Annotated in this window: 52 protein-coding genes and 3 pseudogenes (2 of these 55 only partly in view); 26 read left to right on the forward strand and 29 right to left on the reverse strand. The window is 62.3% G+C overall.

Annotated elements, in window-relative coordinates; genetic code table 11:
• Nucleotides 1-601, forward strand: the final stretch of a protein-coding gene (locus QZ648_RS05600; protein WP_291996365.1) for a tetratricopeptide repeat protein. The gene continues 1550 nt to the left of window position 1, outside the view; the window shows 601 of its 2151 coding nt (coding positions 1551-2151); its start codon lies off the left edge, out of view; the stop codon is at nt 599-601.
• A 98-nt stretch (nt 602-699) separates the two neighbouring features.
• Here QZ648_RS05600 and QZ648_RS05605 read toward each other — a convergent pair.
• Together QZ648_RS05605 and QZ648_RS05610 are read right to left on the reverse strand one after the other, a co-directional pair.
• Nucleotides 700-951 (reverse strand): annotated as a pseudogene (locus QZ648_RS05605) (DUF269 domain-containing protein); the annotation flags it as partial.
• Between the two features lie 192 nt (nt 952-1143).
• Nucleotides 1144-2586 carry an IS1380 family transposase gene (locus tag QZ648_RS05610; protein WP_169068687.1) on the reverse strand — a complete coding sequence of 481 codons (1443 nt, stop codon included), beginning with the start codon at nt 2584-2586 and terminating at the stop codon, nt 1144-1146.
• Between the two features lie 172 nt (nt 2587-2758).
• Between QZ648_RS05610 and QZ648_RS05615 the strand changes: the two genes are divergently transcribed.
• On the forward strand, nt 2759-3898 hold the full coding sequence (locus tag QZ648_RS05615; RefSeq protein ID WP_291996366.1) for an ABC transporter substrate-binding protein: 1140 nt from the start codon (nt 2759-2761) through the stop codon (nt 3896-3898).
• Nucleotides 3899-4309: 411 nt separating this feature from the next.
• On the opposite strand, the gene QZ648_RS05620 is transcribed toward QZ648_RS05615, so the two are convergent.
• Nucleotides 4310-4810: a peptidylprolyl isomerase gene (locus QZ648_RS05620; protein ID WP_169068169.1), complete on the reverse strand. Its 501-nt coding sequence runs from the start codon at nt 4808-4810 to the stop codon at nt 4310-4312.
• 2 nt (nt 4811-4812) lie between these two features.
• Complete coding sequence (locus QZ648_RS05625; RefSeq protein ID WP_169068142.1) at nt 4813-5283, reverse strand: peroxiredoxin; 471 nt, start codon at nt 5281-5283, stop codon at nt 4813-4815.
• A gap of 300 nt (nt 5284-5583) precedes the next feature.
• On the opposite strand from QZ648_RS05625, the gene QZ648_RS05630 reads away from it, so the two are divergent.
• The gene (locus QZ648_RS05630; RefSeq protein WP_248595592.1) at nt 5584-6282 is read left to right on the forward strand and encodes an SIMPL domain-containing protein; all 699 of its coding nucleotides are present in this window, start codon (nt 5584-5586) and stop codon (nt 6280-6282) included.
• A 128-nt stretch (nt 6283-6410) separates the two neighbouring features.
• On the opposite strand, the gene ftsB is transcribed toward QZ648_RS05630, so the two are convergent.
• The 7 genes from ftsB to QZ648_RS05665 all read right to left on the reverse strand — a co-directional run bounded on the left by ftsB (nt 6411) and on the right by QZ648_RS05665 (nt 12710).
• A complete protein-coding gene (gene ftsB / locus QZ648_RS05635; protein WP_291996367.1) occupies nt 6411-6767 on the reverse strand; it encodes a cell division protein FtsB in 357 nt (118 codons plus the stop codon).
• A gap of 28 nt (nt 6768-6795) precedes the next feature.
• Complete coding sequence (gene eno / locus QZ648_RS05640; RefSeq protein ID WP_169068143.1) at nt 6796-8079, reverse strand: phosphopyruvate hydratase; 1284 nt, start codon at nt 8077-8079, stop codon at nt 6796-6798.
• A gap of 25 nt (nt 8080-8104) precedes the next feature.
• Complete coding sequence (locus QZ648_RS05645) at nt 8105-8398, reverse strand: DUF1330 domain-containing protein (RefSeq protein WP_169068144.1); 294 nt, start codon at nt 8396-8398, stop codon at nt 8105-8107.
• Nucleotides 8398-9234 (reverse strand): 3-deoxy-8-phosphooctulonate synthase, encoded by an 837-nt coding sequence (kdsA, locus tag QZ648_RS05650; protein WP_169068145.1) that lies wholly within the window; start codon nt 9232-9234, stop codon nt 8398-8400. The genes QZ648_RS05645 and kdsA overlap by 1 nt, the downstream gene beginning before the upstream one ends.
• On the reverse strand, nt 9231-10874 hold the full coding sequence (locus tag QZ648_RS05655) for a CTP synthase (RefSeq protein WP_169068146.1): 1644 nt from the start codon (nt 10872-10874) through the stop codon (nt 9231-9233). The genes kdsA and QZ648_RS05655 overlap by 4 nt, the downstream gene beginning before the upstream one ends.
• 127 nt (nt 10875-11001) lie before the next feature.
• Complete coding sequence (locus QZ648_RS05660) at nt 11002-11544, reverse strand: hydrolase (protein ID WP_169068147.1); 543 nt, start codon at nt 11542-11544, stop codon at nt 11002-11004.
• Between the two features lie 23 nt (nt 11545-11567).
• A complete protein-coding gene (locus tag QZ648_RS05665; protein ID WP_169068148.1) occupies nt 11568-12710 on the reverse strand; it encodes an ABC transporter substrate-binding protein in 1143 nt (380 codons plus the stop codon).
• 240 nt (nt 12711-12950) lie between these two features.
• Between QZ648_RS05665 and QZ648_RS05670 the strand changes: the two genes are divergently transcribed.
• Entirely contained in the window at nt 12951-13565 is a 615-nt protein-coding gene (locus QZ648_RS05670; RefSeq protein ID WP_169068149.1) for an ankyrin repeat domain-containing protein, read from the forward strand.
• Nucleotides 13566-13604: 39 nt separating this feature from the next.
• Here the strand turns inward: QZ648_RS05670 and fadD are convergent, their stop codons facing one another.
• The 5 genes from fadD to mutS all read right to left on the reverse strand — a co-directional run bounded on the left by fadD (nt 13605) and on the right by mutS (nt 22352).
• Entirely contained in the window at nt 13605-15281 is a 1677-nt protein-coding gene (fadD, locus tag QZ648_RS05675) for a long-chain-fatty-acid--CoA ligase FadD (protein ID WP_291996368.1), read from the reverse strand.
• A 281-nt stretch (nt 15282-15562) separates the two neighbouring features.
• Nucleotides 15563-17005 (reverse strand): IS1380 family transposase, encoded by a 1443-nt coding sequence (locus tag QZ648_RS05680; RefSeq protein WP_169068687.1) that lies wholly within the window; start codon nt 17003-17005, stop codon nt 15563-15565.
• 272 nt (nt 17006-17277) lie between these two features.
• Nucleotides 17278-18408, reverse strand: a complete 1131-nt coding sequence (locus tag QZ648_RS05685; protein WP_291996369.1) for a hypothetical protein — start codon at nt 18406-18408, stop codon at nt 17278-17280.
• A 435-nt stretch (nt 18409-18843) separates the two neighbouring features.
• Nucleotides 18844-19809: a metallophosphoesterase family protein gene (locus QZ648_RS05690; RefSeq protein WP_291996370.1), complete on the reverse strand. Its 966-nt coding sequence runs from the start codon at nt 19807-19809 to the stop codon at nt 18844-18846.
• Nucleotides 19806-22352: a DNA mismatch repair protein MutS gene (gene mutS, locus QZ648_RS05695; protein ID WP_291996371.1), complete on the reverse strand. Its 2547-nt coding sequence runs from the start codon at nt 22350-22352 to the stop codon at nt 19806-19808. Before mutS ends, QZ648_RS05690 begins: the two co-directional genes overlap by 4 nt.
• Nucleotides 22353-22797: 445 nt before the next feature.
• Here mutS and QZ648_RS05700 point away from each other — a divergent pair, with 445 nt between their 5' ends.
• The 5 genes and pseudogenes from QZ648_RS05700 (at nt 22798) to QZ648_RS05720 (ending at nt 28185) form a co-directional block, all read left to right on the forward strand.
• Entirely contained in the window at nt 22798-23118 is a 321-nt protein-coding gene (locus tag QZ648_RS05700) for an IS66 family insertion sequence element accessory protein TnpB (RefSeq protein WP_291996372.1), read from the forward strand.
• Nucleotides 23118-23468 carry an IS66 family insertion sequence element accessory protein TnpB gene (gene tnpB, locus QZ648_RS05705; RefSeq protein WP_291996548.1) on the forward strand — a complete coding sequence of 117 codons (351 nt, stop codon included), beginning with the start codon at nt 23118-23120 and terminating at the stop codon, nt 23466-23468. Before QZ648_RS05700 ends, tnpB begins: the two co-directional genes overlap by 1 nt.
• A gap of 79 nt (nt 23469-23547) precedes the next feature.
• A complete protein-coding gene (locus QZ648_RS05710) occupies nt 23548-25113 on the forward strand; it encodes an IS66 family transposase (protein ID WP_291996373.1) in 1566 nt (521 codons plus the stop codon).
• Between the two features lie 135 nt (nt 25114-25248).
• Nucleotides 25249-27246 carry an alkaline phosphatase D family protein gene (locus QZ648_RS05715; RefSeq protein WP_291996374.1) on the forward strand — a complete coding sequence of 666 codons (1998 nt, stop codon included), beginning with the start codon at nt 25249-25251 and terminating at the stop codon, nt 27244-27246.
• Nucleotides 27247-27570: 324 nt separating this feature from the next.
• Nucleotides 27571-28185, forward strand: a pseudogene (locus QZ648_RS05720) (tyrosine-type recombinase/integrase).
• Between the two features lie 314 nt (nt 28186-28499).
• Here the strand turns inward: QZ648_RS05720 and QZ648_RS05725 are convergent.
• Nucleotides 28500-30983, reverse strand: a complete 2484-nt coding sequence (locus QZ648_RS05725) for an arylsulfatase (RefSeq protein WP_291996549.1) — start codon at nt 30981-30983, stop codon at nt 28500-28502.
• Between the two features lie 964 nt (nt 30984-31947).
• Here QZ648_RS05725 and QZ648_RS05730 point away from each other — a divergent pair.
• Together QZ648_RS05730 and QZ648_RS05735 are read left to right on the forward strand one after the other, a co-directional pair.
• Nucleotides 31948-33030 (forward strand): primase-helicase zinc-binding domain-containing protein, encoded by a 1083-nt coding sequence (locus QZ648_RS05730; protein ID WP_291996375.1) that lies wholly within the window; start codon nt 31948-31950, stop codon nt 33028-33030.
• A 13-nt stretch (nt 33031-33043) separates the two neighbouring features.
• Nucleotides 33044-33310, forward strand: coding sequence for a hypothetical protein (locus QZ648_RS05735; protein ID WP_291996376.1), 267 nt, complete (start codon nt 33044-33046; stop codon nt 33308-33310).
• Here the strand turns inward: QZ648_RS05735 and QZ648_RS05740 are convergent.
• Entirely contained in the window at nt 33297-33539 is a 243-nt protein-coding gene (locus tag QZ648_RS05740; RefSeq protein ID WP_291996377.1) for a hypothetical protein, read from the reverse strand. The genes QZ648_RS05735 and QZ648_RS05740 overlap by 14 nt on opposite strands.
• Before the next feature lie 164 nt (nt 33540-33703).
• On the opposite strand from QZ648_RS05740, the gene QZ648_RS05745 reads away from it, so the two are divergent.
• Entirely contained in the window at nt 33704-34366 is a 663-nt protein-coding gene (locus tag QZ648_RS05745; protein ID WP_291996378.1) for a transposase, read from the forward strand.
• 630 nt (nt 34367-34996) lie between these two features.
• Here the strand turns inward: QZ648_RS05745 and QZ648_RS05750 are convergent.
• From QZ648_RS05750 to QZ648_RS05760, 3 genes are read right to left on the reverse strand one after another with little or no spacing between them, the layout of a single operon-like run.
• A complete protein-coding gene (locus QZ648_RS05750) occupies nt 34997-35236 on the reverse strand; it encodes a hypothetical protein (protein ID WP_291996379.1) in 240 nt (79 codons plus the stop codon).
• 16 nt (nt 35237-35252) lie between these two features.
• On the reverse strand, nt 35253-35456 hold the full coding sequence (locus tag QZ648_RS05755; protein WP_291996380.1) for a hypothetical protein: 204 nt from the start codon (nt 35454-35456) through the stop codon (nt 35253-35255).
• Nucleotides 35453-35902: a hypothetical protein gene (locus QZ648_RS05760; RefSeq protein ID WP_366144076.1), complete on the reverse strand. Its 450-nt coding sequence runs from the start codon at nt 35900-35902 to the stop codon at nt 35453-35455. The genes QZ648_RS05755 and QZ648_RS05760 overlap by 4 nt, the downstream gene beginning before the upstream one ends.
• Between QZ648_RS05760 and QZ648_RS05765 the strand changes: the two genes are divergently transcribed.
• Nucleotides 35901-37331 (forward strand): hypothetical protein, encoded by a 1431-nt coding sequence (locus tag QZ648_RS05765; RefSeq protein ID WP_291996381.1) that lies wholly within the window; start codon nt 35901-35903, stop codon nt 37329-37331. The genes QZ648_RS05760 and QZ648_RS05765 overlap by 2 nt on opposite strands.
• Before the next feature lie 274 nt (nt 37332-37605).
• Here QZ648_RS05765 and QZ648_RS05770 read toward each other — a convergent pair whose 3' ends face one another.
• From QZ648_RS05770 to QZ648_RS05780, 3 genes are all read right to left on the reverse strand, one after another.
• On the reverse strand, nt 37606-38163 hold the full coding sequence (locus tag QZ648_RS05770) for a helix-turn-helix transcriptional regulator (RefSeq protein WP_291996382.1): 558 nt from the start codon (nt 38161-38163) through the stop codon (nt 37606-37608).
• Between the two features lie 42 nt (nt 38164-38205).
• A complete protein-coding gene (locus tag QZ648_RS05775; RefSeq protein WP_291996383.1) occupies nt 38206-40284 on the reverse strand; it encodes a HAMP domain-containing sensor histidine kinase in 2079 nt (692 codons plus the stop codon).
• Between the two features lie 75 nt (nt 40285-40359).
• On the reverse strand, nt 40360-41079 hold the full coding sequence (locus tag QZ648_RS05780) for a response regulator (RefSeq protein WP_291996384.1): 720 nt from the start codon (nt 41077-41079) through the stop codon (nt 40360-40362).
• Nucleotides 41080-42050: 971 nt separating this feature from the next.
• On the opposite strand from QZ648_RS05780, the gene mobI reads away from it, so the two are divergent.
• The 5 genes from mobI (at nt 42051) to QZ648_RS05805 (ending at nt 45373) form a co-directional block, all read left to right on the forward strand.
• On the forward strand, nt 42051-42734 hold the full coding sequence (gene mobI / locus QZ648_RS05785) for a conjugative transfer protein MobI(A/C) (protein WP_366144059.1): 684 nt from the start codon (nt 42051-42053) through the stop codon (nt 42732-42734).
• 279 nt (nt 42735-43013) lie between these two features.
• A complete protein-coding gene (locus tag QZ648_RS05790) occupies nt 43014-43322 on the forward strand; it encodes an H-NS histone family protein (protein ID WP_169064797.1) in 309 nt (102 codons plus the stop codon).
• Nucleotides 43323-43524: 202 nt separating this feature from the next.
• Nucleotides 43525-43995: a YbhB/YbcL family Raf kinase inhibitor-like protein gene (locus QZ648_RS05795; RefSeq protein WP_169064796.1), complete on the forward strand. Its 471-nt coding sequence runs from the start codon at nt 43525-43527 to the stop codon at nt 43993-43995.
• A 440-nt stretch (nt 43996-44435) separates the two neighbouring features.
• Nucleotides 44436-44744, forward strand: a complete 309-nt coding sequence (locus QZ648_RS24815; protein ID WP_366144060.1) for a hypothetical protein — start codon at nt 44436-44438, stop codon at nt 44742-44744.
• A complete protein-coding gene (locus tag QZ648_RS05805; RefSeq protein WP_291996385.1) occupies nt 44729-45373 on the forward strand; it encodes a UPF0149 family protein in 645 nt (214 codons plus the stop codon). Before QZ648_RS24815 ends, QZ648_RS05805 begins: the two co-directional genes overlap by 16 nt.
• Before the next feature lie 360 nt (nt 45374-45733).
• On the opposite strand, the gene QZ648_RS05810 is transcribed toward QZ648_RS05805, so the two are convergent.
• Nucleotides 45734-47185, reverse strand: coding sequence for an MFS transporter (locus tag QZ648_RS05810; RefSeq protein ID WP_291996386.1), 1452 nt, complete (start codon nt 47183-47185; stop codon nt 45734-45736).
• Nucleotides 47186-47327: 142 nt separating this feature from the next.
• On the opposite strand from QZ648_RS05810, the gene QZ648_RS05815 reads away from it, so the two are divergent.
• Together QZ648_RS05815 and QZ648_RS05820 are read left to right on the forward strand one after the other, a co-directional pair.
• Nucleotides 47328-48224 carry a LysR family transcriptional regulator gene (locus tag QZ648_RS05815; RefSeq protein ID WP_291996387.1) on the forward strand — a complete coding sequence of 299 codons (897 nt, stop codon included), beginning with the start codon at nt 47328-47330 and terminating at the stop codon, nt 48222-48224.
• Between the two features lie 197 nt (nt 48225-48421).
• Nucleotides 48422-50028 (forward strand): annotated as a pseudogene (locus QZ648_RS05820) (ATP-dependent RecD-like DNA helicase); the annotation flags it as partial.
• Between the two features lie 179 nt (nt 50029-50207).
• Here QZ648_RS05820 and QZ648_RS05825 read toward each other — a convergent pair.
• Nucleotides 50208-50606 (reverse strand): type II toxin-antitoxin system VapC family toxin, encoded by a 399-nt coding sequence (locus tag QZ648_RS05825; protein ID WP_291996388.1) that lies wholly within the window; start codon nt 50604-50606, stop codon nt 50208-50210.
• A complete protein-coding gene (locus tag QZ648_RS05830) occupies nt 50603-50839 on the reverse strand; it encodes a CopG family transcriptional regulator (protein WP_169064792.1) in 237 nt (78 codons plus the stop codon). Before QZ648_RS05830 ends, QZ648_RS05825 begins: the two co-directional genes overlap by 4 nt.
• 321 nt (nt 50840-51160) lie before the next feature.
• Between QZ648_RS05830 and QZ648_RS05835 the strand changes: the two genes are divergently transcribed.
• From QZ648_RS05835 to QZ648_RS05855, 6 genes are all read left to right on the forward strand, one after another.
• A complete protein-coding gene (locus QZ648_RS05835) occupies nt 51161-52567 on the forward strand; it encodes a DUF5934 domain-containing protein (RefSeq protein ID WP_291996552.1) in 1407 nt (468 codons plus the stop codon).
• Nucleotides 52568-52579: 12 nt separating this feature from the next.
• Nucleotides 52580-52972: a hypothetical protein gene (locus QZ648_RS05840; protein ID WP_291996389.1), complete on the forward strand. Its 393-nt coding sequence runs from the start codon at nt 52580-52582 to the stop codon at nt 52970-52972.
• 81 nt (nt 52973-53053) lie between these two features.
• Nucleotides 53054-53383, forward strand: a complete 330-nt coding sequence (traF, locus tag QZ648_RS24820; protein ID WP_211203559.1) for a conjugal transfer protein TraF — start codon at nt 53054-53056, stop codon at nt 53381-53383.
• Nucleotides 53284-54324: a hypothetical protein gene (locus QZ648_RS05845; RefSeq protein ID WP_291996390.1), complete on the forward strand. Its 1041-nt coding sequence runs from the start codon at nt 53284-53286 to the stop codon at nt 54322-54324. The genes traF and QZ648_RS05845 overlap by 100 nt, the downstream gene beginning before the upstream one ends.
• A 94-nt stretch (nt 54325-54418) precedes the next feature.
• On the forward strand, nt 54419-54643 hold the full coding sequence (locus QZ648_RS05850; RefSeq protein ID WP_169067718.1) for an AbrB/MazE/SpoVT family DNA-binding domain-containing protein: 225 nt from the start codon (nt 54419-54421) through the stop codon (nt 54641-54643).
• The gene (locus QZ648_RS05855; RefSeq protein ID WP_169067717.1) at nt 54640-55029 is read left to right on the forward strand and encodes a type II toxin-antitoxin system death-on-curing family toxin; all 390 of its coding nucleotides are present in this window, start codon (nt 54640-54642) and stop codon (nt 55027-55029) included. The genes QZ648_RS05850 and QZ648_RS05855 overlap by 4 nt, the downstream gene beginning before the upstream one ends.
• Before the next feature lie 286 nt (nt 55030-55315).
• Here QZ648_RS05855 and QZ648_RS05860 read toward each other — a convergent pair whose 3' ends face one another.
• Together QZ648_RS05860 and QZ648_RS05865 are read right to left on the reverse strand one after the other, a co-directional pair.
• The gene (locus tag QZ648_RS05860) at nt 55316-55951 is read right to left on the reverse strand and encodes a hypothetical protein (RefSeq protein WP_169067716.1); all 636 of its coding nucleotides are present in this window, start codon (nt 55949-55951) and stop codon (nt 55316-55318) included.
• Nucleotides 55952-56057: 106 nt separating this feature from the next.
• Nucleotides 56058-56325: the 3' portion of a hypothetical protein gene (locus tag QZ648_RS05865; protein WP_291996391.1), read on the reverse strand. Its footprint extends 590 nt past the window's final position; the window shows 268 of its 858 coding nt (coding positions 591-858); its start codon lies beyond the right edge, outside the window — the gene reads right to left on this strand; it ends in the stop codon at nt 56058-56060.

Raw genomic sequence — 56325 nt, forward strand, 5'->3', positions numbered from 1 at the left:
CCGCTATCCCGGCAATCTGAACGCTGAAGGCTACCTTGGCAGGCTGTTGCGAAGGCAGCAGATGCCGGGAGAACGGTTTTCTCAAGAGGAAAACGAAGAGGCCGCTGGCGCAGCTGTCGCCACGCCACCTGAAACTGATCCTGCCTGGCGTGCCTTTGCGGACTCGTTGCGTTCGCGGGCAATCTCGTCCGACACGATTGATTCGAGCGTCAGTTCGTCTGATGTGGATCGGGTATTGCTCTTACCCCAAGCCCTGCGGCAGGCAGTGGTGCTCTCCCGTTGGGATGCCGATGTGCTTGAGCGTTACGATGCGGCCACCCAGCAGGAATTTCCGTTGGAGTCCCGGCTGTGGCGTTATTTGCAGACGCTACATTCCGAGTCGACGAGCGCAAGCGAGCGCACGCGCGCCCGGCACGCCGTTCAGACCTGGCTTGATGGCGAGCAACGCGCCCTCAGCCAAGACGCCCCATCCTGGCTGCCTTACCTGCACCAGCACTGGCAGGCCTTGAGCGGCGCTACAGCCACCCCATCGGCCGGCGCGGAATGGCTCACGGAGTTACTGGATCGCTATCAGCCGCTGCCAGCACCTTTGTTTGCGTGAAGCAATGGGAGTCATAGCGCGCGAAAAAGTGTTATTGCCGGTTTGGCAAACCTGCTACTTCTGAGTAGCCACACTGCCATCTGCCCACCCTCCTCTTGCAGGCCGGCAAGGGCCGGGTACTGGCCGATGCGTTCGAGGGCCAGCGCGAGGATCTTGTCGGCTTCATCCTTCATTTTCGACAGACTGGGAAAGCCAAAGCGATGCACGTCGCGCAGCGTCCGATCGACGGCGAGCAGCTTGCCGACGCTAATCAGGGCACGGCCAAAGCCCTTGTGCGTGAGGTGCAGCAGGGGCACGGCGAGCAGTTTGCGTTCCTGCTCGATGAGCACCGCGATGGCGTTGTAGAAGGCTGGCCCGGGCAGAGTGCGGCAGAACTAGCCCGGATGTTGCACAAACGCTGCCCTGTGCCTCCCCCGGGGCTTGACTACGCATTTTTCGATTTCCAGGCGATAGTTCCCCCGACCCCGCAAGCGGGGAGAAGCGTGAGAAGTGGTTGATGGTCAGGGTGGGTGGCTGCCTCTCGTGGGCCAGACGTGGCGTGTTCATGGCGAAGCCGGCATGGGGCGCATCCGCTTGGCGGGGTAAAGCCTCTTGCAGAGCTGTGCCAGCAGCCCCTTGAGCGGGCAACTGCTGGGTAGCTGCAGCAGCACCCGGTCCTTGTACTGTTTGACGCGGACGGCGATCTTGAACAGCGCGAGGATGACGGTCTTGGGCTGTGCCGTCGCCAACGGCGTGCCTTGCAGCCCCAGGTGGCGCAGTTGCTGATGCAGAACGTAGGCCGCGGCGCTCAGCAGCAGGCGAGCGAAGTTGGCGAGGAAGGACGAAGCGGATGTCCGATCCGATTTCAGATCGCTTTTCACTTGCTTGATCAAATTCTCAGCCTGGCCGCGGCCACAGTAGTCCTGTTGGTAAAGCGTCCGCGGCGAGGGGCCACGCAAGGAGGTGACCACGTAGCGCTGATTGTCCTTGGCAGGCGTGATCGCGCTACCGGTCAGGACTTCGGCCTTGAGCACCACCCGGAAGGCGCGCGGCCAGGAGCGCGCCTGGTAGTCGAATTCACCGAAATGGCGCACCGCCGCGGCGGCCGGGCGCAGGCCCCGGGCGGCCAGCGCCCGATTCAAGGCGGCGTGTGCGCGCACGTTCTTCATCAAGCCCTCGGCCTGGCGCGTGAGGACCGGGTTGCCGGCCAGGCCGAAGATGAAATCTGCATTGCCATCGGCCTGAATCAACGCCATCAACTCGGGATTGGAGAAATGGCCGTCGCCACGTAGCAGGATATGGGTCTGCGGCCAGTGGCGCCGCAACACGGTGAGCACCCGCTTCATGATCATGGCGTTCTCGGCGCCGGTCGGGCGTTTGCCGGGGCGCAGGACGGCGCTCACCAGAGCGCCGGAGTGGGCCTCGAACACCAACAAGGGCAGGTAACAGTGGTGGCCGTAGTGGTGATTGTAGAAAGACAGGGCCTGCTGGCCATAGGTGGCATCGTCGGTGTGATCCAGATCCAGCGTGATCGTGCGCGGCGCTTCGGCGTAGCCAGCGATGAATTGCTCGACCAGAGCCTGCGCCAGTCGGTAGATGTCGCTTCGTCGCACGGCGCCCTCCAGACGCGAGAAGGTGGCACCGCTGGCCAGCGCCTGCTCGGCATCGAGCGGTGCCCGCCCGGCTGCCAGCTTGAACAGCGGGTCATGACGCAGGGCGTTGGCGTCGTTGCCGTCCTCATAGCCGCAGGCAATCTGAAAGACGCGCTGCGTCAGCAAATCGCGCAGCGGGTGGGTGATGTAACGAGGATCGCGGGAATCGGCAATCGCCCCGGTCAGGCGATCGATCAGGCCGATGCGACGATCGACGGCGCTCAGCACCAAGGCGCCCAGGTCCGAGGACACCTCACCGGCGCTGAAATCGGCGCGAACCGTGAAGCCCGCAGCGGGCGGGAGGTGGAGTTGTTCCGGGGTAAAATCCAAGGCTGGGCGAGTAGTGGTAGGCATTTTTTACGAACTGGTTTCTATAGAACTCCAATTGTATCAAATGTTTACGTGCTTACTCGCCCTCTTTATGCAACATCCAGGCTAGGCAGAGTTCGGCAAAAGCACGCACAAGTGCATCGACAGGCATGCCGCCAGGCCCTAGACTTGGGCAGACATTCAAGCGGAGCGGATGATGAAGCTGATCTCTTTTCTGGGCAGCGTATGGGCAGCGGTCCTCATCGGACTGGCGTCGTTCAGCGCCAATGCCGCCGAAATCGTCATCGGCCAGGTTGCCCCGTTCAGCGGCCCGCTGGCGCCGACCGGGCTGTCGATGCGTGCCGGCGCCCAGTTGTACTTCGACGCGGTAAACGCGAGCGGAGGAATTCACGGCGCCCAGATCCGCCTGATCTCCAAAGACGACGGCTACCAGACCGCGGACACCATTCGCCTGGCGCGCGCAATGCTGAAGGACGAGCGTCCAGTGGCGTTCTTCGGTTTCGTCGGTACCGGCAACGTCGAAGCCATTCTCGAAAACGGGGTGCTCGGCGAAGCGGGCATTCCGCTGGTCGCCGTGCGCAGCGGCGCGGCATCGCTGGTTCAGCGCAACGACCCGCTGCTGTTCATGACCCGCGCCACCTATGCCGCAGAAGTGGACAAGATCGTCGGTCAGTACGCCACCACCGGCTACAGCAGCTTCGCCATCCTCTACCAGGACGATGCCTTCGGACGCGACGTGCTGGTCAGCGCCGAGCGGGCAATCAAGGAAGCCGGCGGCTCGCTGGTGGCCACCGGCTCGTACGCGAAAAACACGACCGACGTCGGCGCGGCGGTGAAAACGATTGCCGCCGCCAAACCGCAAGCGGTGATCATGATCGCCAACACCGCGGCCAGTTCCGAGTTCCTGAAACAGTCACGCGAATACGGCAACTTCGCGCAGTACGTCGCGCTCTCGGTCACCGACGCCGCACAGGTCGTCAAGCGAATCGGCGCCGACAAGGCCGCCGGACTGGTCCTCACCCAGGTGGTCCCGAATCCGGACAGCCCGACGATTCCCTTGATCAAGGAGGTCCAGAACAACTTCGCGAAGTTCAAACCGCAAGACGTGACCGTCAATCACACCCTCGTCGAAGGCTATCTGGGCGCCAAGGTGCTCGTCGAAGCCCTGCGCCGTGCCGGCCCAAACCCCAGCCGCCAGAAAGTTCGCGAAGCCCTCGAAACCATGAAAAACTATGACGCTGGCGAAGTGTTCATCAGTTTCTCCGCCAACCGCCATACCGGCTCGCGCTACGTCGATATCACCATTCTCAATCAGGCCGGCAAGCTGCTGCACTAAGGCAGGCACGCAAGGATGCGGCGCGGCGACGCAAGGACACGGCGCCAGACTTCGAGTAGCCGCCGCAGGACGCCGCTAACGGTCATGACATGGCGAGACACCCCGGATCATGAAAGCCATGACCGCCCCCCCTCTTCCCCCAGCCCTTCTCCCGCAAGGGGAGAAGGGAGTTTCGTGAGTCGCATGCGCGACTTTTACATTAAGGCGATTTCTGTCAAAGAACATACCATCCTGCTTGTCTTTTCGCCCGTCTTCTGTGTTGCGACAACAGTTACATAGTTCGACTATGCGCCTGTTGTCGCGCCTTGAAGCCGACCGAAAATCCGGCGCAATCTGCTACGTTCTTTTCCGGCAATCGCCTAACGGAGCGGCTAGCGGAAACTGCTGGCGACGCTCGGCCGCCAGCGCAACTCAGTCGTCGTCGTCGAAGTCGCCGTCGTGGGTGTGACCATGGCTGATTTCTTCGGCAGTGGCCGGGCGAATATTGGTCACCGTACAGGTAAACACCAGCGCCATTCCGGCCAAGGGGTGGTTGCCGTCGAGAACGACCTTGTCGTCGGCCATTTCAGTCACCCGATAGATCAGCACGTCCTCGTCGTCGTCCTCGTCGTCGGCGCCCTCGGGGACTCCTTCAAACTGCATGCCAACCTGCAACTCCTCCGGAAACTGCGCGCGCGGCTCGACCTGAACGAGCGCCGCGTCGTACTCACCGAAGGCCTCGTCCGGCTGCATCTTGACCACCACCGACTCGCCAACCTTCTTGTCCTGCATCGCTTCTTCGATCAGGGGAAAAATGTCGTCGTAGCCCCCGTGCAGATAGACCAGCGGCTCCTGACCCGCATCGACCAACTCGCCCTCGAAATCGACGACGCTGTAGTCAAGGGTGACCACGGTATTCTTTGCAACTTGCATGTTCATGAATTAAGTTCCTTCACCACGCGCAACATTTCGAGCGCGTGGCCTTTGGCGGTCACCCCGTAAAGCACGAGACGAAGAACGCCTTGTTTGTCGATGACGAAAGTCGAGCGGACGATACCGTACTTCCTGGCACCATTCACTTCTTTCGCCTGCCAGACACCGTAGCGCTTGCACGCGACCCCTTCGCTATCGGAAAGGAGAGAGACCGAAATTCCGTGTTTGTCTCTGAATTCGGCGTGCCTGATGCAGTCATCACGGCTAATGCCGATGATCGTGCAATCGTGACGCGCGAACTGATCCTCATGATCCGAGAAATCGGTCGCCTGCAAGGTGCAGCACGGCGTGTCATCTCTCGGGTAGAAAAAGAGAATGACATTACTCTTGCCCTGAAACTGGGCAATATCGATAAGCTCCATGTCCGCATCGGGAAGGACGAACATCGGCGCTGCCTGTCCTGCTTTCAGCATGGTGACCCCTCATAGACCCTTGCCGCCCGTATGCGAGCAAACGAGAGACGCTGATTCTAACCAAGCTTCCGGCAACTGGCCACAAGAAAGCAGTGCCCGGATCGCGCTACAATGAACTCTCGACGAAGAGGCTCACTGCCTCCATACCCGCCAGGCACGCCTCAGACATCTTCCCCTATCCAAACGATCCAAACGATCCAAACGATCCAAGCGATCCAAGCGATCCAAGCGATCCCAGCGGCGCGCGGAGCTGAAGGATACCCGCCAAGCTCGTGCGCCGCAAACCCGGAGAGCGACACCATGACTTCCTTGCGACCTTTGCTGCACGCCGCCCCCCTGCTGCTCCTGCTCTTCGCCATGCCGGCAACGGCAGCAACGAGTGACGAGGCCATGCTCACCACCATCGAGCTTTCCGCCGAGGCCGCACGACCGGCAGCCAATGATCTGACGCGCGCCTCGGTTTTTGCCGAAGCCAGCGGCGCGACAGCGAGCGAACTGGCCAATCGGGTCAATAGCCAGATCAGCGACGCCCTGAAGACCGCCAAAGCCTACACCCACGTCAACACGCAAAGCGGCGCCACCCACAGCTATCCGATTTATGCCAAAGACAACAAGATCGAAGGCTGGCGGATGCGCTCCGAGCTGACTCTGGAGTCGCGCGACAGCGCTGCCCTGTCCGAGCTTCTCGGCAAACTCCAGACCTCGCTGGGCGTCGCCAACCTGATGCTGCTGCCAAGCCCGGAAGCCAGGGAAGAGGCCGAAAGCAAGGCCATCATCGACGCCATCGCGGCCTTCAAACTGCGCGCCAAAACAGTCGCCGACGCCTTGGGAAGGAGCTACCGGATCAAGCTGCTGTCGATCAACAGCAACGGTCGGCCCGCCGGCCCGCCGATGATGCGCGCGGCCGCCATGGCCGCCGATGCCACAGCGATGCCGATCGAGGCCGGCGAGACGCAGATCCGGGCGACAATTTCAGGCCAGATCGTGCTCACAGAATAATCGGAACGGCGCCGCGACTGCCAGCGCGCAGCGCCCGCCCTTACCGTGCAAGTCGCGTACGCGACTCACGAAACTGCCTTCTCCCCCTGCGCGAGAAGGGCCGGGAAAGAGGGGGACGGTCATGACACTTAGTGCTTGACTGGTTTTCCCGGAACAGCCGTCGCGGCGACGGCAAGCTTGCCAGCCTTCGCGGCAACGGCTGGCGCGGCCCGAGGCCGATCAGGAATCTGCACGAAAACTTCGTCCTGCTTGACCATCCCGAGTTCGAAGCGGGCACGCTCTTCGATCGCGTCGTAACCCTGCTTCAGGTCGTGCGCTTCGGCGTCGAGGCCGGCGTTGCGCATCTCGAGGCTCTGGTTGATTTCCTTCTGTTGCTGCAACTGCCGGCCGACATCCCATACCCGCAGCCACCCCCCCTTGCCGATCCACAGGGGCGCCTGCAGCAAGGCGATGACGACCACTAACCCAAGAGCAAGCCAACGCACGGTGCGGGACTTCTATGGCGCTGGCAGGTCAGGACAGATTGTAGAAGGCGTCGCGGCCCGGGTAACCCGCCGTGTCGCCAAGATCCTCCTCGATACGCAGCAGCTGGTTGTACTTGGCGATGCGGTCGGAGCGTGACAGCGAACCGGTCTTGATCTGCAGCGCGTTCATGCCGACGGCGATGTCGGCAATGGTGCTGTCCTCGGTCTCGCCCGAACGATGTGAAATGACTGCCGTATAGCCAGCACGCTTGGCCATTTCGATGGCCGCGAAGGTCTCGGAGAGGGTGCCGATCTGATTGATCTTGATCAGGATCGAGTTGCCGATTCCCTGCTTGATGCCTTCCTTGAAAATCCGCGTATTGGTGACGAAGACATCGTCGCCAACGATCTGTACGTTCTTGCCAAGCCGAGCGGTGAGCACTTTCCAGCCGTCCCAGTCGTTTTCGGCCATCCCGTCCTCAATCGAAACGATCGGAAAACGGTCGGCGAGATTGGCCAGATAATCGGTCAGTTCGTGCGCGCTCAACTGCAGGTTCTCGCCCTTGAGGTGATAGCGCCCCTCCCTGTAAAACTCGGACGCCGCGCAATCGAGACCAATCAGGACGTCTGCGCCGGGAGCATAACCGGCATTCTCGATCGCCGTAACAATCAGTTCCAGCGCTTCCGCGTGGCTGCCAAGATTGGGAGCAAAGCCACCTTCGTCGCCGACAGCGGTCGAGAAGCCTTTCTTGTGCAGCAATTTCTTCAAGGCGTGAAAGACCTCGGCACCGCAACGCAGCGCTTCGCGAAACGAAGTCTGGCTGACCGGCAAAATCATGAATTCCTGGAAATCGAGGCTGTTGTTGGCGTGTTCGCCACCATTGATGATATTCATCATCGGCACCGGCATCTGCATCGGCCCGGAACCGCCAAAGTAGCGGTAGAGCGGCAGGCCCGATTCCTCGGCAGCGGCTTTGGCAACAGCCATCGACACCGCGAGCATGGCGTTGGCGCCGAGACGTGCCTTGTTGTCGGTGCCATCGAGATGAATCAGCGTCTGATCGATGAACGCCTGTTCCTGGGCGTCGAGGCCGATGATGGCCTCTGAAATCTCGGTATTCACGTTTTCGACGGCTTGCAAAACGCCTTTACCCAGATAGCGCGCGGCATCGCCGTCACGCAATTCGATGGCTTCACGCGACCCGGTCGAAGCGCCAGAAGGCACCGCTGCCCGGCCCATGACGCCGGATTCGAGAAGGACATCACATTCGACAGTAGGGTTGCCGCGCGAGTCGAGAACCTCGCGGGCGACAACATCAACGACAGAGCTCATGATCTTTCCCTTTTTTGCAAAAATACTAAATTGGTAATCCCTCGACGAGCAGGATGTTCACTTCTGCCACATTCTTGCGTGCGGCGCGTGCGACCTGATACTCGGGAGAATGATAGAACTTCCTGGCCTGTTCGAGCGAATCGAATTCGACGATCAGCAAGCTTTCGGGTTTCGACCAGCGGCCTTCAAGAACCTCGAGACGACCACCGCGAGCGCGATAGCGACCGCCGTACTGTGTTATCGCTGCCTGCCCCAACGGAGAGCTTTCGTAGGCCAACGGATCGGTAACTTTCGCTTCCGCCAGCAGATAGGCTGCCATTAACGCAACTCCTCGAAGCCGGCCGCCTTGACCAAACGGTCGAGCGCCACCAGCGTCGTCAGCAGGCTCTCCATGCGCGCCAGCGGCCAACTGTTCGGCCCGTCGGAGAATGCCTTTTCGGGACAGGGATGCGTTTCCATGAACAGCCCGGCAACCCCCACCGCCACCGCCGCCCGCGCCAGCACCGGAACGAACTCGCGCTGACCACCAGAGACGCTCCCCTGGCCACCCGGCAACTGCACGGAATGGGTGGCATCGAAGACGACCGGGCAAGCGCTCTCGCGCATGATGGCCAGGCTGCGCATATCCGAGACCAGATTGTTGTAGCCGAAGGATGCGCCGCGCTCGCAAACCATGATGGTATCGGCGCCAGGCGCAGCATCGCGGGCCTTGGCGACCACGTTGCGCATGTCGGCTGGCGCGAGAAACTGCCCTTTCTTGATGTTTACCGGCTTGCCGGCGGCGGCGACGGTCTGGATGAAATCGGTCTGCCGGCAAAGGAAAGCGGGCGTCTGCAGCACATCAACCACGCTGGCAACAGCGGCGACGTCTTCCTCTCGATGCACATCGGTGAGCACCGGAACACCAATCTGGCGGCGCACTTCCGAGAGTATCTGCAGACCGGCGTCGACGCCCGGGCCTCGCGCCGTCCGACCCGAGCTGCGGTTGGCCTTGTCGTAGGAGGCCTTGAAAATGTACGGTAAGCCGAGACGCGAACAGATTTCCTTCAGCTGCCCGGCAATATCGATGCACAAGGCCAGCGACTCGGCAGTGCACGGGCCGGCAATCAGAAACAGGGGCTGGTCGACGCCCGCCTCAAAGCCGCAAAGCTTCATGACTTGGCCTGGTAAGCCGCGGCGGCGAGGACGAATGAAGTGAACAAGGCGTGCCCCTTACGCGGCGACGAGGTGAATTCCGGGTGAAACTGGCAGCCGAGGAACCACGGATGGGCGTGCGGGCCAGCGGTCGGCAACTCGACAATTTCACAAAGCTCGGTGATCGGTGCTCGACCCGAGACCACCAGGCCACTCTCTTCCAGCTTGCCGAGCAAGGTGTTGTTGACCTCGTAGCGATGGCGATGGCGTTCAATGATCTCCGCCCGGCCGTAAATCAGACGCGCAAGCGTGCCGTCGCCGAGCTTGCATAGCTGGCCACCAAGACGCATGGTGCCACCCAGGTCGGAATTCTCGTCGCGTTTTTCGAGCCGGCCCGAGGCGTCCTGCCACTCGGTGATCAAAGCCACCACCGGGTACGCAGTATCCTGGTCGAACTCGCTGCTGTGCGCGCCGTTCATGCCGGCGACGTGGCGTGCAAACTCGACGACGGCCAGCTGCATGCCGAGGCAGATGCCGAGAAACGGGATGCCGCCTTCGCGGGCGTGGCGAATGGCAGCAATCTTGCCTTCGGTCCCGCGGCGCCCGAAACCACCAGGAACCAGGATCGCATCCATACCCTGCAAGGCAGCGCAACCCTGACGCTCGATTTCCTCGGAATCGATGTAGCTGATCTTGACCTTGCTGTGCGTGGCGATGCCGGCATGGACCATGGCTTCGGTCAGCGACTTGTAGGATTCGGTGAGGTCGACGTACTTGCCGACGAAAGCGATATTGAGTTCCCGCTGCGGGTGCTCGAGGGCGTGCACAATGGTCTTCCAGACGCTGAGATCGGCCGCTTTGGCGAGAATCCCGAGCTTGTGGCAGACGATCTCGTCGAGCATCTGATCGTGCAGCATCGCCGGAATCTTGTAGATCGAGTCGGCATCTCGCGCCTCGATCACCGCCTCGCGCTGGACGTTGCAGAACAAGGCCATTTTCCGCTTGTCGTCTTCGGGAATCGGCCGATCGGTACGGCACAGCAGGATGTCGGGCTGGATGCCGATTTCGCGCAACTCCTTGACCGAGTGCTGCGTCGGCTTGGTTTTCAGCTCACCCGCCGTCGGAATGTAGGGAACCAGCGTCAGGTGCATGTAGCAGGCGTTGTTGCGCCCTTCCTGCAGACCCATCTGGCGAATCGCTTCGAGGAAAGGCAATGACTCGATGTCACCGACCGTGCCACCGACCTCGATGATCGCCAATTCGGCACCTTCGGCGCCGCGCCGGATGTGGGCCTTGATTTCGTCGGTGATGTGCGGAATCACCTGCACCGTCTTGCCGAGATACTCGCCGCGCCGCTCCTTCTTGATCACCGATTCGTAGATCTGGCCGGTGGTGAAGTTGTTGCGCCGCTCCATGCGCGCATCGGTGAAGCGTTCGTAATGGCCGAGGTCAAGATCGGTTTCGGCACCGTCCTCGGTGACGAAGACCTCGCCGTGCTGGAACGGACTCATCGTTCCCGGATCGACATTGATATAGGGGTCAAGCTTGAGGTTGGTGACCTTGATCCCGCGAGACTCGAGAATCGCTCCCAGGGATGCGGCCGCGATGCCTTTGCCGAGCGACGAAACGACGCCGCCGGTGACGAATACGTATTTGATCATGGAGTGGGCTACAGCGGGAAAGCCAGATTGTAGCGGAAAACACGCCCTCCTCAAACCTCATCGAGGACGGCTGAGAACCGGGCCGAGCATCACTTCGGGCCGTCAAAACGGCCCTCGCCGGCACGCATCAGCGAATAAACTCGCGGCTGACCTCGCGAAAAATTTCAGTCCCGGCCTGCCCCAACCATTCGAAGGCGACCATTTCACGCGACACGATGTCGGCGCCGTGCGCACGCATGCGCGCCAGCGCCAGCGCCTTGTCGGTACTTCGCCGCGACCCGACCGCCTCCTCGACGACGAAGACACGGCGGCCGGCGGCGATCAGATCGAGCACCGTCTGCTGGACGCAGACATGCGCTTCGGTGCCGGCAACGACAAATTGCGCGCGATCGCCACCAACCGCCCGCAAGAGGGCACCCTCGGCGACAGCGGAGAAATGCATCTTCTCGATGCGGCAGGCGTCCGGCAGCAGAGCGCGCAAAGACGGCATGGTCGGTCCCAGGCCTTTCGGATACTGTTCCGTGCAGATCACCGGGACGCCCAGACGCTGCGCCAGTCGAGTCAGCCAGGAACTGGCTTCAAGGACGGCTGCAGCGTCGTGGATTGCCGGGTAAAGGCGCTCCTGCAAATCAACCAGCAGCAAAGTGGAACGTTCGGCATGAATCAACATTTCCCTCTCCAGACGACAGGCGATCAAGCTTTGGACGCCAGGAACTTGCGCGCCCCCCAAGCGACGAGCAGCAACCCCAGTGCGGCACCGCCCAACATCCAGGGCACGAAGGGACCGAAACCGCCAGCGTCCGGATCGTACACAAAGCCCAGCAGGTCAGTACCAGGCTTGAGCTTGCCCTGCGCGGTGTAAACATCGACGACATGCTGCCAGCGTGCAATACTCATTGCTCCCGAGGCGACGCCCGCTGGTCGCGCCAGATCCCGAATCTGCCGCGCTTCGAAGAGCAGCTGCTCGCGGCTCTTGTTCTGCGTGTTGTATCTGGCGAAGACCATATCGACCAGTTCCTCGGGGTGATCGAACGCATACTCCAGGCCCTTGAGGGTTGCCGCGCGAAACGCACGCACCGTCTCCGGATGCGCTCGCAGAAAACTCTCCGAGGTGAACAGCAGCATGCCGTAGAAGTCGATTGCCGCGCTACGCGGCAGGAGCAAAAGGTAATCACCGCCGGCAAGCAACTCCCCTACAGCCGCGTCGCCGATGAAGACACCGACCGCTTCTGCCTGCCCTGCCGAAAGCGCCCGGCGCGCGTCACCGATAGCCGGCAGGTGCTCGAACTTTCCCGACGGCAGCGCGCTCGCCGCGAGAAAAGCCAGGATCTCGTTCTCGGTGGCGCGACTGGTACCGACACGCTTACCAGCAAGATCGCCCGCCGCTGCGATTCCTGCCTGCCGGCTGGCCAGCAGGCCGACCGGTGAATGCTGGAGCAAGGCGGCCACGGCAATTACCGGCTGTCCGTTGACACGTTCGACGAGCAGTGTCGAATCAAGCGTCCCGAAGTCGGCCCGCCCCTCGGCGACCTCCTGGGCCACATCGACGCCAGGCGACCATTCTCTGAGCGAGACATCGAGCCCGGCTTCGTGGTAATAAGCTTTCTCCAGGGCGGCAATAAAGGCCGCGAACTCGAACTGATACTTCCAGCCGAGTTGCACGGAAACTGCTTGCCGCGGCTCGTGCCTGCCAGCCGCCGGCTGCGCCAGCGCTGGCGGCACCCCGGCCAGCAAGACAACGGCAACGGCAACGGCAAACATCAGCCTGGCGGCGACGTGCACCAGGCGGCGCAGCGTGTGATCGGCGCCAGCGAAGAGGCAAGGAAAGGTAGTCATCGCCAGCGATGGTAATATGCGCGACGCTGGGCGCCAAGCACGAAGTCGACATTGCAGACATCCAGGAAGCCGGGCAAGGCCGCAAGCGACGAGCGAGAGCTCGCCGAACGATGAACGATAGGGCCATGCTCTGCCCGCCGCGGCGATCATGGGGTCGACAGACAGGCGTCAAGGCCATCAAACTGGAAGTTGGGAGCAAGTGAAGAACAGCAGTTTCATCCTGGCAGGAGATTTTCGCAGATGAAAATAGCCGCAACTCGCGCCGCGCTGCTGGCCGTTGCCGTCTTGGCGCTCGCCCTGACCGGATGCGGCGAAAAGTCGGCGGACAATGCGCAAGCGGTTACGCCGGAGGTGGTAGAAACGACTCCGGCGGAAACCCCGCCACTGGTCAAGGCGGCCATTGCCGGTAACCTGACGGAAATCAGGGCGCTACTCGACGCCGGTGCAGAAATCGACGCGACTGACGCACTCGGCAGAACACCGCTGCATATGGCCGCCTTCTATGGCCATCCGCGAACAACGGCGCTGCTGATTTCGCGCGGCGCAAACATCGAAGCCAAGGACCGTATCGGCATGACACCCCTGCACGCGGCAGTGATTTCAGGGGGCAGGCGCGAGGTGGAAACGCTGATCGAGCGCAACGCCGACGTGACTGCAAAAACCGACGCCGGACAGACGCCGCTTCACCTCTCGGCAGCAACCGGCCAGCCAAAACTCTCGCAGTACCTGATCGCACAGGGTGCCGATCCGAAGAGCACCGACCGGGACGAGAAAACGCCGCTCTTCTACGCGTCGCGAAACGGCCACCCCATCACCACCGGCGTTCTCAAGAAATACGTCAGCAGTAAAAACTAAGGCGAGCGCAGACGCGCCCCTGCGTCCGGCCCCGGGCAATCAGGTCTTCTTCAACGCCTCATCGCGCAGTTCGCGGCGCAGGATCTTCCCGACATTGGTCTTCGGCAACTCGCTGCGGAACTCGATCTCGCCGGGCACCTTATAGCCTGTCAGATGTTCCCGACAATGGGCGATCAGTAACTCGGGAGTAAGCGCTGGATCCTTCTTGACAACGAAGATCTTGACAGCCTCACCCGACTTCTCATGCGGCACGCCGACTGCCGCCACTTCCAGCACGCCAGGATGGAGAGCAACAACGTCCTCGACCTCGTTGGGGTAAACATTGAATCCCGAGACGAGGATCATGTCCTTCTTGCGGTCGACGATGCGCACGAAACCCTTTTCGTCCATCACCGCAATGTCGCCGGTGAGAAGAAAACCATCGGCCATGATGACCTTGGCGGTTTCCTCGGGGCGATTGTAGTAACCGTTCATCACCTGCGGGCCACGCACGCAAAGCTCGCCGCGCTCGCCGAGCGGGACGTCGGCGCCCGCATCGTTACGAATCACCACTTCGGTGGATGATATGGGCAGACCAATCGAGCCATTGTAGGCGGGGATATCGAGCGGATTGATGGTCGCCGCTGGCGACGTTTCAGTCAGGCCATAAGCCTCGATCAAGGGCTTGCCGGTCACCACTTTCCACTTCTCGGCGACGGCTTTCTGAACCGCCATGCCACCGCCAAGCGTCACCCTGAGCTTGCTGAAATCGAGCGCGCGGAAAGCATCGCTGTTGAGCATCGCATTGAACAAGGTGTTGACGCCGGTGAGCACCGTGAAGGGGTACTTGGCCAGTTCGGCGACAAAGGCCGGAATATCGCGCGGATTGGTGATCAACAGGTTGCTGGCACCAACCTTGAAAAAGGTAAAGCAATTCGCGGTCAAGGCGAAGATGTGGTAGAGCGGCAAGGCCGTCACGACCAGATGCTGCTCCTTGCCAAGTGCCGGCTTTATCCAGGCGTGCGCCTGCGCCAGATTCGCCAGGATGTTGCGATGGGTCAGCATCGCCCCTTTCGAAACGCCGGTCGTGCCACCGGTGTATTGGAGAAAAGCGAGATCACCCTGAGCGACGCTCACCGATTGCAGTTCGGCGGCAGCACCCGCGGCCAGCGCGGCCCGAAAATTGGCCGCCTGCGGCAGATTCCAGGCCGGAACCATTTTCTTGACGTACTTGACGACGAAATTGACGATCGCAGCTTTCGGGAAGCCGAGCATATCGCCAAGCCGAGCCACCACGACATGCTTGACCGGCGTCCGCGCCACCACCTGTTCCAGAGTCACGGCAAAGTTCTCGAGAATGACAATGGCTTCCGCACCCGAATCCTTGAGTTGATGCTCGAGTTCGCGCGGGGTGTACAGCGGGTTCACGTTCACCACCACATAGCCCGCACGCAAGGCCCCGAAAATACAAATGGGATACTGCAGGACATTCGGCATCATCAGCGCCACGCGCGCCCCCAGTGGTAGCTTGAGGACCGATTGCAGATAGGCGGCGAAATCACGCGACAACTTGTCGAGTTCCCCGTACTTGAGCTCGACACCCATGTTGATATAGGCAACCCGATCACGATACTGCGCAACGCTTTTTTCGAAAAGCTCACCCAGCGACTGAAATTCATTCAGTTCTATTTCGGCCGGCACGCCCTGCTGATAGCTCTTGAGCCAGATCTTTTCCATCTGCTCTCCTCCTCTGTCACGCTGTTGATAGGTGTACCTCTGGCGTCGCCTGGCTCGCCACCTCCCGGCTGCTCACCAGCGCAACCACTAGCGCACATCTGTTGGCTACGGTTTTAACCCGGATGTTGCACAAACGCTGCCCTGTGCCTCCCCCGGGGCTTGACTACGCATTTTTCGATTTCCAGGCGATAGTTCCCCCGACCCCGCAAGCGGGGAGAAGCGTGAGAAGTGGTTGATGGTCAGGGTGGGTGGCTGCCTCTCGTGGGCCAGACGTGGCGTGTTCATGGCGAAGCCGGCATGGGGCGCATCCGCTTGGCGGGGTAAAGCCTCTTGCAGAGCTGTGCCAGCAGCCCCTTGAGCGGGCAACTGCTGGGTAGCTGCAGCAGCACCCGGTCCTTGTACTGTTTGACGCGGACGGCGATCTTGAACAGCGCGAGGATGACGGTCTTGGGCTGTGCCGTCGCCAACGGCGTGCCTTGCAGCCCCAGGTGGCGCAGTTGCTGATGCAGAACGTAGGCCGCGGCGCTCAGCAGCAGGCGAGCGAAGTTGGCGAGGAAGGACGAAGCGGATGTCCGATCCGATTTCAGATCGCTTTTCACTTGCTTGATCAAATTCTCAGCCTGGCCGCGGCCACAGTAGTCCTGTTGGTAAAGCGTCCGCGGCGAGGGGCCACGCAAGGAGGTGACCACGTAGCGCTGATTGTCCTTGGCAGGCGTGATCGCGCTACCGGTCAGGACTTCGGCCTTGAGCACCACCCGGAAGGCGCGCGGCCAGGAGCGCGCCTGGTAGTCGAATTCACCGAAATGGCGCACCGCCGCGGCGGCCGGGCGCAGGCCCCGGGCGGCCAGCGCCCGATTCAAGGCGGCGTGTGCGCGCACGTTCTTCATCAAGCCCTCGGCCTGGCGCGTGAGGACCGGGTTGCCGGCCAGGCCGAAGATGAAATCTGCATTGCCATCGGCCTGAATCAACGCCATCAACTCGGGATTGGAGAAATGGCCGTCGCCACGTAGCAGGATATGGGTCTGCGGCCAGTGGCGCCGCAACACGGTGAGCACCCGCTTCATGATCATGGCGTTCTCGGCGCCGGTCGGGCGTTTGCCGGGGCGCAGGACGGCGCTCACCAGAGCGCCGGAGTGGGCCTCGAACACCAACAAGGGCAGGTAACAGTGGTGGCCGTAGTGGTGATTGTAGAAAGACAGGGCCTGCTGGCCATAGGTGGCATCGTCGGTGTGATCCAGATCCAGCGTGATCGTGCGCGGCGCTTCGGCGTAGCCAGCGATGAATTGCTCGACCAGAGCCTGCGCCAGTCGGTAGATGTCGCTTCGTCGCACGGCGCCCTCCAGACGCGAGAAGGTGGCACCGCTGGCCAGCGCCTGCTCGGCATCGAGCGGTGCCCGCCCGGCTGCCAGCTTGAACAGCGGGTCATGACGCAGGGCGTTGGCGTCGTTGCCGTCCTCATAGCCGCAGGCAATCTGAAAGACGCGCTGCGTCAGCAAATCGCGCAGCGGGTGGGTGATGTAACGAGGATCGCGGGAATCGGCAATCGCCCCGGTCAGGCGATCGATCAGGCCGATGCGACGATCGACGGCGCTCAGCACCAAGGCGCCCAGGTCCGAGGACACCTCACCGGCGCTGAAATCGGCGCGAACCGTGAAGCCCGCAGCGGGCGGGAGGTGGAGTTGTTCCGGGGTAAAATCCAAGGCTGGGCGAGTAGTGGTAGGCATTTTTTACGAACTGGTTTCTATAGAACTCCAATTGTATCAAATGTTTACGTGCTTACTCGCCCTCTTTATGCAACATCCAGGCTAGGAGGAGAGTGGTGAGAAGATCGCCGAGAAGATCGCTGAGAGGATCGCTGAGAAGCGCGGTGAGAAGAGCGCTGCCAGCAAGCCATCGTCAGGCGCGGCGATGCTGCTTTTCTGGCGCCGACCGCGACGGCTTCGCGCTGCATCGAGGACAGCGAGGCGACGCGGCCGATCATGAGTGAGCAGGACCATCAGGCGACGGGGGGCACTCCGTCCCCCCTCAAGCAAGGACGCTCGCCCGCGGCGTCGACTTGGGCGGCGAGCATGGCGCGAAACCGCGGTGGACCACAATGCGCATCAGAGAGGTCAACTACCGGCGTTTCGCCCAGTTCCGGGACGCCCGTCATCCACACCCCGCCGTCGGCTTCCCAGCGCAGGCCCAGCGTGCCGGGAAGGGCCGCATCAACGATCAACAGGCGCAGCGGATGGCGGAAGTCCGAACGCCGGGAATTGAGGTCTTCGATGGCCTTGCGCAGCGACTCCGGCGCTAGTTCGTCGGCGACGATGAGCGTCGCACGACGCGGCCGAAATCGTTCAAGACGCCTGCGTGCAGCGGGATCTTCGACGAGGTAGCCACTGTCCCACGGATCGGTCGGCTGGCGCCGCCGCCACCACAGGCAGTCCTGAGCTTTGACGCGCAGGCGCAAGCGCAGCGCAGCCCAGCGGCCAGCGCACGCGGCGAGCTGCAGCGAACCATCCAGCTCGCGAGACAAGGCCTCCGCCAGATGCGATTTGCCGACGCCGGTACTACCCGTCAAGACGGCGATCGCCAACGGCTGCGGCACTTGGGGTAGCGCCCACGGGCGCCAGAACGGGCTGGCGCCGCTGCCGGTGCCGGCGAAACACCAGGCGTGCAGCTCTTTCCAGGCCTTGCTCTGGGTCTCGCCCGGCGGCCCGGCACCGCGCAGGCCAGAGTCGCCGCTGGGCCAGGCCTCGACGCGCAGCGTTTCGTCATCGTAGCGGGCGATCAATGTTGGGCCGATGTGCCGCGCCGGTACAAGCGCCAGGGGATAGGCAAAGAGAAAAAGCGCGCACAGGTCGCGCAGGTAGCCACTGCCAGGCAAGCACTCCTGTGGGCTACCCAGCCAGGGCAGCAGTCGCCCCAGGATCGGCAAAGCGGCGAGCCATTCGATGCACCTGGCGAGGCTTTGATCAACCCAGCTGCGATGTCCGGTAGCATCGCCGATCGCCAGGCCGAGGAGTGTGATCAGTCCTTCGACAAGCAGCGCGATGGCGCCGCTGAGGACGCCGGCCGCGACCAGGATGGCCAGCCAATCCTGCCCTCTCTGCAAGCGGCGCTTGGCCGCAGTCGCCTCGCTCATGGTGTCCTTCCGTGCTGATGGGTGTTGCGCAGCGGACTCGCGGCCGCCGCTATCCGTTGGCTGTCACGAGGCACGGAGCCGGCCACTTCGACGCCTGACGTGCTCGTGCCAAATGATCACTAAGGCATCAATCGTAGCAAAGCCGGGCGCTGGCGGCAGCTTCGCGTGGCGAATCTGCCTGTGATCGAGGGCCGTTGGCTGAGCAACAGGCGGGAAAAAAAGACCGATCAGCGGCTTCTGCGAGTCGCGAAACAAAACGCTCAAACAGCGTACCTGAACAGACCCAGGCCACCTCTTGCGATCGGCAGCTCGACGCTCGCTAAGCGGTCACTGCACGTGCAGGCGTCATCAGTTGGGTTGGGGTCGCTAGGTAAGCCGCTGCCTGGTTCAAGCACGCCAAGGGTGTCGGCGATGCGCAGGCAGGCGCCGGCAGGTTCAGCGAGCGCGGTGCGCATGCACCTCGAAGCGGAAGAGCTGCGGGTTCTCGCTATCGACGATGACCTTGACCCAGCCGAGCAGCGGGTAGCCAAAAGTCTCCAGGCGAGTGAAGTTGGCGATTGGCTGCTTGTCGGCATCCTTTGAATGCTCGCTTGCACCACTCGTTTCGCGCAGTGGCTTGTCGATCCGCTGCCAGTGCGTATCGCCGTGAATGAGCAGCACCTGGCCGGGAAAGGCGAGGGTTTCGCGACGCAGGGTTTCGAGCAACTGGCGGTAGCCGCTATGTGGCAGGCCGGCGACCGCGTGCTTGAAGCCGGGGTTGGCCTGCATGACGATTACCAGGCCGGCGGCCTTTTCGCGCCTGGCGGTGGCAAAGCCCTGTTCCAGCCATTCGATGACCGCCGGGTTGCGAGCGCGATACTCCGGGCCGGGCGTTTTCCGATGGCCGAAATTGTTGTTCGACCCCGGCACGTTGAGCGATACGAAGAGCACCGGCCCGAGGCGCCAGCGCAGCTGCTCGGGATAGGCGCCAGGCTGTTGTTCGACCGCCAGCGCCTGCCGGCCGAGCGAGCGCGGCGTGGCGAAGAACAGCTCGCGCAGTTTCTGCAAACGCTCCAGGGGATCGAAGCCACCGGCAGTCAGCCGGCGGCAGTCGGTCCATTCGTTGTCGCCGGGGACGTAGATCAGCGGCACTTGCGAAGCGTCGAAGAGCGTCCGCCGGTCGCGGAACAGGGCGTCGCTGCAGGGCTTCGAACTCGACTTGAAGTCGCCGGCGTGAACAATGAACTGCGGGTGTTCGGCGGCGATGTCGTCGAGCATTAAGGGCAGCTGGTTTTCTTCGTAGCTGTTGTAGGGAACGTCGCCGATGACCGCGAAACGCCAGGTCTCGGCATGCAAGCCGCTTGCCAGCAGCAGGCCGAGAGTGCCCAGCAGAGTCCCGATCGTGGCCGTAAGCGTTTTCATTGGAGCAGCGCTTTCAGTTCGTAGAGCGCGTCGAGCGCTTCGCGCGGAGTCAGTTGATCGGGATCGACGCTGCGTAGCCGTTCGAGCGCCGGCTCGATGGCCGGCTCGCTGGCGTCGGCGGCGTTGGCCAGTGCGCTCGCGAAGAGGTCAGGTTGCAGGGGGTTGATCGACGCGCGTTGTTCGAACTCGCGCAACTGCCGCCGCGCCGCTCTCAGCACCGGCGACGGAATGCCGGCCAGCGCCGCGACCTGGATGCCGTAGCTCTGGCTGGCCGGGCCTTCCTCGACCGCGTGCAGGAAGACGATGCGTTCGCCATGTTCGACGGCGCCGAGATGCACGTTCGCCAGGTCGCCGTATTCGTTGGCGAGCAGCGTCAGCTCGAAGTAGTGCGTGGCGAACAGCGTCAGGCAGCGGTTTTTCTCGAGCAGGTGGCGGCAGATCGCGAAAGCCAGCGCCATGCCGTCGAAGGTCGAAGTACCACGCCCGACTTCGTCCATCAGCACCAGGCTGCGCTCGGTCGCGTGATGCAGGATCGCTGCCGACTCGGTCATTTCGACCATGAACGTCGAGCGGCCGGCGGCGAGGTCGTCGGCCGCACCGATGCGCGTGAAGATTTGGTCGAGCGGCCCGAGAACGGCACTGCTGGCGGGCACGTAGCTGCCGACGTGGGCGAGCAGGGCGATCAGCGCCGTCTGCCGCATATAGGTCGACTTGCCGCCCATGTTCGGGCCAGTGATCAGCAACAGCCGGCGCCCGTCGCCAAGACGCGTGTCGTTGGCGATGAAGCTGGCGCCACCGGGGAGTTGGTCTTCGACGACCGGGTGGCGGCCGCCCTCGATCGACAAGCCCGGCTCCGACGAAAACAGCGGCCGGCAGTAATTGTGCCGCTGCGCGCTGTCGGCGAAAGCGGCCAGCAGATCAAGGTAAGCGACCGCCTGCGCGATTTGCTGCAGGCGCGGCAGCTCGCTTTGCAGTTCGGCGAGAACTTCGTCGTAGAGCAGCTTTTCGCGCGCCAGCGAACGGTCCTTGGCCGACAGCGCCTTGTCCTCGAAAGCCTTCAGCTCGGGGGTCAGATAGCGTTCGGCGTTCTTCAGCGTCTGTCGGCGCCGGTAGTCGTCGGGCACCCTGGTGGCCTGCGCGTTGCTCACTTCGATGAAGAAGCCATGCACGCGGTTGTACTCGACCTTGAGGTTGGCGATACCCGTGCGCTCGCGTTCGCGAGCTTCGAGGGCGAGCAGGAAAGCGCCGCAGTTGTCGTTGAGCGCGCGCAGCTCGTCAAGCTCGGCGTCGAAGCCGCTGGCGATGACGCCGCCGTCGCGGAGCAGGCTCGCCGGTTCGGGCAGGATCGCCCGCTGCAGCAGTTCGAGTGCCGCCAGCGGCGTTGCCAGCTGCGCATGCAGCTCGGCGAGCAGTGGCGCCGCGCTGTCGCGCAGCGGCGCGCGCAGCGTTTCAAGTTGCTGCACGCTGTCGCGCAGACTCGACAGGTCGCGCGGCCGCGCGCTGCACAGCGCGATGCGCCCGGCGATACGTTCGATGTCGGCAAAGGCGCGCAAACCCTGGCGCAGCGCACGTAGCGTGGACTCCCCGTCGTCGAGCAGCATGGCGATTGCGGCGTGTCGGGCGGTCGGGATCGCCGGATCGCGCAAGGGGTGGTGCAGCGCATGCCGCAGCAGCCGCGAGCCCATGGCGCTGCTGCAGTTGTCGAGCAGGCTGCACAGCGTCGGCGCCGGCTGGCCGCGCAGGGTTTCGGTCAGTTCGAGGTTGCGCCGGGTGGCGGTGTCCAGGCCCAGATAAGTCGCGTCCCGTTCGACGATCAGGGCTTGCAGGTGCGGCAGGGCGCGCGCCTGCGTCGCCTGCGCGTAGCGCAGCAGCGCGCCGGCAGCGGCAATCGCCGGCCGCAGGCCGTCGGTGCCGAAGCCAGCCAGCGACGTGGTGCCGAAATGGGTGCGCAGCTCGCGGCCCGCCGCCTCGACGTCGAAGTGCCAGTCGGGCCGACGGGTGAGCGCCACGGCGGCCGTGAACTCTGTGCTCAGGCTCTCGGGGACGACGATCTCGGCCGGGCGGATGCGCTCCAGGGTAGCCGCCAGTTTCGGCGGCGCGACTTCGCAGACGCGGAACTCGCCACTCGCCAGATTGATCCACGCCAGCCCGGCGAGCTGCCGCGTCATCGACACCGCGAGCAGCAGCGTGTCGCGCTTCTCATCGAGTAGCGCCGCGTCGGTCAGCGTTCCCGGGGTGACGATGCGCGCCACCGCACGTTCGACCGGGCCCTTGCTCGTCGCCGGGTCGCCGATCTGCTCGCAGATCACCACCGATTCGCCGAGCCGGACCAGCTTCGCCAGATACTGCTCGACCGCGTGATAAGGCACTCCTGCCATGCGGATCGGCTGCCCGGCCGACTGCCCGCGCGTCGTCAGCGTGATGTCCAGCAAGCGCGCCGCCTTTTCCGCGTCGGCGAAGAACAACTCGTAGAAGTCGCCCATGCGGTAGAACATCAGCAAGCCGGGATGCTGCGCCTTGAGGCGCAGGTACTGCTGCATCATGGGTGTGTGCGCTGCTTCTGCACCGTCTGTTGCTTGTTGATTCTTCGGCATATTCTCGCGCAAGCCGTTGATGAGATTGGTGAATGTTCAGGTGTCTCGAATGTCGCAAGGCTCGGGGAAGTCCATCTGCGCCCATCTGCACTTGGCTTTTCAGTATTGGTTTTTTTTGGTGTATTTTTCAAAACCTATACCGCAGAACCGGCGGGTCCCGAAAACCTGTACTGAAAGAACGCCATGGGGTTCGATGCGAGGGCAATCAAGTTACCGCAGCCAGAGCAGCATATTACCAGTGCGGAGGCCCCTGGCCTTCGCGTAGGAGCCCACTCAGACCGAACGACGTGGACTTGCCGATACCGGAGCCCCCTCGATCGTAAGCGTCCAGCCCGCCCATCTGTAGATTGTGGCCAATGTCCTTCACTCTCGATATTTTCGACGAGAGGAATACATGGACAAGAACGCGGAGCGGGAAGCGTACTGGCGAGGGCATGTTGGGGCTTGGCAGACAAGCGGGGAAACGCAGAGAGCCTACTGTGAGCAGCACGGGCTGAAGAAGCATTCGCTCAGTTACTGGCACCTGCGCCTGGCACGACCGGAAAGCGGGCCCGGCGTTGGTCGTCCGCTGACCCTGATTCCCGCAGCGAGGGTTCCGGAAGAGGCGGGCTCGCAGCCAATTCTGTCGCTCAAAGTCGCCAACGGCTGGCGGCTCGAATTTGCCGCGCTGCCGCCGGCCGTGTGGCTGGCCGAGCTCTGTGGAGGGCGCTCGTGATGGCGCCCCTCAGCCCCTCGTCGGAACGTATCTGGCTCGCTATTGAAGCAGTGGACATGCGCCTGGGCATTGATGGTCTTTCCGCCCGCATCCAGGCCAGCCTCGGGCGCTCCCCCTGTGACGGCACCGCCTACGCCTTCACCAACCGGAAGCGAAGCCGCCTCAAACGGTTGGTCTGGGATGGCACTGGCGTCTGGCTATCGCAACGGCGGCTGCACCGCGGAAGCTTCACTTGGCCCAAGGCCGGCGACCGCATATTTGCCCTGACAGCGGCCCAATGGCAGTGGCTGATCGCTGCTGTGGACTGGCAACGTTGCGATGCGCCCGCGCCGGCGCACTGGCAAGTCTAAGCGCCGGTTTCTTCCAGAAAAGCCTCGCAAAAGCGGCTACTTGCGCGCCTTGTGGATAATCTGCTTGGTATAATACGTCATGGACTTCACCACCGAACTCGCCGCTTTTGACCCCTCGCCAGAACTGCTGGCGTGGATGGAGAAACGGGTCGGTGGCCTGGTCGAAGAAGCGCGTACCCGGGCCACGGAGATTCACTGGCGCGACGTCAAAATCGACAAGCTCACCCTCGAACTGGCGTATTTGCGCCGCATGAAATTCGGCGTCAAGAGTGAAGCGCTCATCACCGGTAACAGAGACCTCTTCGATGAAACGCTGGCGGCGGACCTGGCCGCCTGCGAAGCACGCTTGGCCGAAGAGCGCGAGGCGGCCGAGATGGGGCCGCATCAGCCGCCCCCCGAAAAACCCAAGCGCGAACGCGCTGGCCGTCAGCCCTTGCCTGTGCACCTGCCGCGTGTCGAGCACAGGCACGAGCCCGAGGTGTGCACCTGTGGTCAATGTGGCCAAGCGCTGGTATTGATCGGCGAGGGCGTGACCGAGAAACTCAATATCGTTCCCGCCGAGTTCTTCGTCGATCGCCACATCTACCCCAAATACGCCTGCCGCCCCTGCGCGACCGTGACGGCGGCACCGGCAGCACCTTCCGTCATCGACGGCGGCCTAGCCGCGCCGGCCTTGCTGGCTTGGGTCATGGTCGGCAAGTACATCGATCACCTGCCGCTCTATCGTCTGGAACAGCAGGCGGCTCGCTCCGGGGTGTCGCTGGCCCGTTCGACGCTGGCCGACTGGGTGGGTCGTATCGGCGTCGCGCTCGAACCGCTCGGCGATCGCCTCGCCGAATTGCTGCGTCAAGGCACGATGCTGCATGCGGATGAAACCCCGGTTCAGCAATTGGATCCAGGCAAAGGGAAGACCAAGCGCGCGTTTCTCTGGGCTTATCGCAGCAATGTCTTGGGCAATGACCCACCGATCATCGTCTTCGATTACCAGCCTAGCCGGGCCGGGGTGCATGCAGTGAATTTCCTGGGTGCCTGGACAGGGGCCTTGATGGTCGATGACGGTGGCTACAAGGTCTTGTTTCGGGGTCAGGTGATCGAACTCGCCTGTTTGGCGCATGCCCGTCGCAAGCTATTCGAGCTTCACCAGGCAAACGGCAGCCCCATCGCCGCGGAGGCGGTGTGTCGTAGCGGTGAGTTGTATGCGATCGAGGCCCAGGCCAAGGGGAAGACGGTGGAGGAACGGGCGCTTCTGCGCAAGACGTACAGTCAGCCCCGGCTGGCTGCCCTGCAGCTGTGGCTCTTGCACACCCGAAAGTCGGTGGCCGATGGGGGTGGCTTGGCCAAGGCCATGGACTACAGCTTGAACCGCTGGGCCGCCTTCGCCCGCTACGCGGAAAATGGCTTCTACCCGATCGACAACAACCCCGTCGAGAATGCCATCCGACCAATTTGCGTCGGGAAAAAGAACTGCTTGTTTGCCGGTTCCGAAGCCGCCGGAAAACGTGCGGCGGTGATTCAGTCTTTGCTGCAGACCGCCTGCCTGAATGGCATCGAGCCCATGGCCTGGCTGACCGACACGCTGGAAAAGCTCCCCTCGTGGCCGAACCGCCGCATCGACGAGCTGCTGCCGATCACACTGCCTGCCTGAGCTGCACGCGGAGAGGTGGGTGCGCTGCGCGCTTACGATTAACAGAAGACGATAGCCAATGAAGCGGATGAAACATGCGTGCTACAAGAAACATCGTGACCCCGCTTGATCCCAGGCTGGGCGCCGGGCCAGGTCATGACTGAGAGCGCACCGCCCTCGCCATGGGTGTTGGCCGGACCGATCCTGCGGCAATGCACACCGTCCCGGCTGGTGTGCTGGCTGGCGGTGAGCGCGCCAGTTAGTCTGCGCATTCGTATCGATTCCGGCGAGAGCTCATTGCGCGAACAGGTGCTGGTGCCCGGTGACCCGGGTTGCCGCATGCTGAGTGCCGGGACGCATCTGCATTATCTGTTGATTGATCTCCGCTTCGACGTACCTTTGCCGCAAGACTGCTGGATCGGCTACACGGTGGCGCTGCAGCCCCTGACTGAAGGTGACGATACATGGCTTGAACACGCGGACTGGGCGCCGGGCTTGTGCTATCCGGGCAGGCCGACCCCCGGCTTCGTATTGTCCTCGCGCATCCACAGCCTGCTTCACGGCTCATGCCGCAAACCGCATCACGTCGGTGGTGATGGCCTGATCGAGGCCGACCGCTTGCTGGAGCGTCTGCTCGCGCAGGCTGCGCCACAAACGGGACAGCTGCCGCCAAAGGACGGAGAGGAGGCGCCACCCGCCTGGCCGTCGGTGCTGATGATGACGGGCGATCAGGTGTATGCCGATGATGTGGCGGGACCGATGCTGCATGCCATTCATCAGGTCATCGCTCGGCTCGGCCTGCCTGACGAGCCGTTGGCCGGGGGGGAACTGACGGGTGCCGACAGCGCGCAGGCCCTGTATCGTCATCCCGCCGGCTTCTACCGCCGCGAAACCCTGTTGCCGCGCCATGCGCGCAACTATGCACTGATCGAGGTGTTGTTCGGTGGGGTCGAGAAACCAGTGTTCACCACCGATAGCGCCCACAATCATCTGATTTCGCTGGGTGAGGTGCTGGCGATGTATTTGCTCGTGTGGTCGCCCGCGCTGTGGTCGCAGATTGATCTGAGTCCGCCTGCCAGCCTTGATGCCGACGTGCTTGAACGTTACCGTTCGGAGTGCGGTGTGATTCAGGATTTTGTCGCCGGACTGCCAGCGGTTCGGCGTCTTTTTGCCCATCTGCCGACCGCAATGATCTTTGACGATCATGATATTACCGACGATTGGAACCTGAGTCGTGAGTGGGAAGAGGTGGCCTACGGGCACCCGTTTTCGCGGCGGGTCATTGGCAACGCCGTATTCGGATACCTGATCAATCAGGCCTGGGGCAATCAGCCGGATGCATTCGACGCGCAGTTGCTGGAGCAGGCTCAGGTCAGCCTCGATAGCCCCGGTACAGCGGTGCACGAGGCGCTGATCGAGCGGTTGTTGCGTTTCGAGAGCTGGCACTATACCTGGCCAACCCAGCCGCCGCTGGTGGTTGTCGACACCCGCACTCATCGCTGGCGATCAGAGTCCGCTGCCCGCCAGCCTTCTGGCTTGATGAACTGGGAATCACTGACTGATCTGCAGCAAACACTGAAGGGCTTACCCGCGGTGTTGCTGGTGTCGCCGACCCCGATTTTTGGGGTGAAACTGATCGAATCCATTCAGCGCGTGTTTTCCTGGTTCGGGCAATCCCTGCTGGTGGATGCGGAGAACTGGATGGCCCACCCCGGATCGGGCCACGCGATCCTCAACATCTTCCGCCACCCCAAGACACCGCAACATTTTGTGGTGCTATCGGGCGATGTCCACTATTCCTTCGTCTATGACGTCGAGTTGCGCGGGCGGGTACGTGGTCCGGACATCTGGCAGATCTCGAGCAGCGGGCTGCGCAACACGTTTCCGCCGCGTCTGCTGGATGTCCTCGATCGCGCCAACCGCTGGCTGTATTCACCACGCTCGCCGCTCAACTGGCTCACGCGCCGTCGTCACCTGCGGGTGATCCCGCGCAAGCCAGACGGTATTGCGCACGGCCGCCGTTTGCTCAACGGCAGTGGGATCGGCTTGGTCGAGCTCGATATGGAGGGGGTCCCATGGCGCATCCGACAACTGCTCTGCGATGGGCAAAACGTCAGCTTCTCGCGCCGTGAAGCGGAGTCACGGTGGGATTAAGCGGCTTACCTGACTTACGCCACAGCGCGAAAGTAGTGATAGAAAAGGCGCTTTCAGTCCTTTTCCCGAGCGTGCTCTGCAGCGACAGCTGGCATGTTGCCTGCGGGGTTGGGTCCGGAGTGACCTGCGGTGATTAGCAACCACTTGGCCATATTTTGAGGGCTGTGACCGCTTGCCGACTCATTACGGCCGCTCGAAGCTGAGACGCCCAATGGCCGTTCTGGCCGAGTTGTGTGCATTGGCGCTCTGGCAGCTTGCGAAGTACAGCAGCCGTTGGCCGGGCGGAGAACAATCAGACTTCGATCAATCACGAAGGAGTCTGAAATGGAATCCAGTCACCCCCGGGAACCCTGGAACAAAGGCAAGCTGATCGGGCAGAAGCCACCGCTCAAGCCGAAGGACATCTGGGCGATCCGAATTCAGCTTCAAAACGCTCGTCAGGTTCGAGACCTGGCGATGTTCAACCTGGCGATCGACAGTAAGCTACGCGGTTGCGATCTCGTCAATCTGCGCGTCCGCGACATCACGCATGGCGACCATGTCTTGTCACGGGCGATGGTCGTGCAGCGAAAGACACAAAGACCGGTACAGTTCGAGCTGACCGAACCGACGAGGACAGCCGTCACAGCGTGGATCGAGAAGGCGAAATTGAAGCCGGACCAATGCCTGTTTCCCAGCCGCGTCTCCACGTCACCTCATGTTTCTACGCGACAGTAGGCCCGCATCGTGCATCAGTGGGTCGCTTCCATCGGACTCGATCCGACGGTTTATGGCACGCACACCATGCGACGGACCAAGGCGACGTTGATCTACAAACGGACGAAGAACCTACGTGCCGTGCAGCTCTTGCTTGGCCACCTCAAGCTCGAGAGCACGGTGAGATACCTCGGGATTGACGTCGATGACGCACTGGAGATCTCGGAGCAGACCGAGATCTAGCGCTCCCTGTTCCGGCCGCAACGCTGTTCTTCCCAGGGCTTCCTGCGGCCGCTTTCAGGCGCGATGGTCTATGCGTACAATCGGCCAGGAAGAGACGGTCGGCCTCAATCTTCGAAAGAGTGCTAAAGACTGGAAAGAGCCATTCGGCGTTTGCGCGTCTCAAGGCCATCTATGGGAAGTCGATGCCTGTGGGTTTCGGCGTCGACGGTCAGTAATGTGGGGTAAAGCGGTCGTAGCAAATACTCGATCCGGTTCGCAGATGAAGTCTCGGGCCGCCTCGTGGGAGGCGGCCCGCGTGTTTCCCCGTCGAAGCGTTAGTCCGTGGCTTTCTTGAGCGCTTCAGCGGCAGCCTTCTGCGCCTCTGCCGTCATCTGCGATGGGCCGAGCTTGAACGTCAGCTTGTCGATCGTGCCGGTGAACTTGAAAGGCAACTCGTAGCTGTCGTCCACTCCCGATCGCGTATCCAGGCCCACGTCCATGGTCTCGTCGATGGACATGAGGATCGGAATAGTGTGCTTGATCGTCTTGCGATCCAGTTCCTTGCCGTCCACGGACAACACGCCGGTGCCGCCCTTGGCGGGACCGGGGCCGTCATACTTGAAGTCGAACACGATCGTATGCTTGCCGGGCTTGAGCGCTTTACCAAACAAGTCCTGGTCAACGATCGCGCCGACGCCGCCTTCCCAACGGAATCGTTCGAGATCAAGAAGGTTGTATACAAAGACCGGCTTGCCCTTTTGCAGGAAGAGGCCGTAGCCGCCGAAGCGGCCGCCCAGCGTCACGATCATGCCTTCCGCGCCGCCTTCAGGGACGGTGATCTCGGCGGTGATGGTGTAGTCCTTGTTCAGGATGCTGGGCGCATTGCCGACGGGAATACCGGCCTTCTCACCGGTGTAGGTGAAAACGGTCTGGCCCGCAGTCGCGCTCGGTCGCGGCGTCAGGAGACGCGGCAGAATCGAGTTGTCCAAAGGCAGGACCTGGTATTTCTTCGCCTCAGTCAGGAACAGGGCCTGCATCTCCTTGAGCTTGGCCGGTTCCTTGGCCGCGAGATCGTTGTTCTGCGAGTAGTCATCCGCGATGTTGTAGAGCTCCCACTTGTAGTCGCTAATGGGCGGCAGAGCCTTGCCGCCGAGCAGCCAGACTGGCTCGGGCGGCGTGGTGCAGGCATACCATCCGTCGTGATAGATCCCGCGGTTGCCGAACATTTCGAAGTACTGCGTGTCGCGTTTCGACGGCGCCTTGGCGTTTGCCGCATCAAACGTGTAAGCCATGCTCACGCCTTCGATGTGCTTCTGCTTGATGCCGTTGACGTCCTCGGGGGCCTTCACGCCGGTGACTTCCAGGATGGTCGGCACGATATCAATGATGTGATGGAACTGCGTGCGGATGCCACCCGCGTCCTTGATGTGGCCAGGCCACGAGATGACCATGCCCTGTCGGGTGCCACCGAAATGCGACGCGATCTGCTTGGTCCACTTGAATGGCGTATCGAATGCCCAGGTCCAGCCCACCGCCATGTGTGGGTAGGTCTTGGCCTGACCCCAGTCCTCATAGTGCAACAACTGCTCGGCCTCGGGGAGAGTCAGAATGCCGTTATAGGCGGTCATCTGGTTGAAGGTGCCCTCCAATGTGCCTTCCGCGCTGGTGCCGTTGTCGCCGCTGATGTAGATGATGATCGTGTTATCCAGTTTGCCCATGTCCTCGACGGCTTTAATGACACGGCCGATCTCATGGTCCGTATAGGCAACATAGCCGGCAAAGTTCTCCGCTTCGCGGGCATACAGTTTCTTCTGGATCTCGCTCAACGAGTCCCACTTCGGCAGCTTCGCGCCAGCGTACTCGGCCTGACCATCTGGCCACGGAGTGAGTTGGGTGTTCGCCGGAATAATGCCGAGCCGTTTCTGGTTGGCGATGATTTGCTCACGCAGCTTTTCCCAGCCCATGTCGAACTTGCCCTTGAACTTCTCCCGCCATTCCAGTTTGGGCTGATGCGGCGAGTGCGTCCCGCCGGGCACGTAGTAGACAAAGAACGGCTTCTCGGGGGCGACCGCGTTCAGGTCGCCCATGTACTTGATGGCCTCGTCCGCCATGTCGGTGATGAGGTTGTAGTCTTTTTTGCCGACGAACGGAAAGATCTGGGTGTGATCGCGGAAAAGATAGGGAGTCCACTGGTCGGTCTCGCCGCCCATGAAGCCGTAGAAATATTCAAAGCCCATTCCGGACGGCCACTGGTCGTAGGGGCCAGCCACGCTGTACTGATAAGTGGGCGTGTTGTGGTTCTTTCCAAACCACGAAGTGGCGTAGCCATTGTCGCGCAAGATGGTGCCGATGGTTGCTTTGTCGGGAGTGATGACGGAATCGTAGCCCGGAAAGCCGGTAGACATTTCACCAATCACCCCGAAACCGACCGAGTGATGATTGCGCCCGGTAATCAACGCCGCCCGCGTCGGCGAGCACAGCGCGGTCGAATGGAACTGCGTGTAGCGCAATCCCGCCTTGGCGATACGATCCATGGCGGGTGTGGGGATTACGCCACCGAAGGTGCCTGAAACGCCATAGCCCTGGTCATCGGTCATGATTAGCAGCACGTTGGGGGCGCCCTTTGGCGGCACCACGCGGGGCGGCCAATACGGTGTGGAATCCGGGGCAGTTTCCTTGATTACGCCGCCGAACTTCAAGGGCGGAGGCGGCAGCTGGTTTCCGTTGATGACTTGCGTGGCGCTGGGCGAACCGGGCGTGCCGGTGATTTGTTGGGCCTGCACACTGGTCAGCGCCAGCGCGCTCACCAGCACCGCCATGAGGAAGCTTCTTGTTTTCATATGGTCGTTCCTTTCGTTTTGCCAAGGATAGGGATGCCCACCTCTTGCGTGGAGTATCGCTATCGAGCGGCGACAGGTCAATCACAGGTTTTCGGCACGAACAACCTCAAGGCAGCGAAATTCTTGGTGTCACATAGTCGATTCTTCAGCGACTGCAAAGGGGAGAGAAATCCCCCCCAGAGAACCGCCTCTTGCGAACTGCGTTGCCTCGGCCACATCTCCACGTCACGATACGTCATCGACTGCTTTCGCTGCATTGAAGCCATTGATCCGCAAAGCTCGAATGGCTCTTCAGGGTCGGATCCGGGCGTAGCTAAACGGTCAAAGCCGCCGTTCGGCGTGATTGGCCACCGGATGGCCGGTAAAGGAGCCATACCGGCCGTCCGCGCCATGTGCCGCCAACGGCCGCTCTGGCCGACAATCAGACGCCGGGCGCCCCTTTCCCAATGCCCGCTTCGCAGCAAACACCGGACGCTGATTGTCGTCGCTCTGCGGGCGCTCATCGCCGCCAAATTCCGCCGCCAACTATTGCCGCCGAATTTGCGCGGTTTGACGCCGCCGCTAAAGCCCGGTCGAATTCGATCCGATCAGGATGCATTTCGCCCGCCCTTGGCCGAAGTGCCTGCGTACCATCGTAGCTGTTTCCTCCCCTGCAGCACTTTCCCCGGCCACCGTGCCGGGGCTTTTCGGAGGGGGTTCGGTGAGCCTCCTGCGAACAGCCCATTGAGTTTCGATCCCGCACCGTAAGGCGCAGGATGGACGTGTGGTAGCTGGCCACGAGAAAACAAACAGCATCATGACCCCGCCGGGGAAGCGTATCCCGGCAGGGCTACCTTCATGCCGCGCGGAACGTTCCAACCGGCCTTGCCGTGGCCTTCCCCAGGACCCCGGCATGGGGTGCTTCGGAAGGTCCCGACTGGGACATTCCATGGAGGCACCTGCAATGAAACAGGCTTATCGAACACAGAGCGTCAAGGATGACGCACGCGGGCGCTGGGAGCGGGTCCTGCCCGATCTGGCGCCGGCGTTGAAAGAGGCTGTGGAGCGGCGAGGGAAGCATGTCCCTTGTCCGGTCCATGGTGGTCGGGACGGCTTTCGGGTTTTTCCTGACGTCGATCAAACCGGCGGCGGCGTCTGCAACACCTGCGGCTTTTTTGCCGACGGCTTGTCTTTGCTGATGTGGGCCAACGACTCGGATTTCGGTCGCACGATCCGCGAAGTGGCAGAGCATGTCGGCGGCCAACCCGTCAGCAGCACCCGCAGGCAAGGGCCGTCGGTCGCAAGTGGTATGCCCGACGATGCTACCCGCCGCGAACACCTCAATCGCACGTGGCGGGAATCCCTCCCGCTGACACACCCGCAAGCCGAGCCGGCACGTCTTTACCTGGCGCGGCGCGGTCTGTCGGCAACGCCACTACAAACCCTGCGCTTTCATCCCGCGCTGGGTTACTACGCCGATCGGTGTCTCGTGGGGCGCCATCCAGCCATCCTTGCCCAAGTCACCGGGCAGGGGGGCGATGCAGTGACTCTCCATCGTAGCTACCTGACGGTCGATGGTCACAAGGCACCGGTTGACGCGCCCAAGAAGCTGATGCGCCATCCCTCGGCGCGACAGCTGACCGGCGGCGCCATTCGCCTGATAGCCCCCGGGAGTCGCCTGGCGGTGACCGAGGGCATCGAAACCGCGCTTGCCGTCATCGAAGCCACCGGTCTGCCCGCCTGGGCGACCGGAAATGCCCATCTTCTGGAAACCTTTGTTCCTCCTCCAGGAGTGCGCCAGGTCCTCGTCTTCGCCGACAAGGACCGGCCGTCGCGACAGCACCCGTCCGGACACGGACAGGAAGCGGCGAGGGTATTGGTGACTCGGCTTTGGGCCATGGGGATTCAAGCCGGTGCGATTGCGCCAGCGCTCACGATTCCCGACGACCAAAAAGGGGTCGATTGGCTCGACGTGTTCAATTTCGCAGGGAAAGCAGGTTTTCCCACGCTCGGCAGCGTCGACAAGGCGCTCACCCGGGCCGCCTGAGGAGGAGGTGACCATGTACGGCGTCATCGACTTCAGTCGGATCAACACCCGGCCAGGCGGGTTCGGGCCTTTCGCACCGCCAGTTGGATGGCAGGGCGACTACCGGCAATACCTGCAAACCCGCTTCGATGGGGACATCGGTGTGCGACAACAGATCCTCGTCGTCGGCCGAATCCTCGTTCGTCAACCGGACGGTACACGCGCCAGGTTTCTCGGCCCGCATGCCGTCGAGGCACGGAAATTTGCCCTTTCCGCCGGCTCATCAATCAGCCGCTGCTAACGCAGCAGACTTTCCCGGCCTTGGCCGGTTTTTCCATCCCACGGGGAGTGTACCGCTCCTCGACGGGGACGGTGCCTTCCCGTTTTTCACTGGAGGCACCATGTACGACAAATTCGCACCCCTTCTCGAGCAGGCTCTCACCGAGCCCGGGATCGTCAGTCAGGCTTTCCGCCGGTTTCACCGCTTCAGCGTCGGCAATCAGATTCTGGCGGCCATCCAGCTTCGGCAAAAGTGCCTGCCCCTGTCGCCCATCGCGAGCTTCAGTCGCTGGAAGGCGCTGGGTCGGTCCGTCTGCAAGGGACAGAAAGCGCTGTCCCTGTGGATGCCGATCACCGTCAAGCGTCGGGAACCTGAGGTCGTTTCCAGTGACTCAGCCAGCTCAAGGAGGAGGCGATGAGCGAGTCCTTCAGCCAGCGCTTCGAAGCCGGATTGCAGCAAATCCTGGACGGCCTGGCCAAGCCGCGTGCCGAGAATCGGCCCGACAAATTACGCGAACGAATTGGCCGGCTCAAGCAGAAGAGTCGCGGCACCAGCCAGCATTACACGGTGGGCCTGGTGACTGACGAATCGGGCAAGCGGGTCACCGGGATCACCTGGCAGAAGGTGCCGCGCGATGGGAGCCAGGCGATGCACCCGGGCGTCTATTGCTTGCGTACCAATCAACTCGACTGGGATGAAGAGCGGCTCTGGCGCACCTATACGCTGCTGACCGATCTGGAGAGCGTGTTTCGCAGTCTGAAGAGCGAACTGGGCTTGCGGCCGGTCTATCATCACCAGGACGATCACGCCGACGGCCACCTGTTCATTACCGTGCTGGCTTACCAGTGCGTGCAATTTCTTCGCCTAAAGCTGAAGGCGGCGGGCATTCACGACAGTTGGACCACTCTGCGCGAGACGCTCTCGGTTCAGCGTCGCGTGACGACGACTTTCCGCCAGCGCGGTGGCCGCGCGCTACATGTGCGCAAGGCCACCAACGCCGAGCCCGAGCTGATGGCGATCTATCGCGCCTTGGGCGTCAACCCCGAACCCGGAGGAACCAAAAAACTGACTTCCTGACACGACATTACGCGCTTGTTGTGCCATTAGAGATTCATTTGCCTTACAAGCCATTGAGAAAACAAGAAATCTTTTTCTGTTGGCTAAACAGGGGTTAGAGCCCGTCCTCTACCAGCGTGCTCCGATCGCCCTCACTCCGGGGGCTCGGCCCTCCTTCTTCGTGCTCAAACCAAGGGTTCCACGCCCCGGAGCCCGCTTTCCTTACACCAGCTTTATGTCGGCTCGTGGACGCCGCTTTCGCCCCGGCGCGGACACCCGGATGTTGAATACGGACCTGCTGACGTTGCGAACAAAGAAGTCCGGCAGTCGTTTGGCCCATCGCTGGCTGGCAAGATCGGGACTCTTAGCTTCTGTCCCCAGAACCTGTGGGTAGCGCTGTGCGGAAGCGGTGGACAAGCTGTGGAAATCTGCCCTGGACCGGCCTCTGCCAAGCGACACTCTCCGCCGACCAAGAATTAGGCGTTGCCAGCAACCCATGAGATGGCGCGTCGGGTCGGTTTGGAAGCGTGGACGACGTCCTTTCCCAACGCTCCAAGGCTTACCGGACCACAGGACCGGCGGGGCGCAGGCGGCAAACCGAGCTTTTCTCGGGGCCGCTCATCGCGCCGCAACGCCTCGTGCTCGTAGGCGTTACAGCCCCAGTGTGAGCTTCGCCGACTTCTTCACGTCGGCTTCGTTATCCTCCATCGGGTGCTGCAAATTCGCCGAAGCCTCATCCCGCGACGAACCCTGACGCAAGTCCCTCAAGCCGATCATCGCCAGCACGCTGAGCCGTTCCGCCCGCTCTCGTATCGCGACGGTACCCAGATCGGCAAGCAACTCCGGGTAGGTGCCCGCCGGAATGTTCACCACAATGCGCAGCGACGACATCTCAAGCGCCCATCCGCTAGAACCCGCGCACGTTCGCCAAAACCGGCACCTCCGGCGTCGACACATTGAGCTGCGGGAAGGCGTCCTTGATCGCCTCCGCAAAGAACCCCGCGCCGCCGCCCACCAGCAGCACCAGGTCAGCCCTAGCGTTCTTCTTGCGCAGGGATTCCCGCAAGCGGGTGGTGACGATCGGTCCGACCTTGTCGGCCGCCCTTTTCAAGTAGGGCGCGACGTCGACCCGCTCGCCGAGAAGAAGCCGGGGTCGACCACCAGCACTCGGCTGTCTTCGAGGTCCTTGGCATCCGGCAGACCCCAGACGTAATCGACAAAGCCTCCCACGGGTTGCGGGACGACCTTGACCTCGCACACGGTGATCTTTCGCGGCGGCGTAATCTGGTGCTCACCTCGCATCTGCATGGCTAGCCGCTCACGCAGCTCTGGATCGAGATACTGATTGACCGGAAGCCCGGTGACGACGCGATCGATCTCGTCCCGCTCGGCGAGCAGAAACCCGGCATGGAAGAGGGCGCGATAAGAGGCCGTCGACGGGTAATCCTCGTGCAACTCGCGACTCCATAGCTCGGCGCGATCGGGCGATAGCCCGGCGACAAACGGTTCCCCGTCCACCAACACGCGCAGGAAATCTTCGTGCTCCTCGCCGCTGATGCGCTCTCACAGTCGGTCGGCCGGCGCAGCGCCTGCCGGTCGTAGCAGAACGCGGGGTTCCCCGCGGGAGAGCGCCGCCCAGCACGCCGTCCTGTGGCAGGGTGACAGCCTGGAAATCCGTGGAGCCAAGGGCGATTACCTGCAGGTCTACGACCACCGCCGCGAGCGCGCCGGTTACGTCCTATCGAGCCAGGTTCGGCCGCAGTCGCTGAAGCCGGAGAGCGCTCCCGAACTGCTCGCCGTGGTCCGTTTTCTGCGCGACACGCCCGGAGAGGAATCCTTGGGCATCAGCTATGCCGCTGCTTATCTCAAGGCAGCGCCGACGGAAGCCATCGATGGCGAAGTGTTCGATGCACTCGGCACCTTCGCCGAACGCCTTGCCCGACGCGCAACCGGCCGCCAGGCGAAAGGACCCGACACCGCCGTCGGCGAGCATCTCGAAGTCGCCGCCGCGTATGGCGTGACCATGGTCAGCTTCGAGCGTGACGAGAAGATCCAGCTCTGCTATGACGGCGACGCCTTCCGCCGTGTCCTGGCGCTGCCGGCATCCGATCTACAGAAAGCCCTGGCGGCGCTGGCGCTCACGCGTCACGACTGCGTCTCACCGAGGCTGACGCCGGTCGAGCGATTCGCCCTCGTTAACTGGCGGGCCGAAGTGCTGGACCGGATCGACACGTCCCGGCTCCCGGATGTCCTGAAGAACCGCCTGCACCTGCGCAAGGCCGGTGTCTGGGCAAGTCTCGCGTGGCAGCGGGCGAGACGGTCCGAACTCGGTGTCGCAGCCGTTGCCGAGGCAGCCAACCGCGCGGTGGACGAACTGGCGCTAATCAAGAAGAGCGAGTTGGCGGAGACGGATGCCGCGACCTATAGCGACGCCGCGATTCGCGTGGGCGCTTCGCGCTGGGCGGCCGAGCCCGGGCTACCTCTCGACCCAATCAAGGCGCCGGTCGGTCTCGGCGTCGCGACCACTCCCGGTGAGCCAGGCGAGACCTGCGTGCATCTGGTCGATGCCCGGCACGACGTGAAGAACCCGCTGCTCACGCGCTGCACCTTCGGCATCGTCTGGTCGGCGTCGGCCGCGGCCCATCCTCAGGGTGTCGCCCTGACGTTGGCCGTGCAACCCCTCGATACTTGGCGCGAGATGTGGGTCTTTCGCCAGGAACCGACGGGCTGGATCGTCGATGTCGTCCCGCCGGCCACCGACACTCCCGACCTCGGCTACGTCGAGTTCGCGGGTTGGGTGCCAGGGCACACGAAACTGCTCGCCGCCCGCGAGGCGAAGGTCGACGGCCGCTACAAGATCCGTTTCGAGCTGGTGAACCTGTCCAGCCTGGAGGTCGAGCGCTGGGCTGACAAACCGAGTTCGCTGTCGGTCTTCTACCGGTCTCAGGCGCCGGCGTGGAAGGCGCGGACAGTGAGCATTCGCTGAGGTTTTCTGGAGGGGACGCGGCCCAGACCCGCGGGTGTTACTTCCCGATATCCTCCTTCATGCCATGGATCGCGACCGAACGGGTCACGATCCATGGCTCGCTGCACTTCGTCCGGCCTGAACCTCGCGGGCATCGGCGAACGGCGTTCGTTCGGCCGGCGACGATTCACGTTTCATCTGCCGCGGGTGGCTTGAAACGCCCTGCTGGTCGGTGAAACGGTGCTCGGGAAAGGTGCGGGTTGTGGACACCCGCGGGCCGAAGGATCGGTTGGGTCTATTCCCGCGGCTGAATAATCATGGCACGTTGGTACAGGTCGACGGTCAAGGCCGCGATGTGCTCTGGTGTCGCGTGATCCCCTGGGCTTCCAGGACAGCCTTCAGGATGCCCTCCAGAACGGCAGGGTCGTGACGGTGTTTGCGGCTCTTCGACATCGCTGACGCTTTTGGAGTCCGTGGCGTAAGCCCCGCCGACTTGGGCTGTGACGCGCCGGCCACGGCCGGTCGCGAGCCAGTCAAGGGTGACGCCTCCGGCGGCGGCAATGGCCCAAGCCTTGTCCAGCGAGGGCATTCGTCGGTCGTTCAGGTAGGTCCGGAGCACGGATTCCGCCATCCCGCACTTCCGGGCAAAGAACGCCACGGAGTGGTCGCCGATCAGCAGCTTCAACCGGGCCGCAAGCGCGCCCAATTCGATTTCAGGAAGGGAATGGCTCGCGTGCGCTTGGTCGGAAGCCATGGCATCAGGCGGCGATTCGCCCGTGGATTCGAACTTGCTCATCGTCGTCCGTTCAGTATCGGCGGTGGATTCGCGGTTCGACACCAGTGCCGCATTCACGCGAACGCACTCGATCTCCTGCCGGGAAACGGTCGGAGGAGCTTACTGCGCCCCGACAACCCGCATTCGCTGCAGCGTCAGCACAAAACTCACGCCATCGTCCACATTGCGAACGGCGATCGTGCCGCCCATCTTGGCCATATAGGTCTTGCCAACGAACAGGCCCTGGCCCCGGTTGCCGTTGGCGCCGGCTTCCGCCAACTCGGAGACGCCGTACTCGAAGATCTTGTCCATGAAATCCTCGGCGACGCGCTGACCGACGTTGTGAACGGTCACCGTCGCAGTGGTCTCCGTCGTCTCCAGGGTGAGTGTAATCGGCGTGCCGGGCTGGCGATAGCGGTCGGCGTTCTTGAGGATGTGGGAGAAGACGTCTTCCAGAGGGTACTCGTCGGCGCGCACGGGCACCGGTCCCTGCGCGGGCGCGCAACGCACGTCGGCAAAGCCCGCGTTGTCGGCGACGTTGCGCAGGAATTCGGCGATGTCGACCGCCTGCACCTGCAGGGTGGACGACTGGAACGTCTCGCTCGGACTGGCGCCACCGTACAGTACACGTACAGCCTGCTGCATGCGGCTGATGTAGCGGTGGCTTGGGTCTCCTGCATGGCGATGCAGTGCCAGGAGGGACTGCAGCGGCGACATGATTTCGTGACCGACCGCGTGCCAGAGGTCTCTTTCCTGCTCCGCGCGGATCCTTTCCCGCTCGGCGTCCTCCTTCACCCGACGCAGGAGATCGTTGAGACAGTTGGCGAGGATGCCCAACTCGTCACCGCCCCGCAGGTCCGCCAGGTCGAAGCGATCGAGGCCGTCGGTCGTCTTCACGCGTCTGGAGAGCGCGCTGGAACAGCGGGTGAGGTGGCTAATGCGGCGGATGATGCCGATTTCGATGACCAGCCACGCCAGCGCGATGGCCAGCAGCATTGCGCCGACGAACCAGGAAACGCGGGTGGCGACGGCGCTCAGGATCTGGTTCACGCTGCGCGCGTCACCGTGGAGCACAATCTGATGGTTGCCCATCGGCGTCGCCACCTCGTCGGCGAGTTCGACCGGGGCGTCGAAGCGTTCCACCGGCAGCTTGCGAATCAGGCGCGTGAGCAGGAGCGACGATTCCTCGATGACCTCGTGCTTGCCGCGCAGTTGTACTTGATCCGCTTCTTCAACGCGGCCGGCCTTCCGAATCGTCAGGGTTTCGCCTGGCAGGAGAAGGTCCGTCAGGTCGTTGAGGGAGAAGGGTGCAACGGCACCGTCGGCGTTGCTATCAAAAATTGCCGGGCCGTCGCCGGGCGGCAGCACTTCGACGCGGACCTGGAACTGGTCGAGGTCCGGTGGCGGCCACTGGGGCTTTTCCGGCTGGAAGAGCGCGTCGCGCAGGACGTCGATGGGCAGGCGCAATGAGAAGAAGGATTTCTTCTCGCAGGCTTCATCGCTCTCGCTGGCGGCGTCAAGGCACCTGCCGCTCTGCCATACCCAGCCACGGAATTCCTTCACCGGCATCTCGCCGGTGTAGTCCCGGTCGTCGAGTTCCACGTAACCGGTGAAGCGACCCCGCGTCCCCGACGCTCGCCGGCGCTCATTACGGCCCGGGACTTCAAAGGGCGCGAGCCAGCGGTAGGTCTCTCCACGCAGGCTGACCACTACCCGCAAGCGGTGGGCGCCATCGAGAAACTCGTTACCGATGCGGTGAGGAACGAGCGTGCTGCTGACGAACGTACCGGCCGCATAGATGAAGCCGCCGGCCCAGGCGTTGTTGGCGATGGCGACGCACAGACTGCCGTAGTTCTTGTACTGGACCAGGCAACCGGCCATTTCCACGGCGTGACGGACCTTGCCCTGGTCGTCGAAATCGATGGCCGAGAAGGGCAGCATGACTGGGCGTAGCGGTGTCACCGGACCGTCGTCGCGCGGCGGGTTGAGCAGCGCCAGCTGGCCAGCCGGGTGGCGCAGGCGGGCGACGATCTGTTCCTTGGTCTTGGCGAAGCTCGCCTGATAGTTGTCGTAGCTACGCTGCTTCTCCTCCTGCAAGACTGCGACCGCCATGGCGACCACGGCCAGCGCAAGTAGCAGGAAGGCGCTGCGAAAGAGGATGCGCAGCCGGAACGATGCCAGCCAGGCCAGCGGTTTCATTCCGGCGACCTCAGCGAAGGGGCGCGGAGACGCGCCGGAGCGCCACGGAGGAACCTGCTGCCGTCCATCACCCGCCTACCGATCGCTTGCGCCTGTGGGGATTCGGTCGGACCAGCGGAAGCCGCGCATGGGGATGTTCTCGATACGGTCGAACTCCTCGTCCAGTTCTCGGAAAGCTTCGCGAATGGTGCTGATGTGTTTACGGATGTTGTCCCGATTACGGCCGTTTTTGACGACCTGGAAGAGTTCGTCGTAGGAGACCACCTGGCCGCGCTTCTCGTAGAGCGTGGCGAGGATGCGCTGGGCGGTCAGTGGCAGGTTGACGCGCTTGCCTCGCCACAGGGGCGTGCTTTGCCGCAGGGGGTCAATGGAGAGTTCGTTACCGGCAGGCAAAGGGGGCTTGCCGTTGTCGCGCTGTCGAGAGGCGCGCAGGATTTCCAGAAAGGTGTCGATGAAGTCGCGTTCTTCAAAGGTGGTCTTCTGCAGGTAATCCCAGGCATCGAGCGCCTTCATGATGCTGCGGTAGAGGGTGGCGGGCATCGCCGAGACCACCAGCACCGGCGTGCCGCTGCCGCCCTTGTTGATGGCGTTGATGATCGCCACGCCGGCATGGCGTTCCCGCCCCAATTCGATATCCAGCACCACCAGATCGTAGTTCTCGCGGGCAATGGCGGCTTCGGCATCGTCGCGGGTGAACCACTGTTCCACGGTGATGTCCGGGTGCGCGGAGAGAATCCATTCCTTGAGTTGATTGCTGGTGGGAATGTCGTCTTCGATGATGGCCACTCTGAACATGCGGCGCTCCGTTCCTGTGTTGCGAAAGTATCCCTGTTTTTGACGGAGGAGCCACTGCCGTGGCGTGAATGTTTGTTCACGCGTCGGTAGCAATGGGCGCGCTCCGGAACATCAACCGCACAGCGTGGACCGAAGTCGCCCGGCGGCGGCATGGATTGCTCCAAGGCTTCTGCGGCACCATGACTGCCATGAGAGATCGGCCGGCGTATCGACGTGCCACTTTTCGGAACGGGGCAGGTAGGCTATGCCCCGGAAGCGTACCGCAGTGGAGGGAGCCACCATGTCGGATCGTCTGAGGAACCTCGTCGCAAGCCTGCTTCAAATCCGGGAAACGCTGGCCTTTACCATTTTTCTGGTGGGCACAGATCGCCGGTGCCGTCGATCCGCGCGCCCCTTATGAGGCCACGAGACCGGGCAGTGGTACTGCAGGAGACCTGCAGCGACACGCCGCGACGATCGAGCGCTCTTGACCGCAAGCGGAGCACCGCCAGAGCAACTGGCCACGTGCGAAGGACGAGTTTTAAGCGTCGGCCTCGAAATGTGACCGGAAAAGCCGTATCTCGGCCGCAGGGGGAGGCGGGCATTGCCCACGATTGCACCCAATCCCTATTCGATAAGGATTGGGTGGACCGCAGCCTTATGGAAAAAAAATGCCTGCTCATCGGTCTCGATTTACCCCCGGGACGAAGCCCTGCAAGGCCTTGAAGCCCGCCCGGTCGGCGAATTGGCCGTCCCTGATGACCGGGAAGTGCGTTGGCCCCTGCGATAGCCAGCGCCTTGGGGTGTCCGGGCTAAGGCGTTTTGGCGGATTTCTCAAAAGGATTGCTGGGGTGGCGAATCCTTATCTTTAAGAGGGGGCACGAACGACCGATGGAGGACGGCATCAGGGACCTGCGAGCACTGTTGCAAGCTCAGCTGAGAGACGTGTTCGAGCAGGCGAGAGACCTTGGCAATCGCTACTGCAGGAAATCGTGGAGGCGAACACCGCAAAGGGCTGGAATCAGAAGAACCGGTTGCAGTTTCGGGTTCGGCAGCGGGGCAATGCGATCGCCCTCGAGTGGTACCTCATCAACTGGTACGGCAGGAAGGATCAGGGCCGCGAGCTGCGCCGAACGTACATCCCGAAGCGCAACAAGAGCAGGCGGCGGGATGCGCAAGTGTTCGGCTACAGCATGGAGGACCTGCTTTGCCACACCTCGGGGTGGGACGATGATCTGGTGACCGCTGTCGAGAGCGAGGCCAGCGCCTATCGCCGTCAGGCGCACTTCCTTGCCGACATGCTCGTGACCCTGGGGCGCCCTGGAGCGGTTTGCGACGGCGCAGACGCAGGGACCGTCGCCGGGCGCGCAGAAGGAGTCCTTGTCATGAACAAGCCCCCTCGTTATCTGGTGAGCGATCAGTTCGATCTTGGCATGCTTGCCTCGTTGACCGCGGACATTACGCTAACGGAGCTTTCCCTCGACGACGTGTGCCAACGCATCGAGGATGCCGAGCGCGAGCACGAACTGGGCCTTCATGGCGGATGGGCTGCTGCCGTGACAAACAAAGCGGCGGTCACGCTGGTGCTCAACGCACCGATATTGCTGGTCGCCCGGCGGGTGAAAACCGATTACGGGGTGATTTTTAAATGGGTGCAGGTCGAAGTGATCAACTGATTTTCTCGCGGTGCTCTGGGCGGTGATGAGCGCTTGGTCCATGATCCAAAGGCGCAGTCAACGAGAGGCCGGAATTGAGAAATCGCGCGAACGTTGTCGATTAGAAACCCTCCGGGCGCGATCCATCGCATTTCTTCAGCGCCGATTCAGGGAACTAGGGCGGGCCAATCGGCTCGAAAAAAATCGTGGTGTCGAATAAGCCTGTACTGGCTTAAAATCCGGATAAGTAGCGTTTTTTCAGCGTTCCATTTCAACCAGTAACACCTCTCAGGAGATTCCATGCCGAACTACCAGGAACTGATTGCCCAACGGGACGAACTCAATCAACGGATCGACGAAGCCCGTAGAACTGAAGTGGCAGAAGCGATTCGTCGGGTGAAGAACATTATTCAGGAACACGGATTGACCGCGGCCCAGTGTGGTTTTGGCGCAGGCGCTGCAAGCGTCAAGAAAGCGCGCATCCCCGTCAAAGCCAAATACATTACGCCCGACAGAACAGTGACATGGAGCGGTCGTGGAAAGTGTCCGAATGTGTTCAAGGCGTTGGTTGACGCAGGTCACCGGATGGAAGACTTCTTGCTGAAGTGAGTTATAGGCCCAACCCGCTCATTGTTGTGAGCGATCCAGCATGGTTGTATTCTGCGATTGAGCTTTACGCTCTTTCTGTGTGCAACGCGGGTTCGTTTCGATGTCTGACAGGACCGTGAGAATCTCGTGGTGGCCGCCTCATTGATCGTATCTGCTCCTTCTCGCTGCCGTGTCCGCAACCACTCAAGCAGGAGATAAGATCATGGACATGACCATCGCTTCAAGTGCGTTTGCGAACAACGCGACGATCCCCAAGCTCTACACGTGTGAGGGCAAGGATATTTCCCCGCCACTGGCCTGGAGTAGCGTACCAACGGCGGCAAAGAGCCTGGTTCTTATCGTGGACGATCCCGATGCCCCCGATCCCGCCGCGCCGCGCATGACCTGGGTTCACTGGGTGCTGTACAACCTGCCGGTTGAAAGCACCGGGCTGCCGGAGGCCGTGCATTCGTTGCCGGCAGGCACGCTCGATGGACTGAACGACTGGCAGCGCGCTGGCTACGGAGGCCCCTGTCCTCCCATCGGTCGGCACCGCTATTTCCACAAGCTCTACGCGCTCGACGTTGTGCTGCCCGACTTGAAGGAACCGACCAAGACGGCCTTGGAGGACGCGATGAAGGGGCATGTCGTTGGGGAAGCGCAGTTGCTCGGTACCTATCAGAAGGGGCGTTGATCTCGCTTTGCACGAAAACCTTGCTCCCATCGTTTTCTGCGTTCTGATGGGCGCGACGCTTCCCGACCCGCCAGCGCTGTGGTTGTCCGGTCGTCGAACAGTTAAAACCGGTAGCGACGGACTCCACGAGAGGACCATGATGTCCGTTTGGGGGCATCGCCTGGCATGTTGGAGGCGCTATCAACGCCCTTTGGCAACGTGTCGGTCGAAGACTGACGAATGATACGGGCGCCGGCATTGCCGGCCACTTGCGGCATGAGCGTCGCGTACAATCGTCGCAAGTCGCCTTCTCGGAACTTCGGGCCGCCGATGCCGGACTTCCCGAGGAATCATCATGGGTGGGCTCGGTGTTTTAGTGGCGGCAGATTGACTCCATTTCTTCAAGGCACGACGTGACGCAAGAGGACCAAACTCCAGGCTGCTCGCCGCTCGCTCAAGCGGTGACGCGAGACGGCAAGACCGTTCCAATCGATATCTACGAGAACGGAGAAGGTGGCTGGCTTCTGGAGGTGGTCGATGAACACTGGAACTCCATCGTTTGGGATGGCTCGTTTGCCAGCGACCGCGAAGCGCTCGACGAAGCCCTGAACACTATTGAGGGTGAGGGAATTGGGGCGCTGATTGGTTCGCCGAGTGGCGAGCAGAAGGCGATGGATTTCCATCAACCGTTGTCTGAAGCGGAACTCGACGAACTCGACGACTTTCTCGCCGACGAGGCCATCGAGACAGGTCGATGGATGTCTCGATGATGGAAGGGTTTCTGACCGCGGTCGCGATCGGACCCCGGATGGTGCTGCCGTCGGGATGGTTGCCCTGGGTGTGGGATATCGAGAACGGCCAAGCCGAAGCAGGGTTCGAGAGCGAGGAACACGCCAATCGAATCATCTCGCTCGTCATGCGACACTACAATGCGGTGGTCCAAACGTTCATCGACGATCCTGCATCGTTCAAATCGGTTTTCCGGCGCGGCGACCAGTGGGGTGCAGCCGAATGGTGTGAGGGTTTCAGTCTCGGTTTTCAGTTCAGCGACGAGGCGTGGAGCCTGCTCGGTGGTGGGCAACCTACCTGGTTCGCCCCTTTCCTGCGTCTGGGTACCGACGATGGCATCTCCATCACCAACAACACTGGTGACGCTGAAAAATGGATGAACGAGATCGAACCGTCGCTCGTGAAAATGCACGCCTACTGGAAAGACAAACCTGGCAGCCAGCCTGGCGGAGTCATCCAGGACGAATTCCACCTTGCCGGGCAGAAAGAAGTCGGGCAGGTCGTTCGTGGCGGGCCAAAGGTCGGTCGCAACGATCCGTGTCCTTGTGGCAGTGGCAAGAAATTCAAGAAGTGCTGTGGAGCCAACGACGCTCCGGCCGCTTTGCATTGAGCGGCGTGAGATGAAGACGCCGCGTTCACCGTTTCGTTGAACCACGACTTGGGAATGGTGCCGAGAGGCGAGGGGTAAGCCGAACAAAACTCCCTGCGGTCCCGAAGCGTCCTGACGCAGCGCTCCATGCGCGACCGCTACTCGGCCGAGGGTGACTGCTTGGCCGATCCGCTAACGCGGTACCTTCTACACCGAGCAGAATGCTTGGCAGATCATGCCATGCGACAGGTGACTGACCGGATAGGACCCAAACCCCACATAACGCTCGCAAACACTTTGGCAACCTGCGGACTACAAAGTGGCCGAGTTCCCTGCAATTTACGATGGCCTGCGTTTTGTGAATCCGGGGCGACGCACGTCTTACGGAACAAGTTTTTGATCGCGTAAAGTGCGACGGTACGCTCCAGCCGCGATTGCGAGCGCGACGACAAGCAGCGCAGCCGCGACCGAGAACGTGATGCGCATACCGCTGGCAACGGCCTCGGGGCGTGCCGTTGTTATGTCGGTCGTCGCCGAAGCGAGGGCGAACACAGCGCCCATGACCGATGCCCCGGTGATCAGTCCCAGGTTGCGTGACAAGTTGAGCATGCCGGAAGTGGCGCCGCTCAGGTCCGGGCTGACATCCGTCATGACGTTGGTGTTGTTGGCCGTCTGGAACAGCGCGTAGCTGGAGGTAATGACGACGATCGGTGCGATGTAGCCAGGGACGCCGAAAATCGTCGGCAGGATGGACAGCGTGAAGGCGCCCGCTGCCATTCCGAGGAGCCCAATGGTGATCATGCGTGGTGGCCCAAACCGGTCGGCCATGCGTCCGGCTGGCACGGCGGTCAGTGCAGCAACAAGCGGGCCGACGGACAAGACAAGTCCAACATGCGCGGCGTCGAGCCCGAGGGTACGCGAAAGATAGAACGGCCCGACCACCAGCGTCGCCATCATCACCGTCGAGACGAGCATGCTGGTGGCGAGACTCGAACTCAGCACGAGATTGCGGAACATCGCCAATCGGATCAACGGTGGCGCTGCCCGTTTCTCGGCAAGCACGAAGAGGCCGGCTCCAAGGACAGAAGCCAACAGCAGAGCGACGTTGAATGGGCCAAAACTGCCGCGCCCGGTCGTCATGGCTAGCGCATATGCCGCGAGTGTCAGGGCCAGCAGCAGCGTGCCCAAACCGTCGAAGCCGGGGCGCTCTGCGTTCAGTCGCTTGCGATCATTCGGCAGGTAGCGATGTGCAAGGAAAAGAGCCAGGACACCCAGTGGCAAGTTGATCAAGAAGATGACCCGCCACCCGAGTTCGGCGATCAGAATGCCGCCGAGTGATGGGCCGAGCGCGGTACCTACCGCGGACATCGTTCCGAGCAGCCCGATGGCGCTACCGGCCTTTGCCTTGGGAACCGTTTCACCGACAAACGCCATGGTGAGGGCCATCATGATGGCCGCGCCAAGACCCTGCAGTGCACGCGCAGCAATCAGTAACCAGAGCGTGGGAGCGACACCGCACACGCTTGATGCCACCGTAAACAGGAAGATTCCGGCAAATAGCAGCCGCTTGCGGCCGGTAATGTCACCGAGCCGGCCGACGCTGACGATCGTGGTGGTGATGGCCAGGAGGTAAGCGAGGACGATCCACTGGACCTCCTGAAAGGAGGCATTGAATGCCTCCGCAAAGTTTGGCAATGCCACATTGGCGATGCTCGTGCCGAGCGAAGATAGCAAGACGGCTAGCGAAAGGGTGGCGAGCGCCCAGCGCACCGACGGTGCCTGTTCAGCGCTTCGATAGACGGCCCCATCTTGGTCTGCAATGATTGCGTTCATCATGAACTCCTTGTTGTGACTGCTCCCGAATCGGAACTGTCACAAACATAAGCCTTCACGTGCCCTGGCGGAAGGCGCATCATTTGCACTTTATTCGTGCGTTTGACGCCATATAACAACCAGGCCGTCTTGGGACTAACCCATGTCGACACCCGATCTGAATCTGCTCGTCACACTTGACGTGTTGCTCGCCGAAGGCAGCGTTGCGCGCGCTGCCAGACGGTTGCGGCTCAGCCCTTCGGCGATGAGCCGGGCACTGGCGCGATTGCGAGAGACGATAGGCGATCCGTTGTTGGTCAGGGCCGGACGCGGTCTCGTCCCCACGCCACGGGCGATCGAACTACGCGAGCGGGTCAGTCAGCTCGTGGAGGATGGAAAAGCCGTGCTGCGCCCCTCCGAGATGCTCAACCTCAAACAGCTGGACAGGACGTTCACGCTCCGGACCAGCGAGGGTTTTGTGGAGAACTTCGGACCGGAGCTCATTGCCCGCGTCAGCGAGGAAGCGCCCGGTGCACGGTTGTGCTTCGTGCAGAAGCCCGACAAGGACAGTACGGCACTGCGCGACGGGATCGTCGATCTGGAAACTGGCGTTGTGGGGAAGGCGACGGCTCAGGAACTGCGTGTGCAGACATTGTTCCGCGACCGCTTCATTGGCGCTGTGCGACTGGGGCATCCCTTTAGCCAGGGTGAGGTTTCGCCCTCTCGTTTTGCGGCCGGCAGGCACATCGGCGTTTCGCGCAGGGGGCTCGACGAAGGCCCGATTGACGAAGCATTGAAGCCACTTGGGCTGGGACGGCAGATCGTCACGATTGTCGGAGGCTTTTCGACCGCGCTGGCCTTGGCTCGAGCCTCCGACTTGATCGCCACTGTTCCCGAACGACACACGGGAAATCTACGTGTCGGAATGCATAGCTTTCCCCTCCCGGTCAGCACACCGGAGGTCACGGTCTCATTGCTCTGGCACCCGAGGCTGGATGCCGATCCCGCACATCGTTGGCTGCGCGGCCACATCAGGGATGTCTGCGCGGTATTTCGCTGAAATGACTGGGGCGACGGCCAATCGAGTGGAACGGCGGGTTCCGGATCAGTGTGCTGTCGTTCGCGGCAGCCGGACTTTGGCTGTGGCTACGTCGCTTGCTGGCCGACAGCTGCCGTTGAGTGATGCGATCTCAAGGCGTCGACGGGCAAGTCGCCGGCGTCAGGCGGACACCGTCTCCCGTGGCCGGCAGGCCAATCCAGGACATTCGTGGCATCGGCTTTATCTCGGCCGACACGATTGCCCAGAAGATCGGCATCGCCAACGATTCTCTCCTGCGCGCCCAGGCCGGTATTTCCTACGCGCTCACCGAAGCCTCCGGCCAGGGCCATTGCGGCTTGCCCTACGCCGAACTGGTGTCCCTGGCGGTGAAGCTGCTCGACATTCCGGAGTCGATCATCGAGACGGCGATCGCTCAGGAAATCACCGCGGAGTTAGTGTTGCCCGACACCGTCGAGGGTCAACCCAGCGTTTTCCTTGCACCCCTGTACTACGCCGAGCAATCGATCGCCGCCCAGATCCAGCGCCTTCAAGCGGGCGGGACGACCCTCCCTGCCTTCGAGGCCGACAAAGCCATTCCGTGGGTCGAGCAAAAACTCGCCATCCAGCTGGCCGACAGCCAGAAACAAGCCATCCGTCTCGCGCTGTCGTCCAAGCGGCTGGTGATCACCGGCGGACCCGGCGTCGGCAAGACCACCCTGGTGAATTCGATTCTGACCATCATGACCGTCAAGGGCGTCAAACCGCTGCTGTGTGCGCCGACCGGACGAGCGGCCAAGCGTCTCTCCGAATCGACAGGCCTGGAAGCCAAGACCATCCACCGCTTGCTGGAAATCAATCCGATCAACGGTCAGTTCAAGCGCAACGCGGACAATCCTCTCGAATGCGATCTTCTGGTGGCCGACGAATGCGCGATGATCGACGTGCCGTTGGCAAACCAGTTGCTCAAGGCCGTGGCGACCCGCACGGCGGTGATTCTTGTCGGTGACGTGGATCAACTGCCCTCGGTTGGCCCCGGCCAGTTCCCGACCGATCTCATTGACTCGGGTGTCGTCCCCGTCATCCGGCTGCCCGAAGTGTTTCGCCAGGCGGCCACCTCGCGCATTGTGCGCAGTGCCCACCAGATCAACCGGGGGGGTTTCCCAGTCTGCCCGCGAAGGGCGAAACATCTGACTTCCACCTTGTCGCCGCCGAGGAACCGGAAGCCATCGCGCAAACCGTGGTGGACTTGGTGCAGACTCGCCTGCCGAGAAAATTCGAGGTTGATTCGATCCGCGACATTCAGGTTCTGTGCCCGATGAACCGGGGGATCACCGGCGCCCGCGGTATCAACCAGGCTTTGCAGGCGGTGCTCAATCCACCCGGCGAGCACAGTGTCGACATGTTCGGCAACCGCTTCAGCGCCGGCGACACGGTGATGCAGATCGAGAACAACTACGACCGGGATGTTTTCAACGGCGACATCGGCTTCGTGACCGGCGTCGACCAGGACGAAGAGGAACTCGCCGTCGCCTTCGATGGCCGGGTGGTCAGTTATCCGTTTGGCGAACTTGATGAGCTGGTGCTCTGTTACGCGACGACGATCCACAAGTCGCAGGGTTCCGAGTACCCGGTGGTGGTCATTCCGATCTCGACCCAGCACTACATGATGCTCAAGCGCAATCTGATCTACACCGGGATCACGCGCGGCAAGAGGCTGGTGGTGCTGGTCGGGCAGAAGAGAGCACTGGCCATGGCGGTCAAGGGCAAGCAGGTGGAACGACGCTGGTCGAAGCTGAAAGAACGTCTGCTCACGACTGACCGATAGTCGAGCTGCCACGCTCGCGTTACCGGGTAAGTCGCGTGGGGTCCTCGCTACGGCGGGCTATGTCCCCTCGGGACAAAAACCCGCCAGATGACGTCTGCAAGTGCTTTTGCCGCTTGCCGATTTTCAAGGCGCCGATCGCAGCAATGTCACGTCGGACTGGTCGTCGGCCGTTTCGGACTTCATCTCCAATCCTCAACCTGCAATCCGCTGACTCGTTTGAACTCGCCAACATTCGATGTAACCACCACCAACCCACGCGCCATCCCTGTGCCAGCTATCAGGACATCGTAAGCGCCGATTGGCTGACCCTGGGTCTTGAGCGCCGCACAAATTGCTGCGGCTGCCTGTGCATCAGCTTCATCAAACGGCAGCGTGGCGATGGTGGAAAAAAACGCGTCCAGTATTGGTGCCAGCTTCTTTGCGCGCTCGGTGTTGAGCGCCAGGCCGTAATCAACCTCCATGCGCGTAAGCGCAGATACGCCAATCAGATTCGGCGGTGTGGCTTTGACGCGCGCCAAGACGCTGGGTTGGCCTTTGACGAAATCAGAGACCGTGCAGGTGTCGAGCAGATACTTCATGCCAGTGGGTCAGCTGCCGGCGGCTTGAGGCGGTCCCTGTCTGCTTCAAATAGCGGCATGTCGGCCATACCCTTGAAGGCAAGTAGTTCGGCCGGCCATTGGGGTTTCCCGCGCCTCTTCAGCCACTCGCTCACTGCCTGGCGAACCAGCGCATTCCGGCTTTCGCCAACCTTTTTGGCAACTTCGTTGAGTTGCTGACCAGTTTCGTCGTCAAGGTAGATGTTGAAGTTCATGATTACGGCCTCCATACGCATAACTGCTTTATATGTTATACGAAGGGGGTTCGAATTGGAAGGTGTCCGAGTGTGATTGCGTAACCACGAGTATGGAGTAGCAATCTTGACAGGCCGGTTGACAGCCGAAATTCAGGCAGGGGATTCAAGGTGAACTTGGTTCAATGGCCGCTTACGGGAAATAACGCTGGTCCAGTGTCCGCAATGGAGGCGCGACCCCTCTGTCTCTTGTAGGCCGTGATTTGCCTGATGCTCAGTCCGACCCATCGGCTGCTATGCGCTGCGTTGCTGCCGCTGGGGATAAGAATCTGAACGGATCTTCTGGGGGCAGTCGCGCTCGACTACGAGGCGGCCCGGAGCAAGGCGCAGATCAAGGCGACCCGCGCGACGCAGAGCGCGGGCTCGTACATGGCGCACTTCCAGCCCGACCTGCAGGAACGCAAGCGCGACTGGAACATGGTGCTCAAAACCTTCGACAGCGGCCGCACGGTGGTCGGGATGTATCACCAGATCTGCCTCTTGGCCAAGGTCGCGGACGCCGGACGCTGCGAGCACGCCGTGCGTGCGGTCTGGCGCGCCCGCGGTTTCGATCTCTTCGACAACACCGGTGGCAACTTCAATTTTGCGGTCGCGGCACTGTCAGGCTCCGGCAAGTCGGTCTTTGTGAACGAGATGACCTATCGCTACCTTGGTGTCGGCGCCACGGTCTGGATCATCGACGTTGGGCGATCGTACAAGAACCTCTGTGACTTGCTTGACGGCGAGTTCAACGAGTTCTCGGACGAGCGGCGCAACACCCTGTGCCTCAACCCGTTCTCGATGATCATCGATATCAACGCCGACATGGAAATGGTCCTGCCGCTCCTCGCCCAGATGGCGAGCCCACGCGAACCGCTGGACAACTACAGCTACACCGCGCTGGGCTCGGCGATCAAGCGCGTCTGGGATGCCAAGGGCCGAACCGCGACGATTACCGACATCTACACCCTCCTGCAGACCGGCCGGCTGTCGAGCGAAGGCGAGTACGAGCGCGACCTGAGTCGCCTGGCGACGGCGCTGGAGCCCTATACCCGGCACGGGGTCTATGCGAGCTACTTCGAGGGCGCCGCCAACATCGCCTTCGACCGGGATCTCGTGGTCCTCGAACTCGAAGAGCTGAAGGCCAAGAAGGACCTGCAGTCGGTGGTGATGCAACTGATCATGTACCGCATCACCCAGGAAATGTATCGCGACCGTTCCCGCCGAAAACTGGTGATCATCGACGAAAGCTGGGATCTGATGGGCAGCGGCGCCAGGGGCAGTTTCATCGACGCCGGCTATCGTCGCGCCCGCAAGTACGGCGGCGCCTTCGGCACTATCACCCAGTCCGTGGACGACTATTACAAGAACGAGGCGACCCGGGCGGCGATCAACAACGCCGACTGGCTGTTCCTGCTGCGCCAGAAACCGGAGAACATCGAGCGCCTGGGCACGGAAGGAAAGCTCGTGCTCGACGAATGGCTGAAGCGCCAACTCGCCTCGGTGAGTACCGAGCACGGCCACTTTTCTGAAATCTATATCCATTCGCCGCTCGGCTCGGGTCTCGGGCGACTCCTGCTCGATCCGTTCTCGATGCTCGTCTATTCCACCCGCGCCGAGGATTTCCAGGCGATCAAGCACCTGCGCGAGCAAGGGCTGTCGGTTTCGGAAGCCGTCGAGCGTCTGGTCATTGAACGTGCGTCACGATAGGGCGGCCGCGTCATGAACCCATTCAGAACAGCGTTGCTTACCGGCGCCCTGACGCTGCTGCTCGGCGCCGGCATCGTGGCGTCCTGGCTGCACTTCCGGCCGCTGGAGATTCCGCGCTTCGCGCGCGTCAATATCGGCGCCTTGGTCGCTCAGCAGCAGCAATCGCTGGTCGAGCGGGTCAAGCCGGGCATGGACGCCACGGAACAGGCCAGGCTCTTCGAGGACGCCAAAGCCTTCGGGCTGCGGCTCGATGCTGCACTCGACCAGGTCGCGCAGGAGTGCCAATGCGCGCTGATCAATTCAGCGGCCTTGCTCAAGGCTTCACCAGTCGCGGCGATTCCGGACCTTTCCGCAAGGGTGGCGGAACTCGTTCGCACGGCGCCAGCAAGCCCGTCGGCGCAGTGATCGATGCGGTCCCTGGTGATGGCCGTGTGCTGCCTCTGCTTCGGCAGCGCCTCAGCGAACAGCGGACTGGAGTACCCGTCGATGTGGATCTGTGACGAGGATCGGTTCAACTGGTATTGCGACATTCCACCCGATCCAGAGCCAGCCAACAGCGCCCCCGAAGCGAAGGTGCTCAGCGAGGAAGTCGAAGCCGTCGCGGCACTGAAAGCGCTGCGGGAAGGCGCCGAGCGGAAGAGGGCGCTGGCCATCATCAAGCCGACCCCGGAGAACTTGACCAGGGCAGCAGCGACGGCACAGGCTACCGCCACGGCATGGGGTCGAGTCGCAACCACGAGGCGAACGACAGCCTGCGCCAGGTCGATCAGTGGGCCAAAAAACTCGGCGTCAGCGAAAAGGTGGCGATGGAAATGATGATCGGCGCCTCGATGGGCATGAATACGCCGCAGCTCCTCGAGATCGCCGGGCTTCGCGGCGGCGTGGAACTCTCCGGCAAGCTGCGCAACTCAGCCGACGCTTCGCGATCACTGGAGGAGATGGCGCAGTTCGCCAGCGAATCGAGTTTTGGCAAAAAGGTGGGCACCGTGCTCGACAACGGCTGGGAGCGCAACTATCGCAGCTTCGACGAGGGCAGGGCAGCCGGCAGCGAGGGGATGCGCGCGTCGCTGGACCACGCGCGCCAATCACGCGAAGCCTTCAGCGCCTCATTGCAGGAAACGGAAGGGCATCGGCAGATGTGGGAGCTGTCGCACAGCGGTCAACTGGGCTCAAACGTGCAGCTCCAGGATCATTTCATCAAGGATTTCCTGCTGCCCAAACTCGATTTCAACTACGAGACGTTCCAGGGGATCATGGGCGACCCGTACGAGCTGCGCCCCTACATCGCCGAATATACCGCGCAGAACTACGACCGGATGCTCGGCGAGATGGCCGGTCAGGTGCAGGGGGCAGATGCAGTCGGCGCGCGGCACGAGGCGAATCGAAGCAGCGTTCCCGGTGCCGGTGCGGTCGGGCAGGCGGGCGGCGGGTATCTTGGTCAGGTGACGGGCAGGGCGGCAGGTGCCGGGGTTTCGGCACAGGGGCGCCCGAGTGATCAGACCGCGCATACCGCGATGTGGGAATTTTCGACAAACGCGTATGCGATACGAAACCGCAAGGAGGCAGCGGCGCAGGCGCACCAGGAGACCGCGACGCCGACTGATTTCGACACGCTGAAACCGGTGTCACCGCTCGGCAAGGGCGCGGCGGTTGTCGGTGAGGTCGGGAAAGCAGCGGGACGGGTGGTCGAGGGCCTGAGCGGGGATGATCCCGGTCAGTATGTTCGGGACACCCTGGCCGGGAAGAAGAAGCCTTGATGCAGAAGTCTTGATCCCGAGTTGCGCGCCACTTGCCCTGCACCCTCTGTGTTGGTATAACGACAGTTATAACATCGACCGTGTGGAGCCTTCCATGACCACCCTCAAGCTTACCCAGATCGGCAACTCGCTTGGCCTCATCCTGCCCAGGGAAGTGCTGGCGCGACTCAAGCTGCAGAAGGGCGATACGGTATTCGTGACCGAGGCGGCGAATGGCGTGATGCTGACGCCCTACGACCCTGATCTGGACCAGCAACTCGAGATCGGGCGCGAGTTCATGCACGAGTACCGCGACACCTTCCACCAGCTCGCCAAGTGAGCTGGTGCTGGCTCGACCGGCGCGCGCTCGAATTGTTGCACGACGAGAGCCTGGCCGAGCATGGCGGCGCCAGTGGGCTGCGTGACGAGGGTCTGCTCGAATCCGCGCTCGCGCGGCCACTGAATCTTGCGCTCTATGGCCAGCCGGATGTGGCCGACCTGGCTGCCGCTTACGGCTTTGGTCTGGCGCGTAACCACCCTTTTGTCGACGGCAACAAGCGCGTCGCTTTTCTGGCGGTTGGCCTGTTTCTGGCGCTCAACGGCCAGCGCCTGGTGGCGAGCCAGGCCGATGCCACGCTGACTGTGCTCGTCGTTGCGGCCGGCCAGATCGACGAAGCGACGTTCGCGCGCTGGTTACGCGAGCACAGCGCGCCGCGCGACACTTGAGCGCGTCCTGCCGGGCGAGCAAGTGGTGTCGGCACAAAAACAGGCCCTGCGATCAGCCCACGCAACCCCCATGCGGTAATTCGCGACGAGCGCGCATGTGGCGTGAGACAACACTGATGGGGCGGCGCTTACCGATGAGTTCGGGAAAGCGGCGGGATGGGTGGTCGCGGGGCTGAGCGGGGATGATCCCGCTGAGTATGTTCAGGTTACGCTGGCCGGGAAGAAGAAGCCTTGAGCCGAGTGCCGTAGCCATCTGGCCAATGAGCGTCTTGCCCAACAGCCGTGCTCAGCGACGGGCGGGGTCTGCGGCCCGCCGTTCCAACGCTTCGAGCGCCGCTCGCTGTGCGCTACTCGCCACCGCGTGTGCGCTGCGCAGGTACTGTGGTCGGTCATGTTCGGCGAAGTCATCAATGGCCTGATCGACGGTGCTCGCGAAATCTTCTGCCGTAGCGGTCTCGGCCAGGCACCGGAAGTAGGCAGCGAAAACGCCGCACCAGTCGACGCCAAGCTGCCAGGAGCCGCCCTCGTCGGCGAAGAAGATCACGTCGTCGTGTCCCTCGTCGATATGCCGAAGCAGCCCGAAAAGAAGCTCGAACGCCTGGCCGGCGACTGCGTATTGTCCGCTGTCCGCGGCACTGATGCATTCGCGCAGGAGACGCTTGAACTCGGCGATGAAGGCATCCGTGCCCCGCGACTGTTCCGTGCAGTTCCTGGAATTCACCTCGAAGTCTTCGAAGTAGCGACCAGCGAGACTATCGACGTGGAACTTCTGCACTTCGTCGAGCAAGGCGTTTGGTGTCGCCCTTGCTTCTGACGCGCCGTCTTCTACGTGCACGTAGTCGCCCACGAGAGCCTGCAATGTCACCCTCGGCACGAGTTCTATTGCCCGTTCGGCGATGATCAGCAGATCGCCGCGATCCATTGCTCGCAGCTCCTTTCGCAGGCTCTCCGGATCGGTGATGCGGCTGGTCATCCCGGGGCCTGCACCTGAAGTGGAGGAGGGCGCTGTCCTTCGATGGACGATCGCATCACGCTGCTCCCATCCGGGCGCGTCGCGCCACGCGCGGAGGTGAACAGCGCTGGAGGATCCTTTTCCAACCGTTGCGGGCTGCGACGGCCTCGCGCAGGATATCCAGGTACTCGACCGCATTCACGCGTTCATCGGGCGGCATCGATCCCTGCTCGTGTTCCGCGAGCAGGCTTTGTCTCTCCCTCGCGCCGGTGCCGAGCGCCTGAAGGCGGCTGTAGGCCTCGCAGGCGTAGGCGAACGTCTCTCGCTTGCCGAAATCGATCTCC

Source organism: Candidatus Accumulibacter sp. ACC012 (genome assembly GCF_907163155.1).
Classification (GTDB): Bacteria; Pseudomonadota; Gammaproteobacteria; order Burkholderiales; family Rhodocyclaceae; genus Accumulibacter; species Accumulibacter delftensis.

What these genes read in the sequence shown, in the direction of transcription:
- QZ648_RS05610 (WP_169068687.1), bottom strand. Translation starts at nt 2,586, where the DNA reads ATGCCTACCACTACTCGCCCAGCCTTGGATTTTACCCCGGAACAACTC.
- QZ648_RS05615 (WP_291996366.1), top strand. Translation starts at nt 2,759, where the DNA reads ATGAAGCTGATCTCTTTTCTGGGCAGCGTATGGGCAGCGGTCCTCATC.
- QZ648_RS05620 (WP_169068169.1), bottom strand. Translation starts at nt 4,810, where the DNA reads ATGCAAGTTGCAAAGAATACCGTGGTCACCCTTGACTACAGCGTCGTC.
- QZ648_RS05625 (WP_169068142.1), bottom strand. Translation starts at nt 5,283, where the DNA reads ATGCTGAAAGCAGGACAGGCAGCGCCGATGTTCGTCCTTCCCGATGCG.
- QZ648_RS05630 (WP_248595592.1), top strand. Translation starts at nt 5,584, where the DNA reads ATGACTTCCTTGCGACCTTTGCTGCACGCCGCCCCCCTGCTGCTCCTG.
- eno (WP_169068143.1), bottom strand. Translation starts at nt 8,079, where the DNA reads ATGAGCTCTGTCGTTGATGTTGTCGCCCGCGAGGTTCTCGACTCGCGC.
- QZ648_RS05645 (WP_169068144.1), bottom strand. Translation starts at nt 8,398, where the DNA reads ATGGCAGCCTATCTGCTGGCGGAAGCGAAAGTTACCGATCCGTTGGCC.
- kdsA (WP_169068145.1), bottom strand. Translation starts at nt 9,234, where the DNA reads ATGAAGCTTTGCGGCTTTGAGGCGGGCGTCGACCAGCCCCTGTTTCTG.
- QZ648_RS05655 (WP_169068146.1), bottom strand. Translation starts at nt 10,874, where the DNA reads ATGATCAAATACGTATTCGTCACCGGCGGCGTCGTTTCGTCGCTCGGC.
- QZ648_RS05660 (WP_169068147.1), bottom strand. Translation starts at nt 11,544, where the DNA reads ATGTTGATTCATGCCGAACGTTCCACTTTGCTGCTGGTTGATTTGCAG.
- QZ648_RS05665 (WP_169068148.1), bottom strand. Translation starts at nt 12,710, where the DNA reads ATGACTACCTTTCCTTGCCTCTTCGCTGGCGCCGATCACACGCTGCGC.
- QZ648_RS05670 (WP_169068149.1), top strand. Translation starts at nt 12,951, where the DNA reads ATGAAAATAGCCGCAACTCGCGCCGCGCTGCTGGCCGTTGCCGTCTTG.
- fadD (WP_291996368.1), bottom strand. Translation starts at nt 15,281, where the DNA reads ATGGAAAAGATCTGGCTCAAGAGCTATCAGCAGGGCGTGCCGGCCGAA.
- QZ648_RS05680 (WP_169068687.1), bottom strand. Translation starts at nt 17,005, where the DNA reads ATGCCTACCACTACTCGCCCAGCCTTGGATTTTACCCCGGAACAACTC.
- QZ648_RS05685 (WP_291996369.1), bottom strand. Translation starts at nt 18,408, where the DNA reads ATGAGCGAGGCGACTGCGGCCAAGCGCCGCTTGCAGAGAGGGCAGGAT.
- QZ648_RS05690 (WP_291996370.1), bottom strand. Translation starts at nt 19,809, where the DNA reads ATGAAAACGCTTACGGCCACGATCGGGACTCTGCTGGGCACTCTCGGC.
- mutS (WP_291996371.1), bottom strand. Translation starts at nt 22,352, where the DNA reads ATGATGCAGCAGTACCTGCGCCTCAAGGCGCAGCATCCCGGCTTGCTG.
- QZ648_RS05700 (WP_291996372.1), top strand. Translation starts at nt 22,798, where the DNA reads ATGGACAAGAACGCGGAGCGGGAAGCGTACTGGCGAGGGCATGTTGGG.
- tnpB (WP_291996548.1), top strand. Translation starts at nt 23,118, where the DNA reads ATGGCGCCCCTCAGCCCCTCGTCGGAACGTATCTGGCTCGCTATTGAA.
- QZ648_RS05710 (WP_291996373.1), top strand. Translation starts at nt 23,548, where the DNA reads ATGGACTTCACCACCGAACTCGCCGCTTTTGACCCCTCGCCAGAACTG.
- QZ648_RS05715 (WP_291996374.1), top strand. Translation starts at nt 25,249, where the DNA reads ATGACTGAGAGCGCACCGCCCTCGCCATGGGTGTTGGCCGGACCGATC.
- QZ648_RS05725 (WP_291996549.1), bottom strand. Translation starts at nt 30,983, where the DNA reads ATGGCGGTGCTGGTGAGCGCGCTGGCGCTGACCAGTGTGCAGGCCCAA.
- QZ648_RS05730 (WP_291996375.1), top strand. Translation starts at nt 31,948, where the DNA reads ATGAAACAGGCTTATCGAACACAGAGCGTCAAGGATGACGCACGCGGG.
- QZ648_RS05735 (WP_291996376.1), top strand. Translation starts at nt 33,044, where the DNA reads ATGTACGGCGTCATCGACTTCAGTCGGATCAACACCCGGCCAGGCGGG.
- QZ648_RS05745 (WP_291996378.1), top strand. Translation starts at nt 33,704, where the DNA reads ATGAGCGAGTCCTTCAGCCAGCGCTTCGAAGCCGGATTGCAGCAAATC.
- QZ648_RS05750 (WP_291996379.1), bottom strand. Translation starts at nt 35,236, where the DNA reads ATGTCGTCGCTGCGCATTGTGGTGAACATTCCGGCGGGCACCTACCCG.
- QZ648_RS05765 (WP_291996381.1), top strand. Translation starts at nt 35,901, where the DNA reads ATGCGCTCTCACAGTCGGTCGGCCGGCGCAGCGCCTGCCGGTCGTAGC.
- QZ648_RS05775 (WP_291996383.1), bottom strand. Translation starts at nt 40,284, where the DNA reads ATGAAACCGCTGGCCTGGCTGGCATCGTTCCGGCTGCGCATCCTCTTT.
- QZ648_RS05780 (WP_291996384.1), bottom strand. Translation starts at nt 41,079, where the DNA reads ATGTTCAGAGTGGCCATCATCGAAGACGACATTCCCACCAGCAATCAA.
- QZ648_RS05790 (WP_169064797.1), top strand. Translation starts at nt 43,014, where the DNA reads ATGCCGAACTACCAGGAACTGATTGCCCAACGGGACGAACTCAATCAA.
- QZ648_RS05795 (WP_169064796.1), top strand. Translation starts at nt 43,525, where the DNA reads ATGGACATGACCATCGCTTCAAGTGCGTTTGCGAACAACGCGACGATC.
- QZ648_RS05805 (WP_291996385.1), top strand. Translation starts at nt 44,729, where the DNA reads ATGGATGTCTCGATGATGGAAGGGTTTCTGACCGCGGTCGCGATCGGA.
- QZ648_RS05810 (WP_291996386.1), bottom strand. Translation starts at nt 47,185, where the DNA reads ATGAACGCAATCATTGCAGACCAAGATGGGGCCGTCTATCGAAGCGCT.
- QZ648_RS05815 (WP_291996387.1), top strand. Translation starts at nt 47,328, where the DNA reads ATGTCGACACCCGATCTGAATCTGCTCGTCACACTTGACGTGTTGCTC.
- QZ648_RS05825 (WP_291996388.1), bottom strand. Translation starts at nt 50,606, where the DNA reads ATGAAGTATCTGCTCGACACCTGCACGGTCTCTGATTTCGTCAAAGGC.
- QZ648_RS05830 (WP_169064792.1), bottom strand. Translation starts at nt 50,839, where the DNA reads ATGAACTTCAACATCTACCTTGACGACGAAACTGGTCAGCAACTCAAC.
- QZ648_RS05840 (WP_291996389.1), top strand. Translation starts at nt 52,580, where the DNA reads ATGAACCCATTCAGAACAGCGTTGCTTACCGGCGCCCTGACGCTGCTG.
- traF (WP_211203559.1), top strand. Translation starts at nt 53,054, where the DNA reads ATGTGGATCTGTGACGAGGATCGGTTCAACTGGTATTGCGACATTCCA.
- QZ648_RS05845 (WP_291996390.1), top strand. Translation starts at nt 53,284, where the DNA reads ATGGGGTCGAGTCGCAACCACGAGGCGAACGACAGCCTGCGCCAGGTC.
- QZ648_RS05850 (WP_169067718.1), top strand. Translation starts at nt 54,419, where the DNA reads ATGACCACCCTCAAGCTTACCCAGATCGGCAACTCGCTTGGCCTCATC.
- QZ648_RS05860 (WP_169067716.1), bottom strand. Translation starts at nt 55,951, where the DNA reads ATGGATCGCGGCGATCTGCTGATCATCGCCGAACGGGCAATAGAACTC.